Genomic DNA, 43,771 nt, shown 5'->3' with positions numbered 1-43,771 from the left:
CTTGCGCAAGGAGATCGCGCGCTTCAAAGCCGCTCTCCTCCAGGTCCGGCTTCCATGCCCCCGAGGCCGCGGGCGCAAAGCATCCTTTTTCGATGAGGCCCAAGGCAAAGGCCGCGGCTTCTTTCCAGAAAAGAACCGAGGCACCAAAATTCAGTCCCGGCGCTTCGCCGGGCGAAGACAGAAAACGAAAGGCGTCCGCGGCGTTCAAGGAAAGGGTTTCCACCTTCCAGAATCTCATCTCCTCCGCCGCGGCGTCCGGGCCGCCGAGCTCGGGCGAAGCCTGGGGCGCTTTGGGTCCGGAAGGCAGGGAGAGTTTCAGGGATTCATAGCGGACATCGGGAGAAAATGAAACGCCGGGAAGGCGCGCCAGGACTTCGGGAAGCGACGCATGGCCGACCATGGCGGGATGCGGGGCCGTGCCCTGGGTTTCCGGCCTGCGCGTCCGCGCCGCGGAAAAAGTCGAAGTCTCGATCCAAAGATGAAGGCGGCCGGAGGCCCACAAAGCGTGTAAAACTTCCATGCAAGTATCTTATCTTGAAACGAAGAAAAGCGGCTTAAAAAATCGAGGTCGGGACGGCGGCGGACCGGGAAGCGGTCTTATTCCCCGATGATTTTGACGAGAACGCGCTTTTTCCTTTTGCCGTCGAACTCGGCGTAAAAAATCTGTTCCCACGGCCCGAAATCAAGCTTGCCGCGCGTGACGGCCACCACGACCTCGCGGCCGAAGAGCTGGCGCTTCAGGTGCGCGTCGCCGTTGTCTTCGCCCGTGCGGTGGTGGCGGTATTTCTGGACGTCGTAGGGCGCGGTCTTTTCGAGAAATTCGTCGAAGTCCTGGATCAGGCCCGGCTCGTCGTCGTTGATGTAAACGCTCGCTGTGATGTGCATGGCGTTAACAAGACAAAGGCCTTCCTGGATCGCGCTCTTACGCACGAGCTCTTCGACCTGCGGCGTGATGTTCAGGTATTCGCGGCGGTTCTTGGTCTGGAACGTGAGGTATTCGGTCAGGGACTTCATCAGACTTGGGGGCCGACGGCCGTGAGCGAACGCAGCTCCGGCCCGCATTGCTCCAGGAAATGTTCCTGGAACATGCGCGCCAGTTCGCCGGCTTTTTTCTCGTAAGCGGCGGGGTCTTTCCAGGTCAGTTTCGGGTCGAGGATTTTGGGCGGCACGCCCGGACATCCAATGGGGACAGCCAGGCCGAAATGCGGGTCGATCCGAGTTTCGATTTTCGCAAGGCTGCCGTCCAGGATGGCCTTCACGATCGCGCGCGTCACGGCAAGATCCATGCGTTTGCCGTTTGGATACGCGCCGCCGCTCCAGCCCGTGTTGACCAGCCATACGCGCACGTCGTACTTCGTGATTTTCTCTCCGAGCAGCTTGGCATAGGCCGCCGGCGGCAGCGGCATGAAAGGCCCGCCGAAGCAGGGACTGAACGTGGCCTGCGGTTCCTTCACGCCGGATTCGGTGCCCGCGACCTTGGCCGTGTAGCCGGAAATGAAATGGTACATGGCCTGTTCCTTGGTGAGCCGCGAAACCGGCGGCAGGATGCCGAATGCGTCCGCGGTCAGCATCAGAATATTTTTCGGATGGCCGGATTGGCCGCTCAGGGTCATGTTCGGGATGTGGGAGATGGGATAGGTCGCGCGCGTGTTCTCGGTGATCGAGTCATCGTTCAGGTCGATGGCGCGCGTTTCCGGATCGATCACGACGTTTTCGAGAATGGTGCCGAAGCGGCCGGTCGTCGCGAAAATCTCCGGCTCCCCTTCCTTGGAAAGCCTGATGACCTTCGCGTAACAGCCGCCTTCGAAATTGAAAATGCCGTGGTCGCTCCAGCCGTGTTCGTCGTCGCCCACCAGCGTCCGGTCCGGCGCGGCCGAAAGCGTGGTCTTGCCCGTGCCCGAAAGCCCGAAAAAGATGGCGGCATCGTTTTCGTCGCGGCCGTAATTGGTGGAGCAATGCATGGGCAGCACGCCTTTTTCCGGAAGCAAATAATTCATGACCGAAAAAATGGATTTTTTGATTTCGCCCAGGTAGTACGTCCCGCCGATCATGACCATTTTCTGGGCAAAGTTCAGGAGGATGAACGCTTCGCTGCGCGTGCCGTCGCGGGCGGGGGCGGCCTTGAAGCCGGGGGCGTGCAGGATCGTGAATTGAGGCACGAGGTTCAGCATCTTCTCTTTGTTCTTTTCACGGATCAGCATGGTGCGGGCAAATAAAGCGGCGATCGCGCGCTCGGAAACGATGCGAGTCGGAATGCGGTAGCGCTCATCCGCGCCCGCGTAATGGTCCTGGATGAAAAGGTCTTTCGACGCCAGATAATCGCAGACGCGCTTTTTCAGGGCCTCGAATTTCGCGGGGTCGAAGGGCTTGTTGATCTTGCCCCAGTTGACCCTGGACTGGCTCGCCGGTTCGGAGACAATGAATTTGTCGTTCGGGAGGCGGCCGGTGTACGGCTGGGTATTGATGACGAAGGTGCCGCCATGCGAAAGCAGCCCTTCCGAACGGCGCAGGGCTTCTTCATAAAGCGCGGAGCGGGGCAGGTTCCAGTAGACTTTCGCCTTGGGCGTGATGCCCAGCGACTGCAGGCTTTTTTCCTTTTCAGGCGTCGGCATAAAACCTCGTCTTTGTATTATTTTACATGTCTTTCGCGCAAAAAGGAATCGCTGGCCATTCCACGGGAAGCGTTTTAGAATAAAAACGGATGGACGCCCGCAAACCCGCTTCTCTCAAAATCTACGATCCGAAAAGCGGCAGGCCCAAAGATCTCGACCGCCTGATCGAAAGGCTCGGCACGCTCGCGGTGGCGGAACAATTCGGCGTCAGCACGGCGACCGTCAGCCGCTGGCGCAAAGGCATCCATCGCCCTTCCCGCAGGACCATTTCCCAATCGCAAAAAAATTTATTCTGACTCACGCCGCCGAAGCGCTTTTGCCCGGCTCCAACTCGAATTTCTTGTCCAGGATCGACGGCGTCCTGAGCCCCTTCACGAACCAATATGGAAAAAAGGCATGCGGCTGGCAGTGCATGCCCTGATAAGCGGAAGCTTTCTGAACCTGATTCAGCAGCACGTTGATTTCCTCCGACGTGTACGCGCGGCGCATGCTCTTCACGCCGTCCCAGACCAGCGGCGTCGAGCCGCCGAAGAGATAGCCCCCGAATAACGCGAACGGAGGCCCCCAGAATCGCCTTTCCATGTCCACGATCATCCAGCCGAGCCTCGACACGCGCAGGATTTCGTCGAAAAACGCGCGGAGCTTTTCAAACGCGCGCACGTGATGCACGACATAACTCGACACCACAATGTCCATGCTCCGGTCTTCCAGCGGCTTCAGGTCCTGCCCGCTTCCGAGAATCAGCGTGGCCGGCACTTGCTTCTCCGCGAGATAATCCCGCGTCTTGTCGAGAAAATCCTTGTCCACGTCGATCCCGAAAAGCTGCACCGGAACTTCTTTTTTAATCGACCAGGCGTAAATCCTTTCGAGCAGTCCGCCGCCGCCCACGCCGATATCCAGAATTTTCAAAGGCCGGGACGGGCTTCTCTTTTCCGGCGGCAGCTCCATGATCAGGGCTTCCAATTCGGAAAGGAAAATCCTGAAATATCCGGACCGGCGATTGACGCCGTTCAGCCCGCGAACGAGGGCTACTCGTTCTTCCATCGGGAGCGCGGGATTTTCCAGGTACTCTTCTTCGTCTTTGTAAACCCACCGATCGAGCGACTTCCAAAGGCTCCTGGAGGGGTTGGAAAGACGGTCGATGACGGGCATTTCGCGGGAAGGATGAGAGCTGTCCATAAGATCCTTTTCGGTCCGGCCGAGCGTTTAAGGTAAGAAAGAAGCCTGTTTGGGAAATGGTTTATCTTTAGGATACGTCAGGTTCAGGGGAAACTTAATTGCGGGGGGAAATAAAAAACGGGGGCCGGTTTCGGCCGGCCCCCGTGTGAAACCTGGAATTACGCGGTCGCGCCTTTCGTGCACGGCAGAATCGAGTGGACATGGTCCGTCGTTTCGCCGTGGTAGTTGGGAACGGGCGAAGAAACAATGTTCCAAGCGCCGATCAGAATGCCTTCGACGCCATGGTACAAGCCCTCTCCCAATCCGGTGAAGAGCCCGGTCCCGTAATGCTTATCTACAAATATATCCTGGACCGGGTGATAAAGAAGGTCGAACGGTGCCGCGACGATGCGGTTAACACCATCCAGCATCATGCCTCCCATCTTCACGACGTACTGCGTGGAATCCACCTTGCCTTTGATCCAACTGTCAGTCTTGGGACATATCCCCGCCCAAGCGGACGCGGATCCCGCAACCAACAACACGACCAACAACAACGCGATCTTTTTCATGGGCCCCTCCCTTTTCCCCCGGCTCTTGCTTATCGGACTCTGTCCCCTTAAGCGGAACCGGGCCTGCTTCTCTACTCAAAGTGTAACTGGGTTGAGTGAAGCATTACAAAAAAAGTATCGTCCAGAAAGGGACAAAACCAAAGGGCGGATGCGGTTCTAAACCGGCGTAACTTAAAGACATAAGAAAGTCGGAGGGAATTTAAGAAGTAAGCCCTTAAAACCGCGACTTGATCCGGTTTTTTAGACATGTGTGCCGTTTGGAGTCATTTACGGAAAGCAGGGCCTTCCTTATTTATATAGCGGGAGGCAGATCAAAGTCGGGGCTTGGCGTTGGCGGGGGTTCTACGCGCCGTCGCATTGACCCGCACGGGCACGGAAGTGTCCTGGCTCTGCGGGGCGGGAGCGGCGGCAGGGGCCGCGGCAGCCTGCTGTTCAAAAAAGACTTTGCTCGAGTCCCACCATTCCAGGTACTTGTCGTAGGCGGTGAAAGGCCGGTGGAGCTGCGCTTTTTTGTCCATCAGCGTACAGGCCCTCACCAGCGCCATCAGGCTTTTATCTGAGCGGATGACCGAAGCCAGGAACCCGAGTTTCTGTTCCTCGCTGAATTGCGTGCTGTCCCAAAACATGGAAAGCATTTTTGGCCGCAGCAACGGAATGACTCCTTCGTACGAAGTCTTGAAATCCTGGAACGAAAGGTAGGCTTTGCTTTTCACCGGATCCAGCGCATCGGCGGTTCTGGCACTGCGGTCCCGAGAATCCGCCTCGAGGAAAATCTGCGCCACGGCCTGTCCCGCAATTTCACGGAATTTGTGGCTGCGGTCGCGGGACACGGCAAGGAGCCGCTCGAAGGCCTGGCGGTCGTCGTTTTTGGCCTGGACCACGAGAAGCTCAAACGCTTCCAGATCCTGCACGGCGGTAAGCGCGCGGCTGCTTTCGGCCCCCAGCCTTTCGATTTCCTGCGATGCTTTTTCGGAGAGCGGGGCCAGGATTTTTCCCACCTGCTCGTCCGCGGCTTTCACGGCGTAATCTTCGGCATGCGACCGCGCTTTGTCTTCGATCAGCACCTGCATTTCGCGGCTCGTCATGAACCGGTCGAGTTTGAGCGACGCCTGGCGCTCGAGCTCCCCAAATTCCTTCTGCCAGTCCGGCTTCAGCCGCGCGTCCATCCACGCAATGCCGGCCCAGACTCCGCCGAGCGAGCAAAGAAGCGCGATAAGCCCTGCGCCTGCGATGAGCAGAAAACGGCTGGGCACCGCGCGGGACGGACGTTTTTCTTTGAGCGTTTGAAGGTCGGCTTCGAGATCACGCAGCAGATCTTTGCGCAGGCCGGCCAGCCGTTCATCCAGATTGACTTCAGGCGCGGACGCGGGAGCGGCTGGCGCGGAGGTTTTTTGATCCTCTCTTGCCGGGGAAGGTTCCAGGAGTTTTTTCTTATAATTCAGCATGGTTCTCCGGGACTTTCAGGGATGGGTTATTCTAACTCGCCGGGCGGCAAGTGCAAGAAATTATTCGGCGCGCTGCGTGCGGGCGAAACGCTTGCGGTCGTTTTCGGTCAGGTACAGCTTGCGCAGGCGGATGTTTTTCGGCGTGATTTCGACGAGCTCGTCGTCGGCGATGAATTCGAGCGCGAATTCGAGCGTCATCTCGCGGGGCGGGATGAGCTGGATCGCCTCGTCGGCGCCGGCCGAACGCATGTTGGTCAGCTTCTTTTCGCGGATCGAGTTGACGACAAGGTCGTGGCCCTTGTTGTTAACACCCACGATCATTCCTTCGTACTGGTCATCACCCACTTTCACGAAAATCTCGCCGCGTTCCTGCAGGCCCCACAGCGCGTAGGCCACGGCCCCGCCGGCGGTCTGAGAAATGAGCACGCCGGACTGACGCTCCTTGAGCGCCCCCTTGTACTTCTGGTACTCAAGGAAGGTCTGATACACAATGCCCGTGCCGCGCGTCATGGTGAGGAACTTGCTGCGGAAGCCGATCAGCGCGCGGGAGGCAATGACATACTCGAGGCGGAGCGTCCCCGTCGAGGTGTTCATCATGTTGATCATGTCGGCGCGGCGTTCGCCCATTTCCTGCATGACGACGCCCTGATACTGAGGTTCGACTTCGATGAAGACTTTTTCTACCGGCTCCAGCGTCTCGCCGTCGATTTCCTTCAAAATGACCTGGGGACGGGAGACTTCCAGTTCATACCCTTCACGGCGCATGGTCTCGATAAGAATGGCAAGATGGAGTTCGCCGCGCCCCGAAACCTTGAAGCGTTCGCCGCCTTCGACTTCCTCGATCTTGAAACCGACGTTCATCATAGCCTCGTGCTCGAGGCGCTCGCGGATGTGCCGCGACGTCAGGAACCGGCCGCCGTCCTTACCGGCAAGAGGGCTGGTGTTATGCGAAAAATTCATGGAGATCGTGGGCTCGTCAATTTTGAGAAGCGGCAGCGCCTTGGGATCGGAGGGAGACGCAATGGTCTCACCCACCTTGGGATGTTCGATGCCCGCCACGCAGACGATCTCGCCGGCGCCCGCGGCCTGCGCCTCGACACGCGTGAGGCCCCGATACTTCAGGATCTTGGTAATCTTGCCGCGTTCGAGCGAGCCGTCGCGCTTGACCAGCGCCACGTTGTCGCCCATCGCGAGGCGTCCGTTGGCGATGCGGCCGATGGCCATGCGCCCCACGTACGAATCGTAGTCGAGCATGGTGACGAGCATCTGCAGCGGCTGATCTTCGTCGGCGACGGGCGGCAATACGCGATGCAGGATCGTTTCGAGCAGCGGGGTAAGGTCTTTCTTTTCGTCTTCGAGGTTCATGATCGCCACGCCGTCTTTGCCGGAGGCGAACACCACCGGGAAATCCAGCTGTTCGTCGGAAGCGTTGAGTTCGCAGAAAAGGTCGAAGGTCATGTCCACCACTTCGTGGGGACGCGCGTTCGGGCGGTCGATCTTGTTCACGACGACGATCGGCTTCAGGTGAAGCTCAAGAGACTTTTTCAGCACGAATTTCGTCTGCGGCATGGGGCCGTCCATGGCATCGACGAGGAGCAGCACACCGTCCACCATCTTCAGGATGCGTTCGACCTCGCTGCCGAAGTCCGCGTGGCCCGGCGTGTCGACGATGTTGATCTGCACGCCCTTGTAGGTGCAGGAGGCATTCTTCGAAAAAATGGTAATGCCGCGCTCGCGCTCCAGTTCGTTGGAGTCCATGACCGTGATTTCGCCTTCTTTAAATTCATAGGCGTTGGTGGCCTTCAGGATGGCGTCGACAAGTGTGGTTTTGCCGTGGTCGACGTGGGCGATAATGGCGACGTTCCGGATATCTTTATTTCTCTTGTGCGATGACATAAGCCGCGGATTCTACCAGAAGATGGTTAAAAACGGTAGTTTTCTTCTATCTTACCATATCGGCCCCCGGAGTCCGATAAACCCCGGGATTTCCGGCGCTGTTTTTCGGAATTTCCCCTATCCAGTTCCCAGGCCCTGTTTCCGATACTAGAAGCGGATATTTGAAAATCCCGGACCCTTATGCGCATTTCTCTTCATAATCAGAAAGGAATCGCCATTTCGCTCTTCATCATCGGTCTCGCGCTGGCCTCGGTGGGGATCTGCTTCCTGAACATCGGAAACCAGGCCGCGGGCATCACGGATTTCGTCAAGACGTGGACCGAGGCGCCCGGCACGCTGATCACGGCTGCGGTCGAGAAGAAGGGTGAAGCCGCGCTTCCTCACGTCGAATACCGTTACACCGCCAGCGGCAAGGAATACACGGGCCACAAGGTCTTCCTGAGCGGCGGGCCCTACGATCGTGTCCTGGAAACGCCGCAGGGCCTCGAAATCGATTACACGGAACAAAACGGCGATTCTCATTCCGTGACCTACGCGCCCAACACTTCCGTTCCCGTTTACTACAATCCCCGCGTCCCGGCCGAATCCGTGCTGAACCGCGCTGTCCCCGGCCCTCGCAAAAGATTCACGCTGCTCGGCGTGCTGGGCATTCTGCTGGGCATGTTCTTCATCGTGCGAAGCCTGGCCTACGGCCCGATCTAGAGCGACTAACAACATCCTGGTTAGAGCGAAAACTCGCAGGCCAAAGGGATTCGAGACGCGACGGGCAAAAAGCGCGGAAGCGTACTCAATGCAGTACGCTGAGCACTTTTTGGCCGGCGCAACGAAAAAGCCCGCAGGCATGCGAGTTTTCAGCCAAGCGGGGTTTTGTCAGGTGCTCTTAGCTCACGCTGAGCGACTGAATCAAAACTTCCCCGCGCGGGTGTTTTCCCGCCACGGAATTCTCGAAGACGAACACGATCTCGTCAAAGGCCTTGTTTTCCTGCGGCAGACGCACTTTCACGTTGTGCCAGCTCGAGGTAAGCGGCACGCGTTCGAACTGCACGCTTTTCCCGCGGTATTTGATTTCCACTTTCACGCTCTTCGGGAATCCCTTGTCTTCGCTGCCGCGGATCAGAAAGCGCAACGCCTGGAAGGCTCCGGCATTGAGATCAGGGAATTTCATGTACACGCCCGAATAAGTCCAGCGCCGGCGCACGTCATAGCGCACGCGGAGCGTTTTCCTGCCGTCCCCGCGGCCGTCCACGTCGTAGGAGGCCTTGGCATTGTCGGGATCATAAAATGTTCCGATGTCGCGGGTGCGTGCCAGAAGATCGAGCGCCGGCGAAGGTTCCGCCGCGGTCTTGGCCGGGGTCAAAACGCCTCGAACCTGGCGAAAAGCCGCATGTTTTTCTTCGCCCTTGAGCAGCATCATGCCTTTTCTCTCCCATCCTTTTTCCCGGAAGTAGGCCCAGAGATAATCCGCGGTCTGTTTTTTTCCTTCGAGCGCGCTGAGATAATTGCCCAGCGCCAGGACTTCGATGCCCTTGTCGCCCGCATGAATGTTGCGGTTCACGATGCCGGTCACGGGATCGAGCGAGCCGCAAAACCCGTAAGTCCTGCCCAGGCATGCCGGATACCGGCGCATGATAGCCTTCAGGTTTCTCAGGGCTTCCGCCGGAGTGTAGCGAAGCGCGAGAAACGTGGCATAAGGCACGACAAAATCCGCGGAATCGTCCTGATGCGCGATCGGCGGGATGCCTGCGGATTCATACCGGTTCTGCTCGGGCACCTGGCCTTCGGAAAATCCCCAAAGCCCGGTGTCGGAAACGCGCGAAGCCCAGTCCCTCTGGATTTTCAGCACGTTCCGGGCATTGCTGCCAAAGGCAAGCGGCGCAATCCTGTCGCCGCCCAGGATCTCGTCGGCCAGCAGGAAATCGGAAAGCCCGCCGGTCCACGAAATGATCACCGGGATTTCCTCGCCGGAACGCGCCTTGTAAGGCTTCACCAGCCGCTCCTGCGCCCACCACACGGCCGGAGGCACGTCACCTTTCAGCACCGCGATAAAAACTCCGACGCGGCCGGGATCATTGAGGCACAAATGATTTTCTTCCGACAGCTTGCCGGACGACGCGTCGAAACCGTTTTTCAGCAGCGAGCGGTCCCCCTCTTTCGGAAGGAAAAAATCATAATGGCGCTGTTCCACGAGCGTCGCGGCCTTGCGCGCCAGAGGCGTGCCAGGGTACGCGCCCGCCAGCGTCATCAGCGACGCATCGAGAAGCCCGTTTTGCTCGAAAGGGACGAACCGGTTCAGCGTGACGCGGAGCGACCGGTGGGGATCTTCGGAAAGCGTGTACCAGTTATAAAGGAAGCCTTCATAGGTCTCCATGCTTTCCAGGGTGTCGAGGATGAGGAAGGCGCGGTCGTAGGTTTCCGATTCGGTCAGATAGCCTCGTTCCTTCGAGAGCACGAGCTGGAAGAGGCGCAGGGCAATGTGTCCGGGGGAAGTTTTGGAGAAAACGGTGTCGCGCGGACGCTGGACAAGGCCGCCCTGCGCCACGGCCGCCACGTCGACGGGGAGGCCGGTGGCAGGGTCCACCATGCGCTCGAAGCCCTGGAATGCCGCGGCTTCGATCAATTTAAGATAGGATGCGTCCGTTTCGCTGATGCCTTCGTCCGCGCCGGCAGCGCGCGGAATAAAAAGGGACAGGAGCAGACAACTAAGGAAAAAATTTCTCATGGTCCCGAAAAAAATAAGACAATTTATAAAGATTGAAAGGATGTATCGGCGGGACGCAGGAAAAACTTAGTCGGGGTTTTTCTTTTTCGCGAGAAATTCGGTTTCGTTCCAGCGCAGGATGAAATCCGGAACCGGAGGAGAAGAGAGACCGGGCGCGGCCGCGGCGAAAATTTCGGCGGGAGTCACCGCGCCGTCTTTTCCGACGAAAGTGCCTTTGATGAATCCGACGACCGCGGCATCGCCCTTTCTTTCCAGCCGCTGTTCCAGGTAAATCCATTTCTCGTCCCAGCACACGATCCGGGTTTTGAGCAGGTAGGGGTCGAAGAGATGCATGGGCCGGCGGTACCGGACAAGCGTCGAGCCGACGACCGGTGTCCATTTTCCTTCGTTCATGGCTTTTTGGAGCGGGCTGCGGAGGATGAGGTCGAAGCGGCCCAGGTCCATGACCTGCAGCGCGCGCCCGTTGTTGAGGTGCAAAAAAATGTCCAGATCGTTGGGCAGAACGGTCATGGGCAGCACCGACGTCTCGAGCATGCCCCTTTTCTTTCCCAGGCACGCGGCCAGCCAGATCCAAAATGTCCGAAACATGAGGTTCATGGTTCCTTCCGAGGGACTTTGTTAGATGCTCTTAAATATCGGCAGCCGCGCCTGCTTCCGTGACATCCCTTGCCAGCCTCTTCCAATCCAGCACGGCGGTTGGGAAGGATGCCGGAAAGGCTGGATTGGAAAAGGGCTGATCGTGGGAGAAAAGAAAGGAAGCCGCGGGCTTTGAAAAAGTCTCGGAGTAAGAAGGAAGAGAGGTCTTGTCCCCTTTTGAGCCGGCTGAGGTTGGAAGACGTTTCGCCATGACTCAAAAAAACCCGGCTGGAAAATTGATGCGGGCGGGTTTGGAAAAAAAATACCCCGCGCCGCGGCGCTCTTCAAGGGCGAGCGCACATAAACGCGAGGCTGATTCCGGATGAAGGTAATTGCTAGAACCGCCGCTGTCCGTACTAATCGATCAGGAATCCGCCGAAATAGCCCGTCAAGCCGGCCAGAAGGGCCGAGGCCGCGGCCCCCGCGGCAAGGCTTGCCCAGGAAGCGCCCGGATTTTGCCGGGCCTGGCGCCAGCGGGGAATGCGGATCAGGTTGATCACGGCGAAGGTCAGGGCGGAAAAGACATGCCTCTGGACCCGGTCATTGCGCAGCCCGGCAAAGCCTCCGAGATCCACGAATCCGGCGCCGACCACAAACGGCAGGCTCAGGAGACAGAGCACGAAGGTCAGGAAAGCGAACCGGAAATATTCGTCATTCTTTTTGACGCGGCCCAGGACGAGGAGTAAAAACTCCAGGAATGAAAAAGCGATGGGAAAATGGACAAGCGGCGGATGGTAGAGGAATGTTTCGGTCATGGTTTCCTTTTCTGCGCGGCCTTGGGCCAATCGCATCAGGCCTATTCTATCACAGGAAGGAAATCCGCTGTCTCTTACGCCGCCATGGACACGACAAGCCGCGCTTCGAATTCCCTCACGAGGCCGCGGAGCGCGTCGTCGACGATCGTCAAAAAGCCCTGGGAATCCCGCCCGATTCCCGGCAGCACGCGGCCAGCTTCTTCATATTGGGTCCAAAGCAGCGCCGCGGCCAGAAGTCCCGCCTCCGCGTCCGCCGAAGCATACCGGAAGAAATAAAGATCGCTTTGGGTCCGCTTGAGAAATTCCGCGCGGACCCGCGCATTATCTTTCGAAAGATGGACGCTGACAGCCTTCTGGAAACTCCGGAGCCCGCGCGTCTCGTCGAAAGCCGCCTGTCCGCCCTGCGACAGGATCCACACATTGCGGAAGCGCCGGCTCAATTCGCGGAAAGGCTTCAGGCGCGCATCGGCCAAGTCCGCGCCGTAAATCACCAGCTTTACTTTTTCGTGATACCGGTAAGCCATCGTGAAAATCTCCAGCCCCTGCGCGTTCCATGCGTTTCTATCCCGGTCCCAGAAACGGTCCGAGAGGTCTTGGTAATCGAGATAGACGGCCACGGGCGTTTTCAAACGTTTCAAGGCGCGGTCGATATCTCCCAGGCCGGGATCGAAGCGGAGCTCAGAATGTCCCGAAGCCCGCTGGATCGCGGCATAAAAATCGCGCGCCGCCGTCCGCTTCTTCTCGGAGCGCAGGACCGCTTCCGGATTCCCCACCCAATACATCCCGTAACTGCGCGACGACTCTTCTTTTTCCGGCTTCCAGTCCGGCAGAAGGTCTTTGGCGTCCATGGGAGTGAGTCCCATAAATCCAAAAATCGTCGAAGACTCTGTGGCTTCGAGGATATACCGCGTGCCGGGTTTGGCCGCGGCGAGAAGAAGATTGCGCGTGGAAAGATAGGCCGTCGCCAGATAGTGCAAGTCGTCCGGCGACGGTGACTTCAAATAAGCGGCATGGCTGTTGGCATAGCTGACGTTGCGCTGGAAAAGATAATCGGCTTTCCTCTTTCCCATTGCATGGCGCACGAGGGGCCGCATCTGGTCATAATCATACAGGTTGATCTTCACCGCTTTCGCCTTGAGCATGCCCGTCACAAACTCGGATTTTTCGAGGCCGATGTCCGCCAGTCTCTCCCCTCTTTCCAGTTCGTCAAAAGTCCTTTTGGCATAAATCAAAAGCGCCTGCGAATCGAAACCGTAATAGCGCACCTTCCAACCCGACGGCTTTTCGCCGGCCGCGGCAAAACGCGGGCTTTTCAGCACCGTGTAGAAGCTTTTCAGGACGTCCTGGGGTTCGATCATGGGAAGGCCCAGGCCGAATGAGGCAAACGTCATGGACCGGTCGCCCTGCGCGATTTTTTGCGCGATCCGTTTTTCCATATCGGCCTCGAGCATGCGGCGCGCGGATTCTTCGAACTGAAAATGACTCGTCCAGGCCGAAATACCGGTCAGATTGAACTTGGTCAGCGACTCATCTTTAAAGCCGGGATTGAGCATGCGCTGCTCTTTGATGAGCGCCTTCATGCCGGCCACCATGCGCAGTTCGCTCTTGAAATATTTTTCTTTGACCGCCAGGATTTTTCCGCGGGAAATCGCGGTGTCCGGCATGGGCGTGTCCTGCGGCGCGGTGTAACGGCTGACGTAGCCGGGCAGGCTGTATGGGGATTCGATTTTCTTCAACTCGAGGTCCGGCGAAAAATATTTCAGCCGCGCCTGCGCGAGTTTCGTCGAGCGAACGATCTCTTCGGGAAGTACGTGTCCCGCGCGCAGGGCTTTGGCGAGATTTCTCGCCAGCGCTTCCGACTCCTGCATTTGCCCCGTTCTTTCGGGCTGCTTGTCCGTATCGGCCCCCTTTTCCAGGAGCGCCTGGTATTTGTCCAGGATCGGCTGCACTTCAGCGCGCGCTTCCGGCGGCAGAGCGGCGGCGAGCTTCACGAGCGTCGGGATATTCTGGATGTCTCCGTTCAGCTCCATAAGCATCCCCGCGGGAGTAATTTCCCGCAAAAGCGCGTAGGCCTGCGCGCCCAGGCCGTTGGCCGCATGCTCCGGCTTGACGAACAGCGCCGGTGTCACGCTGAAGCCGCCCGCCATGGAAATTTCGAATTTCAACTGCGCCGCATGCTGGCCTTCATAGCTTAAATTCACCACGACAGTCAGCTCTTCGTCGCCGGAAAGCGAGCGCGTGATCACGCCCCCGCTGACCTTGTACCGTTTGCCGTCCCTTCCAACGAAGCGGTATCTCGAAAAAATCTCCAGAAAAACATACAGATGCCCGTACAGAACAAAACGCCATTCGTTGTCGTCGCGTTCTCGCCCGGAAAGCCTGTTGAGCCGGGGGAAATGCTCATCGCTGTAGTCCTGCATGGCTCTCAGCATCCCGCGCGCTTCGAGAATGACGCCCCGGTTCGTCTGCTCGATTGCTTCGGGAGTTTCGTCCGCACGCAATTCGGATTTCGAAGCTTCCAAGGCCAGGGCGGCCTTGATCGCGGGAAGCTGGACGGTCTGGAATTGGGCGGGACTGAAAATCGAGATCATGCGCTCTGGCGGCACGGCCGTGGCGGCCTTTTCGAAATCATACGGGCTTTCCTGCGACGTCATCAGCTGCCGGTAATAATTTTCATGGACGGCGTCGGAGCCGGAAATCTTCGGCGCGACGACCTGGTAAGAAAAGCCGAGTTCTTCGAGGAGGCGCTTGATGTTGTTTTTGTGGAAGCCGCCGAAGACAATCACGGCCGACTGCGCGGGACCGCGCTTGAAAGCTTCGAGCCTGCCGCGCAGCGCTTCATCGCGCTTCTCCGCGGTCCGGTAAAACGCGGAAGCGGCGGTAACCAGGCCTTCCCATTTGCTGGAAAGCACGACCGATTGGCCGAGAAGGCGCGCCGTGAAATCCGCGAACGCCTGCGTCCGCAGCCTTTCGAGCGCCGCACTCGAGGCCTCGAATTCCAGCGGCGACACTTTGACTTCCGAGAGGCGCGCCAGCAGGTCCAGATCGCGATGGTATTCGAAAATCTGTTTTTGTTCCGCGCCGGTCAAAACATTTCCGGCGATGGCCGTTTCCCACGCTTCGATTTCCGTGAAAAAGTCCCGAGCCTCGATATCTTCGAGTTTACGCAGGGCTTCCGGAGAAGGCGTTTTCCCTTCCAGAACGAGCGAAAGGCGCGGATAGCGCGCGGCCATTTCCTCGCGGGGAAATTGTTTCGCAAAAAGGGCGTCCGTGCTTTGGAGGTACTCCAGCAGCTCCATCTCGCCGGCGTGAAAACGGTCCCGCATACGCACCCACAGCACCGCTTCTTCCGGATAAAATTTCTTCATCAATTTCCGGACCTGTTCCTGGAGCGCCGAGAGATCCTCGCGCACGCCGCTCTGGAGCGCGGCGTTTTTCCGGTACCAGGCGATGTTTTCCGCGTGAAGACGGGCATTGTCCGCTCCAATGAGATTGAAATCGCTCGATCGGTTGACATGCGCGTATTCCGCGGCGCTGAGGCGCAGCCTGTCCATGAGGAAGTAAGAAACCTGCCGTTTGAGCGGCGCTGCGATGCTTTGGAAATAAGCATCCGTGGGAACGGGGCCTTCGTAGCCTTCTTCGAAAACCGTGCGGACACCCCCCTTTTCCACCAGGCCGCCGATGATCTTCGCGATATTTTCCTGGGCTTCGAGGCAGTCGTGCGCGTCCTGGAGATACAAAATCGTTTTGGCGCCGGGGCGCTGGACGGATTCTTCCACGGTGCCGAGTTCCATGGGGATCGAGAAAGAAGAAGGCGCGGCGGAAAACGCGCGGACCGGAGGCGGACTTTGCAAAAGCCCGAAGGTAAATAGCAAGAAAAGGGCCGTTTGTCGAGGAGCGCGGCGACGGTTGTAGGAGAAGAAAGTCATCCGGTCACGCAAACCCGTTTGGCCGTTGCGCCGGGTTTGATAAAAGGTACCCGCAGGGGCGGCTTTTCTCAAATTAAGGAAGGCGCGAATGCGGGCTTGATTGCAGGTGATCAAGAATGCTAGGCGGCGGTCCTGGGGGTTTGGGATGCGCTCAGGATGAGGAGAAAAACGGCTTACGAGTGCTGCGCAGCAGCCATTCGGGCGAGATACTTTTCCGGGTTACGCTTGAAGCTGCGGACGCAGCTGCGGCAGCAGAGGTAAATCCTCTGGCCTTTGTAGTCGGCGTAAAATTTTTCCTTCACCTTTTCCCCGGGCATGACCGGGCAATCCATGCCTTTGTGAAAAAGGGCCGGCTTCGAGGCCGCGGCCTGCAGCGGCGCCGCGGCGAAAAACGCGCCCGCGATCACGGCCGCGGAAAGAAAACGAGAAAAGCGCCTCAGCGATTTCATCAGAGAGGAACTCCCACCACCACGTTGGCCTGGACATCGTCCGCGGCATGATTGATTCCGAAAACCACGCTGCCTGCGAGCCAGAAGTACTTGCCTTCCCAGGCCAGGGACGGCCCAAGCGCAAGCTCATTGCGGCGCGTTCCGGGTTCCCAATAATTGCCGGTGAATTCCACGCCCGGGCGGAAGCCGCCGGGCACCGCGTAGCTCGCGGCAAACGCAAACTCGGGCTCGGTGCGGCCGTCTTCGCCAAGCTGCGATTCCAGGATCTGGTTGTAGGTCACGTTCAGATCGCCGAGATCTTTGGAGAGGACGATCTTGCCTTCGATCGTGTTGGGATTGTTTTCTCCCGGCTCGGTTTCCCATTCGAGATAAACCAACGGATCGACCCAGTACTTGCCTTTTTCGCCGATGCGGTATTTGGTTTCAAATTTGAAACCGCCATAACCGGTGGCGTCGTCGTTGCCGATCACGTTCTGGGTTTCCCAGAATTCGTAATGCGCGATCGTCCAATGGTCCGTGATGCCGTACTCGAGCTCGGTCTGGTATTTCCACTTGTTTTCATTCGTAGCGTGGCGGTTGGGAACGTCGAGCTTGGTCCACTGTTCGATTTCAAACTGGTTCTGCGGGATCGTGCGGTATTGTTCGGTAAAAGTATAGTAGCGGGTATGGGCCTCGGCGGCGCTCAAAACTCCGACCATGAAAACAGCGGTTGCGGTGAGACCTTTAAGAAAACGGGACACTTTCATTTCTTGCTCCTTGAGGGATTCGCCGCGAACGGCACTATTCAGATTCATGACTAATAGGACAGAATCTTATTCAGATTTTGTCTGATGTCAAGGAAAAATCCTGCCCCGGAAAGCGTGTGACATCGGGGAAAACGCTCGAAGCTCAGGCGGGACGGGAGCTTGTACTCAGGATCCAGGCAAGAACAGCCACGACGGCGGCGCAGCCTAGGGCCGCCATGAAAGTCTGGTCCAGGTTCATCCATCCCCTGTCCCTCAAAAATCCGGCGAGCGAGCTGCCCACGCCCACGCCGAGCATGAGCGCGGCCACGCAGCCGCCGGCCAGCGTGTCGCGCCAGCGATCGTAAAAGCGCGTGGAAAGGCTGATCGAGAGCGGAAAAAAGTAAGAGCATCCGAAGCCCGTCGCCGCGTAGATCAAGAGTACGCGGGCCTCCTCGCGGTTGGCCAGGTTTGCGGCCAATGCCCCCATGATCAGGAACGGCGAGATCCGGTAAAGAGGCAGCGGCTCAAAGCGCGCGGCATAAAAAGCGGCGGCCAGGCGCCCCGCGGTCAAAGAGAACCAGAAAACCGACAGGCACGCCAGCGCCGCGCCTTCGGAAAATCCTTTGTCCTGATTCAGGTAAGTCACGGACCAGTTGCCGATCGTGGATTCGACGATGCCGTAGAAAAAAACCGTCACGAGGAAAAGCCGCGCGCCGGCCGGAAAGGGCCCCGGAGGCACGGGCGGCCGGGACACGATGCCGGACAAAGGCCCCATGCGGTGAGCGTGCGTCAGGCGGCAGGCGAGTCCCACGAGAATCAGCGCGAGAAGCGTGACCGAGACGGACGCGGGCCAATTCCCCTGCCGGATAAAATGGCCGGCGAGAAGCGGCGATACCGCGGCGCCGATGCCGAGAAAAGCATGCATTCCGGCCAGGAGCGCGTCGCGCCGCGCGGAAAAAAGATCCACGATGTAGAGGTTCATGGCCGTGAAAAAAAGGCCGAAGCCCAGGCCGAGGAAAAAATTGGCAGTGAGCAGAAGGCCGAAGCTTGCCATGTTGCGATGCGGGGTCAGGCGCACCAGGCCCAGGAAAATCAGAAAGAGAAGATTCGCGAAATAGCCCGCGTAAAAAAGACGCGGCCTTTTGAACACGGCTTCGAGACGGGCAAAGGCCAGCGTGCAGGCCGCGGCCGTCAGCACCATAGGAAGAAAAACCAGGCCGTACTGCGGGTCCGTGATCCCGGAAAAATCCGGCGATTTCAGGACAAAGCTGGAGCCCGGGAGAAGAATGAGGCACAGCCCCTGCACGAACGAGCCGAGGTAAAACACCGCGGCTTTAACTTTTTTCGATTCGCTCATCGCCTCTCCGGGCGGAATGACAGACGGTGGAAGAAAGGACGCTCCATTATAGGGATTCGGGCGGGCTTGTCTAATGCGGCTTAGTGTTTATTTTCTTCGAAGATGCGGCAAAATTCCATGTGCGTCGTCTTGAAGATATTGATGAGTTTGGGATCGAAATGTCCGGGCATGACGCGGCCGTCGCCTTCCAGAATGATCTTGCAGGCCTTCTCATGATCGAAGGCCGGCTTGTAATGCCGTTTGCTGCGCAGTGCGTCGTACACGTCAACGAGCTGCAGGATCCGGCCCTCAATGGGAATCTGCTCCCCTTTCAGACCGCGCGGATAACCGGAGCCGTCCCAGCGCTCGTGATGATGGAGTGAGATGGAGGCGCCGAGAATTAAAACAGGCGCATGCGCGCTTTTCAGGATGTCGTAGCCGATCTCAGGATGCTTCTTCATGATCTTCCATTCTTCTTCTGTCAGCGCCTCGCCTTTGAAAAGGATTTTGTCCGGGATTCCGATCTTGCCGATGTCGTGCATGGGGCTGGCATAAAGCAGCAGCTCGACGACGTTTTCGCTGAGGCCCGCGGCGCGGCCGAGCGCGGCGGAATAAAGGCTGAGCCGCTTCACATGGCTTGCGGTTTCTTCGTCTTTGTATTCGGTGGCGCGCGTCAGGCTGTAAATCGTCTCGAGGTAGGCCTCTTTCACCTGCTGGTGCATGGCGTCGATTTCTTTCACGGCCTGCTTGAGCTGCTCGGTGCGGTCATTGACCTTCACTTCCAGGAACTCTTTTTTGTTTTCCAATTCCTTCTGCAGCTGCCGCACTTTCAAAAGATTCTGGATGCGAACCAGAGTCTCCGTGACTTTCATGGGTTTGTTCAGGAAATCCGTGGCGCCGGCGCTGAGGGCGCGCACGCAGATGGATTCGTCCGCTTCGGCGGTGAGGACAAGAACCGGCACGAAAGAAACCTGGCGGAATTCTTTCAGCAGTTCCATGACCTGGAAGCCGTCGACGTACGGCATGCGGATATCGAGCAGGATGAGATCGGGTTTGTATTCCTTGAAGACTTCGACGACCTGGCGCGAGTCGGAAATGTACCGCACCATGGAGAATTCATTCTCTTTGAGGGTCTCTTCGAGCATCATCCCGATGTTGATGTCGTCATCAACGATCAGGATCTTGGACTCGCGGATCTTCGTATCGGTTTCCATCAAGCTTGCTTCCGAACAGTTCTGATGCCGTCTTTTTAGGGTTCAAGACAAAGTATGCCTGTCCGGAAAGCAATCTACAATCCACGTCAAAAATTAATTGTAAGTCTTTTATTTATATATGGTTATAAAATAATATCAACAGGGTCTAACGGCGGGTTTTGAGAAGGGATTCGAGATCGCGGATGGCTTTCAACGCGCGGCCGCGTTTCCAGAATTCGCCGACGATCCGGCGGTTCGCCTCCCTGTCCCCTTCGCCGAGGCCCTGCCAGGCCGCGGGTGACGGCTGCTCGAGCTCCGTGACGGGAAAAAGTTTGATGCCCATTTCCAGATACCAGCGGTAAACCGGATTCTCGGGCCGAAGAAAAACCTTGGCTCCCTTGTACAAGGCGGCGCTGATATTGCCGAGCGCCTGCTGGCGGCGATGATTCATGATGACGATGCCGCAGTTCGACAAATGCGCGAAATAACGTTCCATGGGCATCCATGCGGTAAGCGGCTTGAAGCGGTCTCCCAAAAGCCGCGCGCCTTCTTCAACTACCCGGGCCGTATAAAGCCCGCCGGGATCCGCGTAACTCAGCGGCACGATCACGTTCCGGTCCTGCGCCGTTTCCCGCAGGAGCTTCAACGCGTCGACGTGATTGTTCGAAGCCGCGGCCGAATTGCCCAGCAGGATGTCATTTCCCATCATGCGGGGAGGCCCCTTTTCCAAAACATCCTCGGTCGTTTGATACGGCAAGCCGTGATAAATCGCCCGCATTGCAGGCAAGGCGCCGCGCACATTCTCTTCTTCGACCGGCAAAACGCTGAAGACGTTGATCCGGCCAGCCACGGAAACCAGCGGCTCGCCGACGGCCTGGGAGCCTGCGGCCCGTTTCGCAAGGCGAAGCAGGGCCTTCAGCCAGTCTTTCAAATTCCGCCGGCTGTTCCGGAGGTCCGCGCAAATCCGCGCAGTGTCCGGCAGCAACAGCCCTTCCTTGCCGCCCGTCAGAAGATGCGCATAATCAAATCCCCAGCCGCACCACACGACAAGGATTTCCGGAGGGAGCCTCTTGATCGCGCTGGCGAACGCGGCCAGCATGCCGTGAATCACCACAGCGTCGTAATTCCGGACTTCCTGCCTCAATTCTTCGGAGCTGAAATAAGACGGCGGCACCGTGCGCGTGCGCGGCAGTTCGGGCGAAGGTTCCAGAGGAAGCTTAGGATGTTCGCAGAAAAGGAATGTGTTCCCGCCCGGAAACGCCTCTTCGTAAAGGCTCCGGACCAGCGGCATGAATTTTTCATCGTTTGCAAAATGCAGGATTCGCATGGGCTTTTACGGCGGGAGCGCGCGCCGCAGCGCCTCGAGGACGCGGCCGGCATCCACGCCGATCCACAGAGGCAGGCGGATGAGGCGCGAGGCTGCGTCGGAAGTCACCGAAAGCGGGCCGCTTGCCCTGCCGAAACGCCGGCCCGCGGGAGAACTGTGCAGCGGCACATAATGAAACGCGGCGGCCACGCCTTCGTCACGCATTTTTTTCAGGACGCGCGTGCGTTCTTCGGCCGAGCGCATGAGAACGTAATACACATGCGCATTGTGCCGGCACGCGGCCGGGATGACGGGCCTGCGCAGGCGCTCCTGGGCTTCCAAAGCCTGCAGCGCTTCGTGATACGCATTCCACACAGCCATCCGTTTGCGGATGATTTCCTCAACGATTTCCAGCTGACCCCAGAGAAAAGCCGCCGTCACTTCGCTGGCCGCGTAACAGGAGCCCATGTCCTGCCAGGTGTAGTGATCGACTTCGCCGCGCAGGAAACGCGCCTGGTCGGTTCCCCGGTCGAGCAGGATTTCCGCGCGTTCTCTCAAGCTCTCATTATTAATAAGAAGCGCTCCTCCGTGTCCCGACGTAATCGGCTTGGTTTCATGAAAGCTCAGGCAGCCGAGATCGCCGAGGGAACCCAGGGGACGCTCTTTATAAGTCGCGAGAATGCTGTGGGCCGCGTCCTCGATCACCCGTAAGTCGCGCCGCTTGGCAATGTCCAGGATCCGTTCCATGTCGCAGGCCACGCCGCCGTAATGGACCGGGACAATCGCCTTGGTCCGCGGAGTGATGGCCTCTTCGACAAGTTTTTCATCCAGATTGAGCGTGTCCGCGCGGATGTCGACGAAGACCGGCACGGCGCCGCGCAGCACGAAAGCGTTCGCGGTGGAGACAAAGGTAAAAGACGGCAGGATCACTTCGTCGCCCGGCCCGACCCCGGCCAGGAGGGCCGCCATTTCGAGCGCGGCCGTGCACGAATGCGTGAGCAGGGATTTTTTGACGCTCAGCCGCTTTTCGAACCACGCATTGCAGCGGCGTGTGAAATCGCCCTCGGCCGCGAGCTTTTCCGCCGCGACCGCTTCGGCAATGAAGGAAATCTCTTTGCCGGAAAGATGGGGTTTGTTAAACGGGATGGGAGCGGAATTTTTTTTCGAGTTCAAGGAGATCTCGGTGACGTTCTTTGACGCGCCGGGCCGGAATGCCGACATAGATTCCCCAAGGCTCGGTGCTGTGCACCACCATCGCCATGGCCCCGACCGCGGTGCCTTCCGCGAGCGTGACGCCCGGAAACACGATGGCCTTGGCGCCGAGGCCGGAATGTTTTTTGAAATGCACGGGGGCCTTGGTTTCGTTCTTGTATTCGTCGGGGACCGTGGGATTGGTGAGCGTCTTGCCGGTGTAATCGTCCGATTGCGTGAAGGCAAAAGCGCCGTAGGCCATGCCCGTAAAATCGTCGAAGACGATCCCCTTCTCGCCCCCGGCCACGAGGCAAAGCGGCGCGATGTGGATGTAGCTGTTGAAAACGATCCGGCCCGAGACCACGCAGAAATCATCAATGCGCACGTGGTCTCCGATTTCCATTTGAGGGGCATCGTAGACGCTCGCGCGGTCGCTGATCTTGACGTTCTTGCCCAGCTTCCTGAAGCCCATGGCTTCGAGCTGGGGCTGGCTGAGATAGGGCATGAAAAATCTCCGATTTCAGGAGTTATCGTGCCCTAGAGTATCGGCAGCGAGGGCATGCCTCTGGAGATGGTTACGCCGCCTGCCCCAGCGCCCATTGCGCTGGGACTGTCCGGCAGAACCTTGATGGTTCTGTCCGGGATGCGCCGCCTGGCTTCGCTTATGCCGCCTGCGCGAAGTGCTGTTGGATTTCGGCATCGAGGACTAGAAGGCCGGCGATCATGTCGGCGGTGACGCGTTCGTCCTGGAAGGTGTACTTGCCTTCGCCGTCCAGGATGGTGCGGAGAAGGGTGCTCAGCGTGCCTTCGGAGATTTCCGCGGCGCTCTTTAATAATAGGAAGGCCTTTCCGAAAAGATTACGGTCTCCGCTGTCCAGCGAATAGCGCACGGTCTTGGCGGTGCCCATGGCTTCTTCGTATTGCGCCTGGCTGGGCAGGCTCTCGGGATAAATGTAGACCACACGGCCTTTGATGGCGTCCGTAGAACCGGTCCGGCGGTCCGTGCCGCCCTGATCGTAGAGGGTGCGGTCCGCGGTCTTCAAAACGTCTTCCGCGCGGGCCAGAGTTTTTGGGACACGCACCTGCAACCTTTTTTCCCGCCCGTTCACGTCCATGCCGAGATTGTCGTGCACTTCGTCTTCCAAAAGTTTGGCCCGGGCCTCGACCTCGCGCACGCGCTCCGCGTCCAGGCCGTCGAAACCTTCCGCCGGCGTCCAGACGACAAGGATGTTCAAGGCAGGCAGCGATTCCAGAATGCTGAGCATGAGGTCCAAGGACGGCAGCTCGTGCACCACGAACACCACGTCGGACGCCTGGCTGGAAAATCCAAGGCCGCGATTGCGGAGGCTTTCGGTCATGCGCTGCATGGCGCGGATGATCCGCGGGTCGCGCCAGGCCGGCAGCTGGGCGGACAAAACTTCCTGGGCGAACGCTTCGGTTTCGACCGCTCCCGCGAGGCGGGCCAGCACGTCCAGGGCTTCGTTGCCGCGCGCGGCCACAAGGTCGCGAAGTTCCGCGCGGAAAATCGAAGACGGGACGCGTTCCTGGAGCAGATAAGCCACGGCGCGTTCCAGCACCTGGTCCAACGTCGCGGACGCGGCCGGCCGCGGGGCTTGGGGCTCGGCGCCGCGCAATTCGGTGCGCGTCACGGCATAATGGAAAAAGGTTTCGTTTGCGCCTCTGACCCCGAGAATCGCGTCACGGTCTGCCGCCTTCAGCCCTTTCAGGGCCGCCAGCGCGCTGAAGAAACGGGCATATTGAGAGGCGTCCTTCTTAAGCGCGATTTGGACGGCCAGCGAGACCAGCCCTTGGAAATTCTGCGGCAGAAGCGATACGAATTCTGAAAAAAGCGCGTGATACTGGCTCGAATCCGGCCCATAGGCGGTGAAGACTTCGGCCGACATGAGGAGCAGGAAGTCTTCGAGGCTGCGGATGATCTCTTCCAGCTTCGGCCTGTCTTTCGGAGGAATCGGCATCGGCGAACGCGGGCTCAGAAGGAGCCGCGAGTTGTCCAGGATCCGGTGAATCGCGGCAAAAGCCTTGACCGCGACGCGCGGGTCGCTGCTCCGGGCGCTTTCGAGGAAAAAATCCTTGATCGGCGCATATTGATCTCCGCCGTCGGTGAAGATCATCCGGGTCTGGGACTCGATGAGTGACATGATCAAAATATGCGTGTGGGCCCTTGAAATCATCAGTTTCCGGAACTCCTCCGCCTCCGAAGGTTTTTTTAGCGCCTCGTTCAGCCCTTTGACAAGCGTTTGCATGATCTGGTTGTAAAGGCCCGCATTTTGCGGGGTGAACTGAAGACGTCCCATGCGCTGAAGCGTCATGACCCACTGGAAGGCCTCAAAAACTTCTTTCGCGGATTTCAATGATTGAAGCGAAGCTTGAATCAGACCCGCGCTGGCAAACCGCTGCTGGACTTCCGGCGGCGCGCCGAGCGTCATGAGAATCGCCGCCATGCGGTTCGCATAGGATTCCTGGAGGAAAGGCTGCAGGGCTTGCGGCCCTTCGGCGAGCGCTTTTTTGAAAAGCGGTTCGAGTCCGGGAAGAGTCGTGAGCTGATTGACGTCCACGGTCGCATTCCCGTAGTAGGCCAGAGGAATGGAGGTATCCAGTTTATCGAGCCACTCCTGGAAGGCGGCTTCTCTTCCCGCGGTTTTCTCCGCGTTCTTGGCGACGGTCATGTGAAAATCCGCTTTGGCCTGCAGCAGGAGCCTTTCCTGGCTGGAAAGCGATGGGTCCCGGCCCGCCTGCAGGAGCACGCTGACTTCGTAGAGAATGGCTTCGATGGTTTTATTCGCATCATCCGGAAAGGCCTTGGCGAGCTCGCCCTGGGCTTTCTGGATCGCCTCGAAATCGTAATCGCGGCGCTGGACCTCCGTACGCAGCGTGATCAGTGCGAAATGTTTTCTGGGGAGCGAGTTGCTCAAGGAAACGTAAAACCGCAGGTCGGCAACCGCCTTCGAACGGTCCGCGTCGTTCGCGGCGGACAGCAGGGCCTGCACGAGTGAAAGGATCTGGGCTTTTTCTTCTCCCGAAAGGCTCCAATATTTTACTCCCGCCCGCGCGTAAAACTTAAAGGCCTCGCTGTAAGCTTCGTAGGTCTGCGGCCGCGGCGCTTTGGAAATATCCGTGAGCGGCACGGGCCTATGGGACGAAGGCACATATTTGTCCGCCCTCAGGTCGAGATAAGTGTCCAGCGCTTCCGGGCCGCCGTAGGTATCGCGAAGGGCCGGCAGCAACTGCTGTTTGAGGAGCTCCACGTTTTCCTTCGAGCTGGCAAAGCCGTCCCGGGTGGCGTCCGCGTCGGGATTGACGCCCGTCGCCGCCGCAAGCACCATCCTTTTGAGAACCACCTCGAATTCCGCAGCAATGGCATTCGTTCTTTTCGCATTCGGAGTCTGGTAGATGAAGAGTTCGCGCACGTGCGCATTCAGGAAAAGGCGCGCAAGCCCGAGCGCTTCGTCGAGGACCTTGAGCTGGTCGAGCGTGAGATTGCCTTGGCCGCGCGTCGTGGCCTGTTCGCGCAGCACCGCATAGACCTGCTGCAGCGGCACAGCCAAATGCTTGATCATGGGCTGGCGTACGTTTTGGGCAATATAGGCGGCGGTATCGAGCTCATCGAATTTCGAACCCAGGACTGTGGCCTTGACGTCCTCAATGCGCGGGTTCAAAAAGAGCAGCGTGGCCAGAACTTGGGTCGTCAGGGCTTTTTCGGATCTCAATTTGCCCATGAGTTCGAAAGTCCCGAGCGTTTCTTCCACGAACCGCCTCTCGGCGTCTTCGCGGTACGGAATGAATCCCGCCGGAAAATGCCCGACCTTGGCAATGGCGTGCGTCGTGGGGTCCATCTGTACGGCGTCTATTTGATAATGCGGCGGCACTTCGCCCGGCGCAAGCCCTTCGCGCCATTCGGCGTCGACGTCAAAGCCCCAATTGCCGTCCGGCTCGGCCATGAGCAGCACGATCTGGCCCAGCCTGCGGAAGGAGCGTTCGAGAAGCCTTTGCCTCTCCAGTTCTTCCCACGCGGCTTGGATGCGCTGATACAGGCCGGAACCTTCGGTCAGGGACTCTTCCCGCAGCTGAGGATGGCGGTTCCAGCGTTCCGGCTCGAGCTGAAGAAGCGCGGCCACGTCGTCGAATTCGGGACGTTTTTTCTCGGCTTTTTCCAAGTCCTCAGAAGCCGTCCGCACGATGGCCTGGAGGTCCCACTGAAGGCTGGAGACCGGCGCCGCACCAGCATGCGCTTCTGCAATTCTCTGGAACCGGCTCTTGCCTTTGGCATCGGTTCCGAGCATCTCCTTGATTTCCGCTTCTACGTCCGTCTGCGTCGGGAACAGCACGCCCAGGACGCGCAGCACGCGCTCCACTTTTTGGGGATCGGGCGTTTCGCCGGCGTCCCATCTTTTGCGGAATTCTTTTTCCAGGGCGGCGGGAAGCAGTTTTTTCGGGTCGGGAAACGCGACATAGTTCAAATGCAGCAGGTAATAATATTTTTCCGTCTCGAGACCGTACTTCTCCAGCACCTTTTCGAGCATGACGGGAACAAGCGCCTCGGCAATCGGCCTTTTTCCCGCGGCCGCGGACTCATTGATGAAACGGGATTGGACCAAAGCAAAGGCCTGCGCGGCCACGCCTCCCTTGTCGCTTGCGGCGGCTTCCGTGATGATTTTCCGCAGCGTGGGATACTCGAGGACCGTCTTGCCGGCATGGCTGCCGAGAAGCGTAGCCCACGTCTGGGCGGACGTCATGCGGGATCCCAAAAGCCGCAGGAAAGCGTCGCGGTGCTGGGTCCCGCCCGCCGGCTCTTCGGCCGCCAGGAGATTTTCCAGACGATCCAGCAGAGGCCCGAGAGCATAGTAAGACGCAGGAAGCGCGAACGTCTTCGTCGGCCAGGCGGCCGCCATCCATTCGGCATAACGATAAATTTCATCGACGCTGTCCGCGCGCTCGGCGAGGAAAGCGATTGCGGTCTTGTAGCCTTCCAGCGCGGCATTTTCGAAATTCGAGGTTTTGCCGCGCAGGTCCCGGCTGAGTATTTCGAAAATGGCCCAGCGCGCGGCTTCCGGATATTGCTTCCACGCGTCGGTAAGCGAAGCAAGCCCTTCCAGGATCGCCTGCTTCTGGGACGCGTCTTTGAAAAGCGGCTGGAGCCGCTGAAGGCGGTACTCCACGGTTCGTCCGAGATCGGTCTTCTGGATCGCGGCGGTGATGTCCCGCCATTTTTGCCGTTCTTCGACGCTTCCCGCGTAACGCGAAACGTCCGGATGCGTAAGCTGCTCTTTGGCTTCGCTGAGCAGGACGGCCGCGTCCTCGCGCTTGTTTGCGTGATAGGACCGGTACATGACCGACAGACCGCTTTTCCAGGTGATCGTGCCCATGTCTTCCGGCAGGTCCCGCAGCGCCTGCTCGACCATTTGAAAATTCTGCAGGAAGACCAGCGGCGAAATATCGAGGGGCACCGGTTCCGAGGCCGGTTTGCTGTGGCTTTTGAACATGGCCAGCAGGCTGTCCGCTTCTTTGATCTGCTCGACCGTGTAATCGCCCTGATAGATTTCGCGCGCGAGTGCCGCGTAAGCATAAAAGTTGCGCGCGATCCTTTTGTTCTGCGGGATGGAGGACACCATTTCCCGGCCCAGGCCGTCTTCGCGGCCGTCATGCATCGGGATGTAACGATAAAGGCTTTGGAGATGCCGCAGGCGTTCCGCGTCCGTTTTAGAGCTTACGAGCCGCTTGACGATCAGGTCGAGGATCTGCTTTTCTTCCGCCTGGAGATTCCAATGCGGCGTCTTGCGCCGGTTGGCGTTCCAGTAGCCGAATTGCCGGCTGCCTTCGTAATCAACCGGCGCCGCCGTGCGCAATTCGGCCTTGGCCGTATCGCGCAGCACCTGCACCGGAAGTTCGTGCCGGTCTTCATCCACGATTTTTCCGGCTTCGTCGAATGAGCGGTAGCGTTTTTCCGCGGCGTCGTAAAAGAAGCCTCCGGGATCGGCCGGCAAAAGACCGTGCAGCGGCGCGGAGGCATTATCGCTTTGTGCGCGCAAAAGGTCCCGAAGGCGCGCTTCTTCCGGTTCCAAAACGCCGCGGTCAAGAGCGTCCATCTCCGCGCCTTCGGTAAGAGGGACCATGTAACGCTCGAGAAGCTGGTCGGTGATGGCCGGGCCGGCGGTATCCGTCTGCCCTTTTTGGTATAGGAGCCGGCTGTAGAGGCGGGCCTGGAGCATGGCCGAGTAAGCCCGTTCCAGCCCTTCCATCCGGCGGTTGAATTTTTTCACCGCCGCGAGGTCCGCGGTGGAAATCTTCTCCCACATATCCATGAGATGCAGCTGCAGTTTTTTGCCGATCTCCCCATTCAATTCGTGGCGGGCAAACGTGATGTTGGTCTTGAGCGGCGCCGGCACCTTGGTGACGTCCACGGCCTGTTCGCTGCGCGGCCCGAAAAAGCCCACTTTGAATTCCGTATTGTCCCAGGCCACCGGCTCGACGAGACCGTGCTGGTTCTGCAGCCTCGAGCTCAGGAAAATCAGGGAATCGAGTTCCTCTTCATGCACCGAGGCCGCATCGCTTTCAAAGGCAAAATCCTTCAGCCCCATGTTATACGTGCCCATCTGCTTGATCCTGCCGTCGGGCCCGACATAAACCACGGGAATAAGAATCGTGGTCGCGGCGGAGCCGTCGCCGACTTTCATGCGCACGGCGTAATTGAACTTCATGTCGGCTTCCGGGAGGACCTGGATGGCGGTTGCCAGCTGTCCGGCCATGAGCTGGACATGGTCAAGGCGCCTTTCCCAGCGGAGGCGCTCGTATTGGAGTTCGAACTGCCGGACAAAATCGCTGTCCGCGGAATTCAGGTCCGCGTTTTCCGTGGGGGGATAGCCGTCGATCGCGTCGCGGTTATCGCGAAGCTTCTGGAGGACTTCGCTGAAATCGGGGAAACGGTTGTTTTCCTTTTCGAAAAGCCGGACTACGCTGCGCACCATCATGAAAAGGTCCTGCTGCACGGCTTGAGCGTTCAAATCGAAATCCGCGCTCTTCTTTTTCGGCGCCTTTTCTCCGGCCGGCGCTTGACGGGCCGCGTCTTCCACGATGCGCTGGAAAATCGAACGGCCGCTAGAATCAAGGTCCAGGGCCTTGGCGATTTCGGCGGCAACGTCGGACGTGCGATTGCCGTGCTCGGCGATCAGGGCCCGCATCCAGCGGTCGGCTTTCTTATAATCGGGAACGGCGCCCGAGGCCGCGGCTTTGCGGAATTCTTCCGCGAGCGTATCGCGGAAAAGGTTCCAAGTCACGTTGTCCGCGTAATTGATGGCGATGACGCCGGCAATGCTGTCGATGTCCGTGCCGTGTGCCTTGACCATCTCCTGGACGATTTCCCGCACGTAAACCCGAAGCTTCGTCTTTTTCTTGTTATCCTGGGCCTGCGACAAAAGAAAGGCGATGAGCGACAGGGTCCGGTCGAGCAGGATATTGTCCTTGGACTTGAGATTTTCGAAGATCAGCTTGCGGAGGTTGCCGAGCCGCACCACCTGGTCTTCCCTGCCCATGAAAAGCGCTCCCCAGACAATGCGCGCCCACACACTGTCGCGCAGGATCGTGTTGAACTTCGCGGCCTGCTCCGGGTCGGCCAGAAGAGCATCCAGGCGTTCGACGACGGGCATGGCCGCGTGCCGCACCGGGTCGCTGATCCGGAGGAAAAACAGATGCGCGCCCCAGATCAGGATTTCGTCGGGCGTATTCATGGTGGAAGCCACCGCCGCGAAAACGGGCTGCGCGCGCGTGAAAAAATCGGTGCCGCCGCTGTCTTTGAATCCTTCCATGGCCGCCAGGATCATGTAACGATGGTCCTGGGACTGCTCCGCGAAATCTTTCAAGGTCCGGGTCATCGCGTCCCGTTCGTCGGACGCGAGTTTGCGGCCGCCTTCGTCGAGGTTCTTGTTCTGAACCAGCTGGCTCACCAGCCTGAAAATCTGTTTACGGTCCGGGCTCTGTTCTTCGGGCCTGGCCGGAGGCGGATTGGCTTTCTCTACCAGGAAATGTTCGCGTGCCAGGGAAAGAAAATAGCTGATCTTTTTATTCCGGATTTCGGGAAAGATTATTTTGCCGTCCTGCATGGAGGGAGCGAGAAGCGACGTCATTTCATAGGTCATCATGTGGCCCAGGATGATTTTTTCCGTTTCCGTGAGCCCGCCCTGATCCAGCGCTTCCTGAATGACTTGAAGTCCCGTCAAAATACCCGCCAGGCCCGGCTGCCCGCCTTCGCGCGCCTGCAGGATGCCTCCGATGAAAGGACGCGCGGCCGACAGCTGCTCCGCGCTGTAATCTCCCCGCATCGGAACGCTTCTCCATGCGGTGGCGAGCCACGTCCTCTTGCTTTCCACGTTTTCGCCGAGATAAACATAATTGCTGAGCGCCTTGGCCCTGCGTGCCCGGACTCCCGCGTCCCCCGCCGCGTAGACCGCCGCCACGCCGTCTTCGATGTTCTTTTTCTCGCCCGGTGTCAGATGGTAAAGCGTCTGGTCGGCCGAGCGGTTGAGCGCGGTCACGGCATAAGCGGGCCCCACGAAAGCCGCGTCCACCACGTTCATGCGCAGCTCCGGTTTGGCGGAAGGCCCAGGGGCCGGGACTGCCATGGAATCGCGCACGATCTTGTCGAGAGCGGCCTTGTGATAATCCGGCTGCGTTTCGAGCGCAAAAGTGCGGGCGTCGTCGTCCACATATTTATCCTGCGCGGGATCGAAATAGGCATGCATCGACGCGGGATAGAATTGATAATAACTTCCAAGCTGCGTGCCGAACTGGGCATCCAGGCGGTTCTGCAGGTCGCGCAGGTCCTGCTGCATGCGGCCGATCTTCTGGCGGATCGCGGCCGCGGGCTTGGCCGTGCCGGCATCGGCCAGAGGAAGCAGGATTTCCTGGACGAGGCCGTTCAGATTTACCAGGTTGCTCCGGATGAGATCTTCGATCGCGGTCTGTCCCCCGGCCGTGGGCGTTTGCTGCATCTGGCGGGACTGCGGCAGCTCCAGCGCCAGGCTCAGTTCGCGCGAAAGGCGCATCACGTCCGCGGCCTGACGGACGAGGTCCAGGCGCTCGTTCACTTCTTCCAGTTGAGCCGCGTTTCCTTCGCCGTTGTTGACCGTGCGCAGGAACGGCAGCACGTTCTGGGCAATTTCAAGGGCCAGCCCATAATGATCCTGGGTTCCCGGCGGCAAAGCGGCATAAACTTTTTCCAGCGCGGCCTCATGCGCGGGCATGGTGCTCTGCCAAAGCTTGCGGTTGTCTTCACGGTTGAATTTTTCCACCATTTCACGCAGGCTGAAAAGCAGCGTCGGCGTTTGGATTTCCGGCAGCATGTTCGCCATGCCCTCGCCTTCGTGCCTGTCGCTGCCGAGCGGCAGGACGTAAAAGACCGCGGTCTTCCCGAAATCGACGCCGTCTTTGGAAATGCCGGGCGTCTTGTAAAGGCGCGCGATGTTGGTGAGCAGCGCTTCGGTTTCCCGGCGGTATTTCTGTTTGGCTTCTTCCTGGCCTAGGAATGAAAACGCGGTGTAGCCGATGGGCGTGAAATACAGGCTGTGAACGCCGCCCGGCGTGCGCCCGGCCGCGTCCGCCTTGAGCGTGTAAGTTTTGGCCGCATCGCCCGACGGATCCTTGAGCCTCATCAGATAATCGGAAGTCACGCCGGCCCCATGGCCGATGAGACGCATCACGGCCTGCGCCGTGCTGCTGTACGCGCCCTGAAGGCGGTTCAGGTATTGGTGGCGGAGGAACTGAAGATAAAACTGTTCCCGAAGCAGGCTGTCCGGTGCGACCTGGAGATCCGCGAGATCCGGATGAAAGGAGTACGAACGCGGCTCGATGAGCTGCGGGAGCACGTCCTCGAACCGCGCGGGAAAATGAGAACGCATTTTTTCGTAATGGCTCACCGCGCGCCCCACGATCGCAAAAAGGTCTTTCTGCATCTGCGGGTCTTCCAGCCTTTTTCTTTCCGCCAGGCGGATTTCTTCATACCGCCCGCGCCATGCCGCGGCCGTGCCGGGCGCCGTCTCCTTCAGAATCCTCTCAAAAATATTTTCTCCCTGAGAAACGCCCAGGAAGCGGTCGCTTGTCTGTCCGTTGGCCGCCGCGACGGAGACCATGGTGCGGACGAATCTGCCGTAATCGGAATTCACGGGGTCGGACGTTTCCAGTCCTTTGCGGAAGACATCCGCGGCCGCGTCCCGGATCCAGTCTTCGAAGTCTGGAAAATTCCTGACCAGCTGCGCGTAAAAATCGGACAGAAGCGGCTGGTAGATTTCCGCCCTGAATCCATACTCGCGCACCAGGGACATGAACACGTCGCGCGCGAAAGCGTCCATGGCCTGGCGCATGGTGACGACAAAGGCCGGCACGGAACCTCCGGCGGCCCTTTCCATGGAGGCGATGCGCTCCCGGTAATTGATGATGATATTGAATGCCGCGATGACGAGCGCGGGTTCGCCGCTTGTCGCAAGCCGGCGCACCGCGGCCGTGAAATGCGGGTACGCGCTGATCGGTGTATTGAGGGCGAAATTCAGCGGGCCGATCATCTGCAGGTCCACCCAGTTGTTCCCGCGGATAAGTTCTTCGAATTCGCGCACGCCCTCTTCGGTAGCGAGCATGCCGTCGAGCCCTTTCAGCACGGGCGTGGGATTGTAAGACAGCCCTCTTCCGCTCAGCTCGTCGATGGTGCGTACAAGGCGGAGGATTTCGCTTACCTTCTTCATGCTCGTGAGCGCCTCGGCAAAAACAGGCTCTCCCGGGCGTGCCGCCGTGCCCGGAGCGGCCAACCCGGGCGGCCAAATGGCTTTGGAAAGCTCCGCGACGGCCGCGAAGCGGGATTCCTCGTCGGATTCCAGGATCGTTTTCAAGGCGGTCGTCATTTTGCGCTGACGCAGCGCCTCGGTGACCACCGGCTTCACGCGCGCGACCGTCGAGGCCTTGGCCTTCACCGCGTCGGCGTTGTAAAGCGCAAACCATGCCGCTTTGGTATTGCTGTCCAGCCCTTTCTCCACCAGGCCGGCAAGAGTGATCCCGATGTTTTGGGGGGCCATCTTATCCGTGCCCGTGGCGTAAAAAAAACTGTCGAGCATCCGGATATAATAGACCGTTTCAAAAATACCGGTCGCGGGATCGGACATGGCTTCCGCGATGTTTTGCAAGTTGCCCATTTTGAAGGTGATCGTGAGATCGTCGTTTTCGGCTTCGCCGGCAGATGCCCGCTTTGCCGCTTCAGCGAGCTGCTTGTCGCCGACCTTGGTGCGCAGCCTGTCCATGCGTCCGATGGCGCTGTGGATGCGCGCCGCGGGGAAATTTCCGGACACCATCCGGTAATGAACCAATGAAGACAACCGTATGAGCCGGTTCACGGTGTTCGAATCGAGCACGTAAGATTGGATGTCTCCCCATGCCGCGTCCTGGCGATCGTCCGGGGCCGACGCAAAATCCTCGATCCTTTCCGTGAGTTCCAGCTCTTCCGCGCCCGTGAGATTCCACAAGCGGCTTGCTTCCTGCGCCTGGATCAGGTCCATCAGACTCTTTTTAGGAACCGCCGCGGCCGGCGTGCCCAGCAGCGATTCTTTGGGAAGGCCCGAGATGCGCGAGAGATCGTCGATCGCCGCGTTGAAATCCGGCTCTCCGACCACTTTGGCTTTTTGCAGGGACTGGAACACCGCGGCATACACGCGCGCCGTCTGCGGGATGTTTGCCGCAAGCGCGGGCACGGCCTTCGCGCGCTCGAGCATGACGCGCCAGCCGGATTGGAACAGCGCCCTCCGCTCGTCGAGCGGCACCTGTTCGACCTTGGTTCTCAGTTCCGCGTGCGGGGCGGTTTCGGCCGCTTCTTCCGCACCGCGCGGTTCGATTTTCTTTTCCGCCGCGCGGTCGTAACGCGTTTGTCCGCCGTTGTCCGTCAGCAGCACGGTCTTGGGATCCATCCTCGAGTTATAAGCCATGATGTAAATCCAGTCGTTCAGCTCGGCGGCGCGCTCCGGGCCGGCTTGCTGCGAAGCCAGGTCGGCCGTGAAAAGGGATTCCGCGAGATCGGCCAGGTCCTTGAGCCTTTGCTCGAGCACGATACGCTCCGGATAGCGGTTCAAAAGCGTATTCAGGCTGAGCATGTAGCCGTAACGGGCGCTGTCCGATCCGAACTTTTTCATTCTGGCAGCTTCCATTTGCGCGAGGAATTTCTGGGCATCGATCCTGTCGGCGAGGTTCTGGGGATTCGCGGTGGTGTATTTCAGGAAATCGCCGGCCACGGCAAAAGCCTGATAGGCGACAAGGGCGTCGTCGCTCGCAGCGAGCTCCAGGAGCGTGTCGCGGATATTCGAAAAACGCTTGTCGTCCGGATCGAAAAATTGCCAGCGGATGAGCCGCGCAAAAACCGAGTCCCAGACGCCGGGCATCCAGCTGCGCCGGGTGAGCGATGCGGCAAAGGCGCGGCGCTGTTCCACGGCGTCGTCACGATCCGCGGCGAGAAGGCTGTCCAGTTTCTGCACGAGCACCGGCGTGGCCTGAGCGAGCAATTCGTCTTTCCACATCGCGGCGAGATCCGCGATCTCTCCCACGCTGTTCACGCCGGCCAGAACTTTTCCCAGGACATCCTTGTACCGCTGCGGCACTTGCGGGTTGGCCGAAGTCACCGGGGACATGGTGTTGATCTGAAAAGTTCCGGCGCCCGGATTCCCGCCCGCAGCCGCCGCTTCCGCCAAGGTGCTCAACGCGGCAACGGCGTCGCGGCGCACGCCCGGTTCCGTAAGCCTCGCGCGCCAGGGATTCTGTCCGATCCTTTCTTCCTTCTCGTCCGCGATCCAGTCGACCACCATGTTGAAGATCTGATTGAATTCCGCGCGTTCATGGCCGGGATTCAGAATGGGCGCCTTCGGGCTGTGCCTGTCCAGCGTGGAATTCTTCAGCCACTGTCCCCACAGATCTTTCAAAGTCTGTCCGGGCTGCGTGAAAAGCCGGTCGAGTTCGTCGTAGGTCATTTGCGAAAGATAAAGGAAGACGGTCCGGTCATGCTCGCTGACGGATGGATCCGTGCTGGCGATGGCCTGCTCGAGCGCCTGGAGCTTCACGAACATCTCCGGCTTGTATTCAGACGGCCCCAGGACATCTTTCATTACCGCATTCTCGACCTTCGTTTTGTACGCGTCCCCTTTCCGCGCGGTGTCGGCCGTCGCTTCCGCCTCCATGAGGTAAACCTGAAGCTGGAGGCCGCGCGGCACGGTGTTGCGCGAAAGAACGAAACGCTTCAGGTCCGCGGCGTAAGCGGCACGCTCGGCGTCGTCCTTGGCCGCACGCAGGGCTCTGATGTAGTCGCGTAAAATGCTTCTCTCCTCGTCGGACATCTGCCAGACCTGGATCTTTTCGAAACTGTTGGCCATGTCGATGGCGAATTGGTTGGCCGTCACGGGATAATAGCGGTCTCCCGGGATGGAAGAGACGGGCACGGCCTTCATGGTCTGGAGCATGTCGCCGTAAAAACGTCCGAGATCGCGCCCGCCGAAAGCCGCGGGGGCTGGCACGTAGCGCTGCTGCGAGGCCGAATAGACTTGATCCACGCCCGGCATGTGGATGGCGCCTTTGGCGCCGGCGACTTGCGGTAAAAGCACGCCCGTCACATTGGCCAGCGCAAAACGTCCAAACTCCTGGTCATTGTCCACGACAAGCTTGTGCACGTCCTGGGTCAGGGCGTTGAACGTGAATTCCATTCCCTTGTCGTACGAGATCCCGGACGTCCCGCTGTTCAAGATTCGGAGGTTGGCGTCCGTCAGGATGCGCGTGTATTTGAAAATGTCGCCTGCGAGCGCGAGCCTGGTCGTCGCGGCTTCGAGCGCAGACCTGTCCGCCGGAATTTGATCCGCCGCGGCTTTGAGGAAACGGTAAGCGCTCAGCAGTTCCGTCGTCATGACGTCGCGGCGGGGGATGGGATTGTCGGCTGATTTCAGGAACCGGGTCTGGAGCAGCGCTTCCAGATCGAAACTCGACGCGTATTCTTCCGGTGCGCTTGGCGCATTCCCCTTCGGATAAACGATCGTATTGTTTTCAAAGTACCGCATGTCCGGACCGAGGAAGTGCAGGCGCACGGCCGCATTGTCGTTCAGCGGAATGGCGGCATTGACGAGAAGATCCGGATTTTTGGCGAGATTGTAAGCATGCGCGATCTGGCCGAGCGCCCGTTCCACGTAAACCGCCTGCGGATCGCCTTCGAAGTCCAGCGGGCCGGGTCCCCGCGGGAAAAACTGGATTGCGTCGATCTTGCCGTTTTCGATGATCACTGCGTCCGCGGTGACCGAATACGATTCGCCGGAAGGCGTTTTGAATTCCAGAGGATAGTCGAACCGGATGTCCCGCTTGGGATAAGTCAGGCGCATGGCCAGCTGGCCCAGGGCGCGGTAAGAAGTTTCCACGGCATGCCGGTATTTGTGCCGCTCGTATTGGGCTTCGAGACGGCCGCGCAGCGGGCCGGCCGCGGAAAAATCCGCGTCCTTGAAGACCGGATGAAATCCGCTGATCTCCGGGCGCTTCAGCGTTTCCAAAACCGTCTCAAAAAGAGGAAACTGCGCCATGAAATGCGCGCCGTTTGTTTTTTCGATTTCCCGGATCGCGGCGCCGGTCAAGGCATAGAAATCTTTCTGCAGGGCCGGCGAATCGAGGTCATAGTCGCGCCTGAAACGGTTCCGCGAGATCTCTTCTTCCCTTTCTTTCACGATGCGTCCGAAACGCGTCTCGCCTGCCGCGTCTGTCTTGAGAATGATGTCGGCCTGATTGATTCTGATGGTTTTACCGCCGGTTTCGGAAAAGATTTCGTTCTGCAATCCCAGCCACCGCACCAGCCGGTCGAGGTCCGCCGCGATCCGCCGGACGGCCGAGGCGTCCGTCTCCGCCGCGGCTGCCGCGCGGAATTCCTCTTCAAAGACATACGCCATGTAACCCAGGCTCCAATCGAGCTGGCTTGCGATAATTTCGAAGAAAAACGCCATGTCGTCGAATTTCCAGGCCCGGGTCTGGATCCATTTCTTCACAAGATCGCGCAGGACGGCCCTTTGGCCGTCGCGTGAAATGACGGTTTTATTTTTTTCTTTTTCATAAAGGTCGTTGAAATCAAAATAGAGGATGAGAAGATGCAGCGCCGCGAAGGCTGTGCGGGGATCCGTGCCGGCGGCATTTTCAATCAAAGCCTCTTTGATAGCGGCATACTCGGGACGCGACAGGTCGAGGGAAGCGTGGATCCAATGCGGCCACAGAATTTGATTCCAGATACTTTTTCCGGCCAGCGCGGCGCCGAATTCCGCTTTACCCTCCGGCGTCTTCAAGACCTCGTTAAGCTTGAGAAAAACCGGTTCGACGGCGTCATAGGAAAACCGGCTGCGGCTGGACAGCCATGCGCCAAGGCTCCATTGGGCGAAATCAAGGTATTCCTGCGGCGTTTTGAACTCCGCCATGACTTTCATGGCGGCTGCCGACAAAGCCGGCATTTCCGCGTCGGGCGCGAATGTCATTTTCGAAGCAAGCTCATCCAGGACGCGCAGCCGCAAGCCATGATTGGTGCGCAGGCCTTCATAGAGTGTTTGCAGGCGGGCATCCAGGGGGCCGCCGGTCCGGAGGTGAAGGACCAGGGGCTTGAAATCCTGAAGCTCCGCCGGAAGCTCGGGCAAATTTTTGAGGCGTTCCTCGATTCCTACGAAACCGTGCTTTTCAAGAAATTGCCCTCCCGCAATCCGCGACACGAGGGCCTCGAAGGGGAAATAGGCCGCGATCGTCTGAACGGCTCCCCCGGACATAAAAATTGCATTCAAGTCCCTTCCCGTCTGGGTGGCGGTATGAAGCAGGACGGAAGTACGGAAGAAATTCTGGCCCGCGGCGGTTTGCGCGTCGCGCTCTGAAGCGTCCAGCGATGTCAGCAGCCGCGTCAGAACCGTTCCGGGTGTTGCGGCGGGGGTCTGAGTTCTTGCATCCACGAGGATCTGGAACAAACGGTGAACATTGTTCGCCGGATATGTCTGCCGCAGCGTGGCCTCGATGAGAATCCGCTGCGCTTCATCCGCGCGGATGCCTCCGTTCCTGCCCGCCAAAAACTGCTTGAGGGTTTCTTCCGCGGCCGGGCTTTCCGCCGCCGTCGCGGCCAGTACTTTTTTGACAAGCCCTTCGAGTTTCGCTTTCTCGCCGGCCCCGAGCAAGGGACGCGGCATGTGGGCAAGATTCCAAAACGCGCGGGCCGCCGCGGCATCGTCGAGGGACGACGCCGTCGCCGCTTTCCCGGCCCTTAATTCGGGACGCCATTTATCCACTCCGAGCACCACCGTACGGTAAAACTGCTGCGGCGCCTGGATCGCGATTTTTTCCTTGTACTGGTTGCGGTGGGTTTTGGCCGAGGCATCGTAGACGTTGCTTTCCCGGCCCTGGTACGCATGCCCTTTCAGGTCAACCACGATCTGCGCCGTATGATCCGTGATTTTCTGCGCGCCGCTGCCGGTCGGTTTTTGCATGAACGCCGGAATGGCCGGCCCTGCGAACGCCTGCATGACCTGGATCATCTGCCGGTAGCGGGTGAGCGCCTCCTGCTGGATCTCTCCCGCAGGCCTTCCTTTCATCCGCTCCAGCACGGCTTCGGTCGCATGCTCGAAATTGGCGCGATACACTTTCAGGAATGTCACGCCTGCGGTGTAGTAACCGACGGGCTGTTCCCGGACCGGTTCCGCCGTGATTTTCTTGAGAAATTCACGGTAAGACGCCATCACCTGCTTGCCGCGCGCGTCCAGCAGGTCGGACGCCGTGAGCCGGTCAAGGAGACTGTCGAGGGTGAAGAAGCGGATGTCCTTGTTTTCCAGGCCGGGAAATTTCTGTGTTTCATAATCGTGCGTGTCGGGTTTCAAGGAATAGAATTCCGTTTTGACTTCTTTTTTCAGCCCCGCCTGCGAGAGCACGGCCAGGTGCCCGCCGATCCTCCGGCGGTATTCGCCTTCGTAATCGGGAATAAAAGAAATGTCGAGAGGCCCCGGCTCGAAGAAGATCAATTTCTGGATCTCGCCGCTGTCGGAAATCTCGGCCATGTCCGCGCGATGCATTTCTTCCGCGCCGGTCACGGGATTTTTGACCTTCAACAGGACATTGAAGCGGTAGCGCGCCGCGGGATTCGTGAGGCGCATCGCGAACTGCCCAAGCGCGCTGTTGAAAGAATGGATGCCGTGCATGAAATCGCGCTGCAGGTAGGCCTTTTCGACGGCCGTGTCCACGTTGGCTTTAGTCATGTCGGCGTCGGCGAATTCCGCCGGCAGGGTGAGCCATGCGGGGCGGGCCTTGACGATCTTTTTAACCAGATCGACGCTCGGAATTTCATACATTCTGTCGGCCGCTCCGAAAGACGCGGCGCCGGGCACCTCGCCCTGGGCGAACCGGTTGAAAAGCTGATCCATCGCGGCAAAGAGATCCTGCTGAAAAACCTCGTCTTGAAGTTCCTGGTCGGTCAGGACCTTTACGGGGCGCGGCGCCTTCGCGGCCTTCCAGCGCTGCTGGGCCTGTTCGTAAAGCGCCTTCATGCCGTCCCAGTCGTCGACGACCTGATCGATGATCGATTTCTTCTTGGGATGGTTTATCGAGATGATCACGTCGCTCTGGTCCATGCTGCCCGCGACCATGTAGGACAAGTCCCGGAGATGGCGCACGGCCGCGGGCCGTTCGCCTTCCTCTGTTTTGCCGTCCCTCAAGCGGTCGGCAAACGCCGCCGCCACGGCGGGAATGACCACCTTGAGAGGATCCTGAATCGGCATGCCCGCGATGAGCTTCATGCCGGAATGCCGGGACGCATCAAAGCCGAACTGATAATAACGGCGGGTAAATAGATCCTGGGTAAAAGCCTCGAGGTTTTTTACAAACTGCTCCATGGGCCCGCGCACCGAGTTATCGAGGCCGGGCACCTTCAGGGAGCGCGCCATGTCGCCCCAAATCCTTCCGATCAAATGGAAAGCCGCGCGCACCTCTCTCGGATCTTCGGATAAAGCGAGCCTTCGGACGGCATTGCGGAAATTTTCATACGCCGGATTTTTGTCGTCGTAAATCGGTTCGCTGACGACGCCCAGGATATAACCGAGCGCATCCGCCGCTCCCGCGCGCTCCGTGAGAAGCTGCGTCAATTCGCCCTGACCGTTTTCGTCCGCGAGCAAAGCGTTTAACTTTTTCACGGCCTGGGCCTGGTAGTTGAACATCGGGACCGGCACCGAAAGGTCTTTCATGACCAGCATCGCGTAATCGAGAACTTCCGAAATATGCGTCATGCGGCCGATCACGCCGACACTCAGGGCCTCGGCCTTTGTCTTCAGCACGCCCTGCGTTTTTTCGGGGCGGTTGAGTTCGCGCATCAGCGCCAGGCGGCCCGCGGCCGGATCGCCCGCCGCCTGTTCCACCTTGGTAATGAAGGCGTCTATTTCTTCCTGGGAACGCAATTCAGTCTTGGTCAATTCCTCGTCGAGAAGCGCTTCCACCTCGCTTTGCACGGCGGCGTCTTCCGGCGGAAGCGCGGGCTTTCTCAAGTATTCGAGGTCCGGATTCGTGATCTGGTCCAGCAGCGCGGCATTTCCCGGAGCAAGCGCCCACAGATGCGGCTCTTTGGCGGCCGCGTCTGTTTTCACGGATGATTTGGCAAGGTCCGCGTCATAGAGCAGCGCGGCGCGGACCTGGGCGTCTATCTCCGTGTCCTGGATGATCTGCGCTCGGGCCACGAGATGGGCCGCGGCTTCCCATGCCGGCGGCGGATTCGCGGGCTTGAGCTGCGACACCCGGGCCAGCGTTTTCGACACGGCGTCAAAATGGTAATTGCCGCGCGCCGCCATCTGCCGGAAAAGCGGCACGACGATCTCACGGCGCGCCGTGGCATTGCGCTGCGCCACGTAATAAGCGAGCGCGGCCGCGGCCTTGTCGAAATTGGCCTGCTCGCCGGATTGCCCGCTTGCGACGCGCTGCTGCGCGAAAAGCATTTTCTGGAGGAGCGAACGCAGGATGTCCAGCTCGAGCGCGTCGAACCCGCCGATCTTCGTGCCCGTGTAAAGGTTGGCCGTGGCCACGGCATGTTCGCCGGAATCCAGGGCGGCCTCTTCCGCCAGGAGCGGCGTTCCCGCAAGTTTTTTGGCAGCGATCCGTTCGCCCGCGAATTTCAAAAGGGTTTCGGGCGAGACAAAAGACATTTGCTCGAACGTCATCTTGTCCGCGACTTCAGGCGCGATCCCCAGGATGGAGGTCCTTTCCCTTTCCTGATGGTAGTCGGAATAATTGCGGCTGGTCAGGGTCTGCATCAGCTCCGTGTATTTGGCCGGAGCGGCCGGAAGCATGGCCAGGACCGGAACCGTGCCCTGAAGGGCCTCGGTCTGCGCCGAGCTCAGCGCGCCGAAGGCCGACCGGAAGTATTTGCCGTAATAACCGTCCATCAGGTCCAAAAGCTCATTGAGCTGCCTGCTCTCGAGCGCCTTGGGCCGGGTAAGCACCCCGCTTTCTATTAATAAGGCGACATCGGCGGCCAGGGACGCGAAGGCCGTCCCGAGAACGCCCATGCCGTTCTGGGCGGACTTGGCATCCAGGTTGTCGCGCAGCGGAACGGCCGCGGCCCGGGTCTTCAGGTCTTTGAAGGCGTCGAGGAGAATCGTTTTGAGACGGCCGAGAGATTCGTTCGTGCCGGGAATGCTTTGGATCAAGCTCTCCAGCGGCGCCATGGGCAGGCCGGGCCGAGGATCAAACGACAGGATCTGGAATTTGGCGTCCGCCGCGAGCGTGATGCCCGCGGGCAGGAGGTCCGGATGCTGTTTCAACCGCTCAAATTGCCAGGCGAGCCCCGCCGCGGTGTCGATGCGTTCGCGGTCCGGATTGTCTTCGAAGTCATAATGCGTGGGCGGTTTCTCGACGACGTAGGCGCCTTTGATCTCGCCGCCTTCCATGAGCAGCAGGTCGAAGTTCTGGTACTCCGTGGTTCCGTCGAGTCCCTTGATGGGAACGATCGCATTCGTCACAAAGCGCCTCGCGCCCATGCTGCTTTCGGCGTGATTGAGCATCATCGCGATTTCCGCGACGTTCGCGGCCGCGATCTTCAGGTTGTTTTGATACGCGCTGCGGGTGTCCGCGAGTTTCAACGCCAGATCCAACGGGCTTTTATTCGCCAGGCTTTGCCCCGCAAGCACCGGATGATGTTTCACCAGCTCTGCTTCCGCCTGCGGAAGAATCGTGGACGCGTCGCCCTGCCCGAGCAAAACGCCCCGCACGAGCCCGTACAAATCTTTTTGGATCCCCGGAAGGCGCAGCGTGTCGGCGCTGAAAGCCGGAAGCACGACGGCCTTGTCCGGATCCGCCGCCTTCGGCGCTTTCCACCGCCGCTGCGCCGCTTCGTAAAGCGGCTTCATCTGCGGTTCTTCGAGAATTTGCTCGAAGCGCGTCTTTTCGCCCGTCTTCCCCCCGCGGACAATGCCGAGCCGTTCGGTCAGGTCGGATCCCATGATGAAGGCGATGCCCGTCAGCAGCCGGTGCGCGGCCGTGAGATCGCCCGCTTCGAGGGTCCCCTCGCGGAGCTTTCTGCGCAAAAGAGATTCGGCCGCCGTGAGGACCGCGGCCCCGCCGTCCTGGAAGAAGGGCATGAAGACCTGCAGCGTCGCGTGATAAGCCATAACATTGAAGCCGTGCTTGCGGAAAAGCGCGTCCAGCATGCGCTGCATGAACGCCTTGAGGTCGTTCATGTTGTCGACCGAAACGGGATCGAGCCGCTGTCCCCTGCGCCGCATCTCCTCCAGCTTTTCCGGCGTCGTGAATTCAAGATAAGATTGATACGGCTCGAGCACAAACCGGAAGGCGCCCAGCACGGCTTCGGCGTCGTCCGAGCCCGCGATCTCGAGAAGCGTTTCGCGCAGGTTTTTGTATTTCGGATTGTCGCCGCGGTAGATGCGCAGCACCGGCGAGACCCTGAGGGCCGAAGCCATGATCTGCACGTCCGCGGCGCTGCCCGTCAATTCCTTCGCAAAAAAATCACGGGCCGGGCGGCCGGCAAGAAGCTCTTCCAGCCGGTCCAGCGCCGCGGGCATGTACGCTTCCAATTTGGCCGGCGGGTTCCAAAAATAAAGCGCGAACATCTCGCGCACTTCTTCGATGCCCATGCGCGGGAGAAGGCGCGCCACCACGCGGTCCGCTTCCGGGGAAGATCCGGCCGTGTTGATGCGCGCCAGGATCGCAAGGCGCGCGCCGGCGGGATTACCGGATTTTCCTTCGATCTGCGTAAGCGCGTTATCGATTTCGCCGTCACTTCTCATCTCCGCCTTGAACAAATCGTCGATCGAACCCGCGATCTGCTGCTCGACCTTATCGGGAAGGCCTTCCATCTGTTCAGCCAGAGGAGCATAACGCAGGCGGCGGTTATTCATCTGCGGGCCGGAAGCAGGTTCACCGCCGTTCATGATCTCCATGAACGCGCGGCGCGCGTCCGCGCCTTGGGCGCTCGAAGCGGCGCGCAAAAGGCCCATGTAGCGGTCCAGGATGCGCTTGTAAACCATACGGTCCTGCCCGTCCTGAATCGGGTCTTCCGAGGCTTCGGTCAGGGCCTGGAATTCAGTTGCGATGTCGGCCGGCGTCGTCGGCCCCACGGGCAAAATTTCTCCGGCCTTCATGGCCTTGAAGACTTGTTCGGGCTGGCCGCTGAAAACGAGGTCGACTTTGGCAAGTCCTTCCTGCGTGTAATTGGCCGAGACCATCTGCCCCATGTAAGCGGGCCACAGGAAATTCCTGCGGTTGACCGTGTTGCGGCTGTTGATGTAGGTCATCATCTTGCCGTACTCTTCTTCGGCCTTGGACTGCATGGCCGGA

General features: G+C 59.2%; 21 protein-coding genes. 2 read left to right on the top strand and 19 right to left on the bottom strand.

Annotated features, from left to right (window positions below):
• The 3 genes from VL688_00710 to pckA form a co-directional block, all read right to left on the bottom strand.
• On the bottom strand, positions 1-520 hold a 520-nt coding region (locus VL688_00710; protein HTL46565.1), incomplete at its 3' end, for a hypothetical protein.
• Positions 521-597: 77 nt separating this feature from the next.
• A complete protein-coding gene (locus tag VL688_00705) occupies positions 598-1,014 on the bottom strand; it encodes a secondary thiamine-phosphate synthase enzyme YjbQ (GenBank protein HTL46564.1) in 417 nt (138 codons plus the stop codon).
• Positions 1,014-2,612, bottom strand: a complete 1,599-nt coding sequence (gene pckA, locus VL688_00700; GenBank protein ID HTL46563.1) for a phosphoenolpyruvate carboxykinase (ATP) — start codon at positions 2,610-2,612, stop codon at positions 1,014-1,016. The genes VL688_00705 and pckA overlap by 1 nt, the downstream gene beginning before the upstream one ends.
• An 89-nt stretch (positions 2,613-2,701) precedes the next feature.
• Here pckA and VL688_00695 point away from each other — a divergent pair, with 89 nt between their 5' ends.
• Positions 2,702-2,908 carry a hypothetical protein gene (locus tag VL688_00695; GenBank protein ID HTL46562.1) on the top strand — a complete coding sequence of 69 codons (207 nt, stop codon included), beginning with the start codon at positions 2,702-2,704 and terminating at the stop codon, positions 2,906-2,908.
• 1 nt (position 2,909) lies between these two features.
• On the opposite strand, the gene VL688_00690 is transcribed toward VL688_00695, so the two are convergent.
• From VL688_00690 to typA, 4 genes are all read right to left on the bottom strand, one after another.
• On the bottom strand, positions 2,910-3,791 hold the full coding sequence (locus VL688_00690) for a class I SAM-dependent methyltransferase (protein ID HTL46561.1): 882 nt from the start codon (positions 3,789-3,791) through the stop codon (positions 2,910-2,912).
• A gap of 158 nt (positions 3,792-3,949) precedes the next feature.
• Positions 3,950-4,240: a hypothetical protein gene (locus VL688_00685; protein HTL46560.1), complete on the bottom strand. Its 291-nt coding sequence runs from the start codon at positions 4,238-4,240 to the stop codon at positions 3,950-3,952.
• A 413-nt stretch (positions 4,241-4,653) separates the two neighbouring features.
• The gene (locus VL688_00680; protein ID HTL46559.1) at positions 4,654-5,787 is read right to left on the bottom strand and encodes a hypothetical protein; all 1,134 of its coding nucleotides are present in this window, start codon (positions 5,785-5,787) and stop codon (positions 4,654-4,656) included.
• Between the two features lie 60 nt (positions 5,788-5,847).
• Complete coding sequence (gene typA / locus VL688_00675; protein ID HTL46558.1) at positions 5,848-7,683, bottom strand: translational GTPase TypA; 1,836 nt, start codon at positions 7,681-7,683, stop codon at positions 5,848-5,850.
• A gap of 180 nt (positions 7,684-7,863) precedes the next feature.
• On the opposite strand from typA, the gene VL688_00670 reads away from it, so the two are divergent.
• Positions 7,864-8,385: a DUF3592 domain-containing protein gene (locus tag VL688_00670; GenBank protein HTL46557.1), complete on the top strand. Its 522-nt coding sequence runs from the start codon at positions 7,864-7,866 to the stop codon at positions 8,383-8,385.
• 178 nt (positions 8,386-8,563) lie between these two features.
• On the opposite strand, the gene VL688_00665 is transcribed toward VL688_00670, so the two are convergent.
• The 12 genes from VL688_00665 to VL688_00610 all read right to left on the bottom strand — a co-directional run bounded on the left by VL688_00665 (position 8,564) and on the right by VL688_00610 (position 43,731).
• Positions 8,564-10,402: a glucoamylase family protein gene (locus VL688_00665; GenBank protein HTL46556.1), complete on the bottom strand. Its 1,839-nt coding sequence runs from the start codon at positions 10,400-10,402 to the stop codon at positions 8,564-8,566.
• Positions 10,403-10,468: 66 nt separating this feature from the next.
• On the bottom strand, positions 10,469-10,999 hold the full coding sequence (locus VL688_00660; protein ID HTL46555.1) for a thioesterase family protein: 531 nt from the start codon (positions 10,997-10,999) through the stop codon (positions 10,469-10,471).
• 395 nt (positions 11,000-11,394) lie between these two features.
• Positions 11,395-11,793, bottom strand: coding sequence for a DUF2231 domain-containing protein (locus VL688_00655; GenBank protein HTL46554.1), 399 nt, complete (start codon positions 11,791-11,793; stop codon positions 11,395-11,397).
• A 74-nt stretch (positions 11,794-11,867) separates the two neighbouring features.
• Entirely contained in the window at positions 11,868-15,668 is a 3,801-nt protein-coding gene (locus tag VL688_00650) for a hypothetical protein (GenBank protein HTL46553.1), read from the bottom strand.
• Positions 15,669-15,895: 227 nt separating this feature from the next.
• The gene (locus VL688_00645; GenBank protein HTL46552.1) at positions 15,896-16,171 is read right to left on the bottom strand and encodes a hypothetical protein; all 276 of its coding nucleotides are present in this window, start codon (positions 16,169-16,171) and stop codon (positions 15,896-15,898) included.
• Positions 16,171-16,917, bottom strand: coding sequence for a hypothetical protein (locus tag VL688_00640; GenBank protein ID HTL46551.1), 747 nt, complete (start codon positions 16,915-16,917; stop codon positions 16,171-16,173). The genes VL688_00645 and VL688_00640 overlap by 1 nt, the downstream gene beginning before the upstream one ends.
• 142 nt (positions 16,918-17,059) lie before the next feature.
• Positions 17,060-18,253, bottom strand: coding sequence for an MFS transporter (locus tag VL688_00635; protein ID HTL46550.1), 1,194 nt, complete (start codon positions 18,251-18,253; stop codon positions 17,060-17,062).
• A gap of 80 nt (positions 18,254-18,333) precedes the next feature.
• Positions 18,334-19,446 (bottom strand): HD domain-containing phosphohydrolase, encoded by a 1,113-nt coding sequence (locus tag VL688_00630; protein HTL46549.1) that lies wholly within the window; start codon positions 19,444-19,446, stop codon positions 18,334-18,336.
• A 145-nt stretch (positions 19,447-19,591) separates the two neighbouring features.
• Positions 19,592-20,716, bottom strand: a complete 1,125-nt coding sequence (locus VL688_00625; GenBank protein ID HTL46548.1) for a TDP-N-acetylfucosamine:lipid II N-acetylfucosaminyltransferase — start codon at positions 20,714-20,716, stop codon at positions 19,592-19,594.
• A gap of 42 nt (positions 20,717-20,758) precedes the next feature.
• Positions 20,759-21,904, bottom strand: coding sequence for a dTDP-4-amino-4,6-dideoxygalactose transaminase (rffA, locus tag VL688_00620; protein HTL46547.1), 1,146 nt, complete (start codon positions 21,902-21,904; stop codon positions 20,759-20,761).
• On the bottom strand, positions 21,867-22,427 hold the full coding sequence (locus VL688_00615; GenBank protein ID HTL46546.1) for an acyltransferase: 561 nt from the start codon (positions 22,425-22,427) through the stop codon (positions 21,867-21,869). The genes rffA and VL688_00615 overlap by 38 nt, the downstream gene beginning before the upstream one ends.
• 157 nt (positions 22,428-22,584) lie before the next feature.
• The gene (locus tag VL688_00610; protein HTL46545.1) at positions 22,585-43,731 is read right to left on the bottom strand and encodes a hypothetical protein; all 21,147 of its coding nucleotides are present in this window, start codon (positions 43,729-43,731) and stop codon (positions 22,585-22,587) included.
• Positions 43,732-43,771: the final 40 nt, after the last annotated feature.

The organism is Verrucomicrobiia bacterium (genome assembly GCA_035495615.1).
Taxonomy (GTDB): domain Bacteria; phylum Omnitrophota; class Omnitrophia; order Omnitrophales; family Aquincolibacteriaceae; genus DATJFP01.
Note: the sequence above shows the minus strand (reverse complement) of the source record. Positions and strands in the feature narration are given on the sequence as shown.

Excerpts from the sequence above, each read along its gene's own strand:
- VL688_00705 (HTL46564.1), bottom strand. The coding sequence starts at position 1,014 with ATGAAGTCCCTGACCGAATACCTCACGTTCCAGACCAAGAACCGCCGC.
- pckA (HTL46563.1), bottom strand. The coding sequence starts at position 2,612 with ATGCCGACGCCTGAAAAGGAAAAAAGCCTGCAGTCGCTGGGCATCACG.
- VL688_00695 (HTL46562.1), top strand. The coding sequence starts at position 2,702 with ATGGACGCCCGCAAACCCGCTTCTCTCAAAATCTACGATCCGAAAAGC.
- VL688_00690 (HTL46561.1), bottom strand. The coding sequence starts at position 3,791 with ATGGACAGCTCTCATCCTTCCCGCGAAATGCCCGTCATCGACCGTCTT.
- VL688_00680 (HTL46559.1), bottom strand. The coding sequence starts at position 5,787 with ATGCTGAATTATAAGAAAAAACTCCTGGAACCTTCCCCGGCAAGAGAG.
- typA (HTL46558.1), bottom strand. The coding sequence starts at position 7,683 with ATGTCATCGCACAAGAGAAATAAAGATATCCGGAACGTCGCCATTATC.
- VL688_00670 (HTL46557.1), top strand. The coding sequence starts at position 7,864 with ATGCGCATTTCTCTTCATAATCAGAAAGGAATCGCCATTTCGCTCTTC.
- VL688_00665 (HTL46556.1), bottom strand. The coding sequence starts at position 10,402 with ATGAGAAATTTTTTCCTTAGTTGTCTGCTCCTGTCCCTTTTTATTCCG.
- VL688_00660 (HTL46555.1), bottom strand. The coding sequence starts at position 10,999 with ATGAACCTCATGTTTCGGACATTTTGGATCTGGCTGGCCGCGTGCCTG.
- VL688_00655 (HTL46554.1), bottom strand. The coding sequence starts at position 11,793 with ATGACCGAAACATTCCTCTACCATCCGCCGCTTGTCCATTTTCCCATC.
- VL688_00645 (HTL46552.1), bottom strand. The coding sequence starts at position 16,171 with ATGAAATCGCTGAGGCGCTTTTCTCGTTTTCTTTCCGCGGCCGTGATC.
- VL688_00640 (HTL46551.1), bottom strand. The coding sequence starts at position 16,917 with ATGAAAGTGTCCCGTTTTCTTAAAGGTCTCACCGCAACCGCTGTTTTC.
- VL688_00635 (HTL46550.1), bottom strand. The coding sequence starts at position 18,253 with ATGAGCGAATCGAAAAAAGTTAAAGCCGCGGTGTTTTACCTCGGCTCG.
- VL688_00630 (HTL46549.1), bottom strand. The coding sequence starts at position 19,446 with ATGGAAACCGATACGAAGATCCGCGAGTCCAAGATCCTGATCGTTGAT.
- VL688_00625 (HTL46548.1), bottom strand. The coding sequence starts at position 20,716 with ATGCCGCTGGTCCGGAGCCTTTACGAAGAGGCGTTTCCGGGCGGGAAC.
- VL688_00615 (HTL46546.1), bottom strand. The coding sequence starts at position 22,427 with ATGCCCTATCTCAGCCAGCCCCAGCTCGAAGCCATGGGCTTCAGGAAG.
- VL688_00610 (HTL46545.1), bottom strand. The coding sequence starts at position 43,731 with ATGATGACCTACATCAACAGCCGCAACACGGTCAACCGCAGGAATTTC.